A 57,671-nucleotide genomic window follows, 5' to 3' on the forward strand; every position below is an offset into this window, starting at 1 on the left:
CGTTGGAATTCGCCTTCCCGAGCGTGGTCCGACTCCGGCCTGCCGACCGCGTGTTTCGCCACATCCCGCTTCACGGTGCGGGGTGCGGTCGGCAGGCCACCGTGTGGGACACCGTGGGCCGCCGAGTGATCACAGTGGTTCTTCGCGCCGAGCAGTCGGCTCCTGGACCGCCACCTTCCGGCGCGCGGATCCCGGACTCGGGTGCCGGTCGCCGACCCTGGTCTGTTGCCGCCCGGAGCGAGCTGTCAGGATTCGTGCCATGACGGTCGGTGGCAGCCTGCGCGCGACGCGCGCCGCGATGTTCGCGGTGGTGTGCGTGGTGCTCGCGTCCGTCGGTCACATCCTGATGTCCGGTGAGTCCTTGCCCTGGCACGTGCTCGTCCTCACCGCCGCGGCCGTTGCCTGTGTGGGCTGGGCGGCGGCGGGCCAGGAGCGCGGTCGCGCGGCGGTGGTGGCATTCACTGTCGCGGTGCAGGCCGCGCTGCACGGGGCCTTCACTCTCCACCAGGCGCTGACCCCTTCACCGGTGAGGGCACCGGACGCGGAGTCCACGCTGGCGCGCCGTTGGGCCGACTATCTCCTGTGCGGACCACACGGAGACCTCGCCGCCGCGGCCCGTGCCTACGACGTGGCCGAGGACGCCGGTCTGACCCGGAGCATCAAGCTGCCGCCGCTGAGCGGCGGATCGTCCGCGATAGTCGCCCTTCAGCACGCCGGGCACGGCGGCGGTCACGGTGGCGGTGGGCACGACATGACCGCGATGACCGGTACCGCCTCCTGGGGCATGCTTGCCGCGCACCTCGCGGCGGCCCTGCTGTGCGGGCTCTGGCTCGCCCACGGCGAGCGCGCCTTCTTCTGCATCCTGCGCGCGGCCGCGGACCGTGTCCTGATCCCCTTCGCCCTGCTGCTGGCGATGCCCGTGCCGGCGTGGGAACCGCCGCGGACGTTCCGTCCCGAGCCGTCCGTCCGCCCGGCCCGGTTGCGGTTGCTCGTTCACGCACTGATCACCCGGGGTCCTCCGGTGGGGGCCGCTGTCGTCTGACAGCGGGAGCGCCCGGACCGCGTCCGTACGCCGTCCGGAAGTACCCCGTGCCCGAGCACGGGGCCCACAACCTTCACGGGCAGCCGACGGACGCACGCCGTCCTGCCCGAACACCGGGAAGGACCCGACCCCACGATGAGCCCTGTCCTGTCCGAAAGAGTCACGGACGACGACCTCACCACCTGGGCCCTCGCCGGCTCGCGGGGCGACGCGGACGCCGTCGACCGTTTCCTCCGTGCGGTCCAGAAGGACGTACGGAGGTACATCGGCCGACTCGCCGACGACGCCCAGGCGGCCGAGGACCTGACCCAGGAGACGTTGCTGCGCGCCCTCACCAGCCTCCACCGCTACGAGGGCAGGGCCCCGGCGCGCCTGTGGCTCCTCTCCATCGCCCGACGCGCGGTGATCGACAGCATCCGCTACAAGACGTCGCGCCCCCGGGTCTCCGACGTCGTCGACTGGCAGGACGTCGTCGAGCGGTCACAGCCGACGGACCTGCCCGGATTCGAGGAGGGCGTCCTGCTCCGGGCCCTGATCGCCGCACTGCCCGACGACCGCCGGGATGCCTTCGTCCTGACGCAGCTGCTCGACCTCTCGTACGACGAGGCCGCACGGGCCGCCCACTGCCCCGTCGGCACCGTCCGGTCACGTGTCTCCCGAGCCCGGGCGGCGCTGACCCGGTCCCTGAAGGAACCCGAGAGGGTGCCCATCGCCGCGTGAGGTCCGCGTGAGGTCCGGGTGGGTCGCGTGGGCGCGGCCGTTCCGTCCTCCGTACGAGGCGGACGGAACGGCCGCGTGCGGGCGGCTCAGGCCGCCGCCACCGCGTCCAGCCGACCCTCCTTCGCCTCCTCGACGAGCGAGGCGAACTGGTCCGCACTCATTTCCACCTTCTGTCCGAAGTCGTCGGTGATCACCACCCGGCGCTCCGGCGGCGCGCTCTCGTCCACGAAGAGCTGCGGGCAGCCGCAGTCACACTTGCCGCAGAACGTCGCCAAGGGCTCCAGAGAACCGATGTCAGCCATCGCTACACGCCTTTCTCGATCACGTCCGTACCGGGGCGGCAGGATGCCGCCGCGTCCTCACGGACGGAGGAGTCATGCCCGGCCGCGAGGTGCCCACGCCCGTCCGGCAGCCCGTACGGCAGCACGCGGAACGGACCCGTGCTCCCGATGCTTCGGTTTCCGGCCAACCGCCGGAAACCAGACACGACTCCGGCGCGACTCTTGTGGCGAGGCGGCCGCCCTCGGCCGGTCCTCGGGAAGGCCGGTCTGGGCTTTCCTGCCATTTTGTCGCTTTGTTCATTGCTGTGAGTGACCTCACCCCTGAGCGGGACGAGGGGCGCCGCTCCCAGCTCTGGGAGCCAACCCCGTTGAGGAGGAGGCATGCTGACGGTGCGTGGACGGCTGGATCGGAGAGGGGTCGCGAGAGCGGCGTTCGTCGCCCCGCCCGTCCGGGGCTACGTTGTGGCCGTGCGCGGACCCGGGAGCTGGCTGAGGCGGACCCGGGCGGGTCTGCTCGGGGCCTCGGCATGCCTGCTGCTCGGTGCCGCCGGGCACGTGGCGGCGGGCGGACGGCTGCCTGGCACGACCGGTCTCGTGGGGCTGTTCGCCGTGCTTGCGGTCGTGTGCGGCGCGCTCTCGGCGCTCCGCCGTCACCGCTTCGCGGCGACCGTCCTGGTCCTCGGTCTGGCCCAGAGCGTCCTGCACCTTGTCCTCCACATCATGGCCGGAGGGCACGGCGACGCCACGGCGACGCCCGGCGGGATGCACATGGGGCGCATGGAGCACATGGAGCACATGGGCCACGCCGGGCACCACGGCGTGCCCGCCGGACCGGGTGCGTCCGGGCACTCCATGGACCCGGGGATGACGCTGGCCCACACGCTGGCGGCGCTCGGCGCGGCGGTGTGCCTGATCCACGGCGAGCGGGTCCTGGGACGGCTGTCCCGCCTGCTCCTGCCCCCGCTCCCGCGCGCCTTCGTCCCGGCGACGGTTCCGGTCCCGCCGGAGCGGCCGGCCGCGGAACCCGACCGCACCCTGCCCATGCCGCGTGGTGTCCTGCTCGCCCGCACCCGGACCCGGCGCGGTCCTCCCTCGGCGACGTACGCCTGATCACCACCCCGCCCCATCCGGCGGTTCTCACCGCGCCGGCTCCACCCCGGAAGCCCCCGCGTGGTTCCCGTACGTCTTCCTGGAGCACCACCATGTCTTCTGCCACCGACACGACCAGAGCGTCGTCTCCCGCCGACCCGCCCGAGAGCACTCCTGCGGGCCGGTCCTGGCAGGGCGTGCGCGCCCTGCTCGTCCGGCTCCACTTCTACGCCGGTGTGTTCGTCGCCCCGTTCCTGTTCGTCGCCGCCCTGACCGGCCTCCTCTACACCTTCACCCCGCAGGTCGACCAGCTCCTCTACGGCGACCAGCTGCGGGTGGAGAAGACCGGCGAGCGGGTCCTGCCGCTGTCCGAGCAGATAGCCGCCGCGCGGGCCGCCCACCCCGAGGGCACCCTGGACTCGGTGGTCACCCCGCCGGGCCCGGAGGACACCACCCGGGTGGTGCTGTCCCTGCCCGAGCTCGGGGAGAAGCAGCGCACGGTCTTCGTCGACCCGTACACGGCCGAGGTGAAGGGCGAGCTGACCACCTGGTTCGGCTCGACCCCGGCGACCACCTGGCTGGACGACCTGCACCGCAACCTGCACCTCGGGGAGTTCGGCCGGCTCTACTCCGAGGTCGCGGCGAGCTGGCTGTGGGTGATCGTCGCCGGCGGCCTCGTGCTGTGGATCGGCCGCAGCCGCGGACAGCGGGCCAAGTCCGCGCGCGGGGTCCTGCTGCCCGACCGCACCGCGCGCGGCGTGCGCCGCACCCGCGGTTTCCACGCAGCGACCGGCGTCTGGCTCGCCCTGGGCCTGTTCTTCCTGAGCGCGACCGGTCTGACCTGGTCCCACTACGCCGGTGACCGCTTCGGGCAGGTCCTCGACGCCGCCCAGGGCCATGCGCCCGAGCTCGACACTACGCTCCCCGACGCCCCGGCCCCGGCGGGGGGCGCGGGTGGCGAGGAGCACGCCGGCCACGCCGGGCACGACATGTCGGCCATGAGCCCGAAGGCGGACCCGGCGGACTTCGACAAGGCGCTGGAGACGGCACGTGCGGCCGGCCTCGGTGGCACCGTCACCCTGACCCCGCCCGCCGACGCCGCCAGTGGCTGGGTGGTGGCGCAGTCCGACAACGTCTGGCCGGTCCACTACGACCGCGTCGCGGTGGACACCGCCAGGGGTGAGGTCACCTCGCGCGTGCGCTGGGCCGACTACCCCGTCCTCGCCAAGCTGACCAAGCTCGGCGTCCAGGGCCACATGGGCGTCCTCTTCGGGATCGTCAACCAGATCCTGCTCGCCCTGATCGCCGTCGGCCTGATCCTGGTGACCTTCTGGGGCTACCGCATGTGGTGGCAGCGCCGCCCCACCCGCGAGGACCGCTCCGCGCTCCTCGGCAAGGCGCCGGCGCGCGGGACCTGGCGACGGCTCCCGCTGCCCGTCCTGATCATCGGCGTCCCGGCCGTGATCGCGCTCGGCTGGGCCCTGCCCCTCCTCGGCGTCACCCTGGCCGCGTTCCTCGCCGTCGACATCGCCGTCGGACTCGCGCGCCGCGCCCGCGCGGCGTGACGCCGCGGCCCGGGTCCACCCGGGTGGACCCGGGCCGCGGCGGGGGGCCCGCCCCGGAGCCGACACCTTGTGGGGTGTGACCCACGTCACTCCATCACCGAGGAACTACCCCTCCCCGGTATCCGACTCCTGTCATACCCGCCGTCGACGGGACGGCACGGGACGTGACCGGAGGCCGTTTTCCGTGGACCACGCGCCAGCCCGAGAGCGGGCGTTCGCCCGCTTCCTGCCCCCGCCCGCGGTGTGCGGGTTCCTCCTCCTGCTGGGCGTGGTCTTCGCCGGCGCCTACGCGGCGGGTGCTGCGGTCGGGCCCGTCGCGCCCGGCATCGTGGGCCCCGCGTCGTCCGGCCCCGGGCAGGGCGACGCGACTCCCGGACACCACTCGGGCGGCCACTGATGACACCGGAGACCATGACGGGCGCCGTCACGGACCTCGTCGTGGGCGGCATGACCTGCGGAGCCTGCGTACGCCGGGTGGAGCGCAAGCTCGGCCGGCTGGAGGGCGTCACCGCCGAGGTGAACCTGGCGACCGGCCGGGCCCGGGTGACGCACCCCCACGAGGTCACCCCCGAGACCCTCGTGGCGGCGGTGGAGGCGGCCGGGTACACCGCCGAGGTACCGCGCCCCGAGCCCGTCCCGGAGACCGGTGCCGCGACGGACGAGGAGGGCGGGACCGACCCGGAACGGCAGCGGCTCGTCGTCACCACGCTGCTGTCCCTGCCCGTACTGGTCCTCTCCATGGTCCCGGCCGCCCAGTTCACCCACTGGCAGTGGCTGTGCCTCACGCTGGCCGCCCCGGTCGCGGTGTGGAGCGCGTGGCCGTTCCACCAGCAGGCCCTACGGGGACTGCGGCATTCGACGGCGACGATGGACACCCTGGTCTCCCTCGGCGTCATCGCCTCCTTCTCCTGGTCCGTCTACGCCCTCTTCCTGGGAGGCGCCGGAGAACCGGGCATGCGCATGCCGTTCAGCCTCCTTCCCTCGGCGGACGACGGCATGGCCCATGTGTATCTGGAAGCGGCCGTCGGTGTTCCGCTCTTCGTCCTCCTCGGACGCCTCCTGGAGGCCCGCGCCCGGCTCGGCACCGGTGAGGCACTGCGCGCCCTCGCCGATCTCGCCGTCAAGGAGGTCACGGTCCGGCGCGGGGACGCCGAGGTGGCCCTCCCGGTCGAGGAACTCCGTACGGGTGACCTCTTCGTCGTACGGCCCGGCGAGCGGGTCGCCACGGACGGGCACGTCACCGAGGGCGGTTCGGCGGTCGACCTGTCGCTGGTGACCGGAGAGTCGGAACCGGTCGAGGTCGCTCCCGGCCAGGACGTGACCGGCGGCTCGGTGAACGTCGGCGGACTGCTCGTCGTGCGCGCGACCGCGGTCGGCGACGACACCCGGCTCGCCCGCATCACCCGTATGGTCACTGACGCCCAGGCCGGGAAGGCCCGCGCCCAGCGGCTCGCCGACTCGGTGGCCGGGGTCTTCGTCCCGATCGTCCTCACCCTCTCCGCGACGGTCCTCGGCTTCTGGCTCGGCGCCGGGGCCGATCCGCAGGCGGCCGTAACCGCGTCCGTCGCCGTCCTGGTCGTCGCCTGCCCCTGCGCCCTCGGCCTTGCCACCCCCACGGCGCTGATGGCGGCCACCGGCCGGGGAGCCCGGCTGGGCGTCCTGGTCAGCGGCCCCGAGGCGCTGGAAGGGCTCCAGCACATCGACACCGTCGTCCTCGACAAGACCGGCACGCTGACCAGCGGTCACATGAGTGTCGGCCGGGTGACCGCCGTGCCCGGCGGCCTCGGCGAGGCCGCGGCCGTCGAGCTCGCCGGCGCGGTCGAGGCCGGTTCAGAGCATCCGCTCGGCAGGGCGATCACCGCCCACGCCCGCCGTGCCATCGGCGGCGCCGGACTGCCCCAGGTCCACGACTTCCGTGCCGTCACGGGACGGGGCGTCAGCGGCCGGGTGGGCAAGCGGACCGTCGAGGTCGTCACGGCCCACGCGGACGGCCTGCCCGAGGAGTTGAGGCCAGCGCTGGAACGCGCGGAGGACACGGCGCGCACAGCCGTCGTGGTCCGGGTGGACGGGAAGGCGGAAGCGCTGCTGGAGGTCGCCGACCTGGTCCGCCCCGGCAGCTACCGCGCCGTCGACCGGCTCCGCAGGCTCGGCGTGCGCCTGGTGCTCGCGACCGGTGACCGCGCCGCCGTCGCCCGCGCCGTGGCCGAGGACCTGGGCATCGCCGAGGTTCACAGCCGCTGCACTCCCGAGGTGAAGGCCACTCTGGTGACCCGTCTGCGCGCGGAAGGCCGCCGCGTCGCCGTCGTCGGCGACGGTGTCAACGACGCTGCGGCCCTGGCGGGGGCCGACCTCGGCATCGCCATGGGAGGTGGCACGGACGCCGCCATCGGCGCCTCCGACGTCACCCTCGTCCGCGGCGACATCGAGGCTCTCGCCGACGCGGTGCGGCTGGCCCGCCGGACCCTGGTCACGATCCGGGTCAACCTGGCCTGGGCCTTCGGCTACAACCTCGTCACCATGCCCCTCGCCATGGTCGGCCTGCTCAACCCGATGCTCGCCGCCCTGGCCATGTCCGCCAGCTCCGTCCTGGTCGTCGCCAACAGCCTCCGGTTGCGCGCCTGGCGGCCCGGCGGCTCCGCCCGTCGCCCCCGGCCCCACGCGGCGGGCGCCCGCCGCTCCCCGGCAGGTGTGCGATGAACACGACACCGTCCACCCCGTGGCGCTACGACCGCACCGGCCTCGCTGACGCGGTCCGCACCGGTGCCGTCGCCCTCCTCGTAGGCGTCGCGGGAGTCTCGGGTCTCTCCGCGTGGGCCCTCGCCGGCCACGCGGGCAGCCCGGCCCGGATCGAGGTCCGCGAGGGCCGGCTCCTGCTGCCCGCCGTTCCCGGAAGCCCCACCAACGCCTACTTCGCCGTCGTCAACACGGGCGGTGCCCCCGACCGCCTCGTCGCGGCGACAGTCCTAACGGCGACCACGGCGACGAGCGCGGCGGAGATCACCCAGCACCGCATGAACGAGGTCAACGGGGCCTACCGGGAGGATGGCGGGGCCCTCACCGTGCCAGCGCGGACGGCGGTCGCCATGTCCCCGTTCGGCCCTGCCCTCACCGTACGGGCGTCACCGTTGTGGCGCCCGGGAGACCGCGTCACCTTCGTGCTCGACTTCGAGCGCACCGGACGCGTGACGGTCGATGCCGTCGTCACCCCCCTCGGCGTTGCTCCGGCGTCCTGACCCGGCAGCTCGGCCCGGCCGAATGGGTGGGGAGCTCGAACGGGCTATATGACGGGCAGTAGTTCTTGGGATTCGGAGGGTGCTCCCAGAGCCGCCGGGGGAGGCGCGCCCTGTCCCACACGGGCGTGGGGCGGGTCACAGGAACGACAACCGCCTTTCGTTCGACCCCTGCTGTGAGCCACCGGCGCAGGCCGGCCCGTCACCAAGGAGCATCCATGCCCTCCTACGGGCTCGCCGCGATCGCTCTGGTCGCGACCGTCGGTCTGACCACCGCGGCCTGCGCGGGTCCGCCGGCGAAGAAGGATGCCAAGGCGACGGCGTCGGGACCGGCCTCCGCCTCGGGTTACCCGGTGACGCTGGAGAACTGCGGCACGAAGCAGACCTTCACCAAGGTGCCCGAGCGGGTCGTCGTCATGAACGGCGCCTCGGTCGCGGAGGTGTCGACCCTGCTCGCCCTCGGCGTGCAGGACCGGATCGTCGTCAACCAGCAGAGCTACGGCAGGTCCGAGGTACCCGGCCGCGCCGGGGCCATCACGGGCCTGCCCAACGGCGGCATCAAACCGAACGACGCCTTCGACATCTCCCGTGAGGCCATGCTGGGACAGCGGCCCGACCTGGTGCTCTCCAACACTTCGTACGGCTTCAACGCCAAGAACGGCTTCGCCACCCGCGACCAGTTGGGCCAGGTGGACGCCCGCAGCTACATCTCGCCCCAGGGCTGCGACGAAGACCCCTCCCGCATGACCCTCCAGGACAGCTACACCCTGCTGCGCGACATGGGCAAGGTGTTCGGTGTCGTCGACAAGGCCGAGGAGATCGTCGCGGGACTCCCGGAAGCGGATCGCGGAGATCTCCGCCAAGGTCGAGGGCAAGCCGAAGCCCGAGGTCATGGTCCTCTCCTCGAACATGTCCATGGGCGCCAACGAGTTCAGCGCCGTCGCCGCCAAGGGCATCTACAACGACATCCTCGCCAAGGCCGGCGGCACCAACGCTTTCGAGAGAGTGTCCGTCCGGGGGTGTCGGGCCATTCGTTCGCCCGGTGCGATTGGCCGCCTCTGAGGATCAAGCGGAGGCTCTTGGAGGGGATGTAGCCGAAGCGGGGATGCTGACCCAGGAGTGCCTACTGGCTCGGCGGGTTCCCTCTCGGCTCTCGCCTCCGTCCTGGCCCTTGAAGAGTCAGGGGAGTCGCCCAGCTTCCTCCGAAGGGCCTGCCGAAAAGGAAGCCGGGCCGGACGGTGCCGTGGCTGCGACCACCGTCCGGCCCGGAGTGTGCGGGGCTGGGGTTCAGGCCGCCTGCTCGTGTTCGCAGGCGTCCTCGATCCCGTACGTCTCCCAGGCGGGGAAGTCGTCGTCGGCGGGAACGGCCTCGCCCGGCGCCAGCAGGCAGGCGTCCAGGGCCGCGTGCAGGGCGTCGGCGCGCAGACCGGTGCCGATGAAGACCAGCTCCTGGCCCTGCGTGGTGTCCCGGCCGCGGGCGCCGGACGGTTCGAAGCGCGCGACGGCACCGGCCTGGGACCACAGGCCGGTCACCCGGGGCCGGCTGGCGAGCCAGAAGAACCCCTTCGACCGCAGAACCCGCCCGAACGTCCCGCTGTCGAGGCCCTTGGTGACGAAGGTCCACAGCCGCCCGGGGTGGAAGGGCAGGTCGGAGCGGAACACGAGCGAGGAGATCCCGTACTCCTCGGTCTCCGGTACGTGGTCGCCGTTGAGTTCCTTCACCCAGCCCGGGGCCTGCTGCGCCTTCTCCACGTCGAACAGGCCGGTACCCAGGACGTGTTCCAGGGGCACCTGTCCGCGCACGCCGGGGACGATCCGCGCCTCCGGGTTGAGCCGCGAGAGCGCGGCGCGGAGCCGGCGCGCCTCCTCCGGCCCGACCAGGTCGAGCTTGTTGAGGACGATGACGTCCGCGAACTCGACCTGGTCCATGAGGAGATCGCTGACGGTCCGCTCGTCGTCCTCGTACTGGTCGAGGCCGCGCGCCACGAGTTCGTCCCCGCAGGCGAGTTCCGTCAGGAAGTTCGCGGCGTCGACGACGGTCACCATGGTGTCGAGGCGGGCCAGGTCGCCGAGGGTGGCGCCGTCGTCGCGGGGGAAGGAGAAGGTGGCGGCGACCGGCATGGGCTCGGAGATGCCGCTGGACTCGATGAGCAGGTAGTCGAAGCGGCCTTCGCGGGCGAGCCGGTCGACCTCCTCCAGCAGGTCGTCGCGCAGGGTGCAGCAGATGCACCCGTTGGTCATCTCGACCAGCCGCTCCTCGGTACGGGACAGGGCCGCCTCGCCGCCGCGGACCAGCGCGGCATCGATGTTGACCTCGCTCATGTCGTTGACGATGACCGCGACCCGCAGCCCTTCGCGGTTGCCGAGCACGTGGTTGAGCAGAGTGGTCTTCCCGGCGCCGAGGAACCCCGAGAGCACGGTCACGGGCAGCCGGTCGGTGGAGGTCATGAGCGCTCAGCCCTCCGGGCGGACGAGACCGCGCTCGTACGCCTTCACCAGGCGCTGCGGGACCTGGTGGACGGAGCCGTCGACGGTGACCGGAACCAGCTGGGGCGTGGTCGCCTTCCACTGGGCGCGGCGGTGGCGGGTGTTGCTGCGGGACATCTTGCGCTTGGGGACGGCCATCGTGAGACTCCTCGGTCCGGATCTGACACGAAGAGGCTATATGGAAATGGATACCATTATCAATCTGGCGCCGTGGCGCCGAAGAGAGGGTCGGGCCAACCGCTCCAGACCGCCGGCCCCAGCGACAGCTCGGCATCCGTGATCAGCGCCCCGTCCAGCGCGCCCATGATGCGTTCGGCGTCGAGGCCGGGTCCGGTGAATCCGATCTCGCAGCGCCGCTCGCCGTAGTAGTCGTCCCAGAGCCAGGAGGCGAGCGTGCGGCGCTGCGCGGAGGCGGCTTCCCAGGCGTGGGTGTCAGACTCCTCCAGCCATCGGTCGGCCTCGCGGACATCGAGGTGGGGGCCGGCCGACCGCCAGTGGATGACGGCGTCCGGCCTGTTGGCGAACCAGAGGTGGCCCCGGCTCCGCAGTACGCCGAGCATGACCTCTCCGAGGGCATCGGCGAGCCGGCCAGGGTGCAGCGGTCGGCGGGCGCGCCAGACGAGGCTGGACACGGCGGGGGGTGTGTCCGGGGGTGCGGGGAGCAGGGTGACTGCCTCCAGTGACGCCGCCCATGCCTCGCGTGCCCGCGCGGGTGACCGCCTTCCCGTCAGTGCCGCGCCGCTCGTGGGTGGGTGCCGCAGGGGCATCACATGAGCGCGGCTGTTGAGGTGTCGTACGAGGGCGACCGCGCCCTCTGGGGTGGGGGAGTCGCCCGGGGTGGCCATGAGGAGGGTGTCGGCGGCCTCGATCTGCCGGACCGCCGCCTCGGCAGCGGTGAGCGGCTCGCTCCAGCCGCCGTCCGCCCACAGCCGGGCAGACCGGCGTACGTCCGTGACGTCCCTCAGGAGGGTGGCGGAGTCGACGGTGGCGAGTACGGGACCGCAGTCGTAGTGGTCGTCCAGGCTGTCGGCCCCGATCCTGCTGCGCCACAAGCGCAGAAGGAAAGGCGCGAGGTCGACCTCGCGCGGCAGGGTGAGCAGGACGTGTACGTCCCTCCTGGCCCGCCGCAGTGCGATCAGGTCCTGCCGCAGGATCACCGCCGGATCACCCGTCGCCCCCGAGGAGACCTGCGCCGCCTCGTCGACGGAGGAGGATCCGCCGGCCGTCAGGCGCTGGACCACCGGGTACGGGTCGGTCGTGCCGGCCTGGATGGATACGGAGAGGGTGACCGCCTCCGGATGTCGACGGGAGACTTGTCCGGCGAACTCGCCGCGTACTTCGGGGGTGTTGCCGACGAGGACGCTCAGCAAGCCCTTCGGAGGTGTCTCGCCGGTCGGCGCACGTCGCTTCGGGTCAGGTGTCATGTCGAAGGTGTCTCGCGAAAGGAAGGCCGAGTGGCGGGGCGGAGCCTGGCGGGAGCGCCCCGAGCGGGTGCCTCGGCTCCCGGGCGTCCGTGTGCGGCCCTTTCGGTCCCCCTCGCGGGCCCGCGAAGTGCCGCACACGGACGGGACCCGACCCTAAATGCTCATGGCATCCATTTTCAATGGGGCGGAGCGGTTGGTGTGCTCGGGTGCGCCGCCCGGCCGGGGCGGATGTGCTGTGAAGCCGGGCCTACCAGGACGACTTGGTCACGCCCGGAAGGAATCCGGCGTGGGCCTGCTGCCGCGTCCGCACCCGGGAGAGTCCGAACTTGCGCAGATAGCCCCGGGGGCGCCCGTCCACGCTGTCGCGGTTGCGCACGCGGGTGGTGCTGGCGTTGCGTGGCTGTCGGCGCAGCTCCGTCTGGGCGGCCTCGCGTTGGTACGCGGTGGAGGACGGGCGGCGGATGATCGCCTTGAGCTCGGCTCGCCGGGCGGCGTACCGCTCGACGACCTCCTTGCGCTTCTCGTTCTGCGCGATCTTGCTCTTCTTCGCCATCAGACCTTCCCTCCCCCTGCGCGGATCCGGGCCACGGCGGCCTCGATGCCGATGGTGTCCACGGTCCTGATCGCCCTGGCGCTGAGGGTGAGGCGCACGTGTCGTCCCTCGCTGGGCAGCCAGTACCGCTTGTGCTGGAGTTCGGGTCGAAGCGGCGCGAGGTGCGCCGGTGCGAGTGGGAGACGCTGTTGCCGAAGCCGGGCTTGGCGCCGGTCAGTTGGCAGTGGGCCGACACGGTTGCAGCCGCCTTTCTCGCCGAGAAGGCATGTTTGTAATGGAAATCATTGTCATATACTAGCCTCGTGGCACGCCACGAGATTCGGCCGGTCATCAAGCTCCGTTCGACGGCGGGCACCGGGTTCACCTACGTCACCCGCAAGAACCGGCGCAATGACCCGGACCGGATGGTGCTCCGCACGTACGACCCCGTCGTCAGCCGCCGCGTCGACTTCCGCGAAGAGCGCTGGACCCCGCAGTAACCCCGCCCGCACCGTTGAGAGGCCCTGCCATGAAGCCCGGAATTCACCCCGCGTACGAGCCCGTCGTCTTCCGCGACTCCGCCTCCGGCACCGCTTTCCTCACCCGTTCCACGATGACCAGCGACAAGACCATCGAGTGGGAGGACGGCAACACCTACCCGGTCGTCGACGTGGAGATCTCCTCCGCGAGCCACCCCTTCTACACCGGCACGGCGCGCGTGCTCGACACGGCCGGCCGTGTCGAGAAGTTCCAGCGCCGCTACGGAGCCCGCTGATGGGCGACGTTCCCGGGCTGCCCGTCGTCATCGTCGCCGGCCTGCACGCCGACGCCCGGACCGAGGTCGTCGACCGCCTCCTGAAGGCCGTCCCCAGCAGCGTGGCCCTGCACCACGACCTGGCGGGGGCACCCGACGGCAGCGTCCTGCGGCTGATCCGCGACGCCGACAGCACCCTCTCCCGAGCTGAGACGCCCCTGGTCAACGACTGCGCCTGCTGTGCCCTGCGCGAGGGCCTCGTCCCCGAACTCGAGCGACTGGCTGACAGCGGCCTGACCCGTCTCGCCGTGGTCGAACTGTGGGACTCGGTCGAGCCGAAGGCCATGGCGGAGGTGATCGCCGCACGCAGCCACGACCGCCTGGCCCTGACGAACGTGATCACCGCCGTGGACCCCGCGCTCGTCCTGCCCTACCTCGCCAACGGCGACGTCCTCGCGGCAGCCGGACTCGCGGCGGCCGCCACCGACCAGCGGACCGTCGGGGACAGCTGGGCCCGACAGCCGGAGTACGCGCCCGTCCTCGCCGTCGTCGACAACGACGAGGCCGACGAGGAGGACCGCGCGCTCCTCGCGCAGCTGCATCCCACCGCGTGGCGCGTCCCGGCCGGCTCCGGCGAGCTCACCGAGGCAGCCCTCGCCGGCTTCGACGTCGAGGCCGCCGCGGCGGCTCAGCATCCCGCCTGCGCGCTGCTGCCCCAGGAGGCGGACGAGGCCGGAGTCGCCACCTTCGTCTGGCGCCGCCAGCGCCCGTTCCATCCCGAACGCCTCTGTCAGGCACTTGAGGACCTGTGCTGTGCCGCCGCCCGCAGTCGTGGCCGGTTCTGGCTCGCCGACCGGCCCGACACCCTGCTCGCCTGGGACGCGGCCGGCGGAGCGCTCTGCGTGGAGAACGCGGGCCCCTGGCTGGCGTCGCTGCCGGACGCGGCCTGGGAGATGGTGCCGCCCATACGCCGGGCCGCCGCCGCGCTCGACTGGCACCCCGACCACGGCGACTGCTGCCAGCACGTCGTCTTCACCTCGCCCGGCCTCGACCGGGACGGACTGGAGCGGCTCCTCGACTCCTGCCTCCTGACGGACGCCGAGTACGCGTCGGGGGGTGAGGCCTGGAAGCACAAGGACGCCGACCTGCTACGGAAGTTCATCTCCGACCGCGGCAAGATCCGCAGCCGACGCGTCACCCGCGTGACCGCCCAGCAGCAGCGGGCGCTCGCCACCGCCATCAAGAACGCCCGCGAGATGGCCCTCCTGCCCTACGCCAGCCGCTGAGCGGCGCACGAGAGGTCCGGTGGAAGGACCGCTCGCCCCGGGGGGCAATCAACGTGATCGTCATTTCACTTCCCTTCCTCAGGGAGGGCGCATGCACGGCGCGTCGATCCGTGTACGCGGACTACTTCTGCTCGCGGCACCCCTGACGCTGCTGTGCACGGGTGCCGGGCCCGTGGGAGCGGCCCCGGCCCCGATACCCGTGGTCGCCTCCACGAGCGTGTACGGAGAGCGACGACCGTCTCCAGCGGCGGGCAGCCCGGCTCGGTGCAGGCGAGTTCCCGGATCATGACCGCGGTGTCCTCGTCGAGGCCGAGCAGCGTGCGCACGGTCTCCTTCAGCTCGCGCAGGCGCGGGCTCGGCCCAGGTCGTCCCGGGCGGTCTCCCAGTGGCATGGCGGCGGTTCTCCTTCGTCCGGGGCGGGTTGGCAGCCGGCGCAGATGCCGGTGAGTTCGACGGTGTGCTCCACCGCGACGAAGCCGGCGTCGGCGGCGATCCGTCCGGCCCACCGCTCGACGACCTCCGAGTCGACCGGCCGGCTGCGGCCGCAGCAGCGGCAGATCAGGTAGTGGCGGTGGCCGTTGTCGGGCCGCCGACGGTAGAGCCGCTCGCCCGCCTCGTCGCGTACGACGTCGACACCGCCGGACGCCTCCAACTCCCGCAGGGCGCGGTACACGGTCGTCAGCCCGATCCGGGTCCCGTCCGAGGTCAGCAGGCCGTACAACTCCTGGGCCGATACGAAGTCCTGGCAGCCGGTCAGGACTCGCAGGACCGCTGCTCGCTGCCGGGTCGTCCGGCCGCTCACACAGATCACCCCCAGGCGCTGGCCGACTGGTGCACTTCCCAGCGTATATGAAAATGAAATCCATCACCATATAGGTGATCGGTCATGCGTTGCCGAGTTCTGGGCCGGGTCTTCGCCGCTGAGGCGGCCCCGTTCTCGGGTATTCGCGAGGTGTTGACCGTCGGAGACGGCTGCTGGTGGGTGCGAACATCGCCGGCAATGTCGTCGAGGCGGCCGTCGCCAGCGGCTGGCGGAGCGTGAAGAGCGGCTTCGACCCTTCGAAACAGCCCGTGGCTGCCTCGCGTGCATGCTGACCTGCCTCAGTGGCCATTCGGCCGACCGGTGCCCGTACCTCGCTGCCTGGATCGAGGTCTGTCTGGAGCGGGGCGGAGTCGGCGGCCCTGTTGGCGTCGCGGACTGGGCGGGCCTGAAATGCGTGGAGCCGACCTCGTCCTACTTATTGAAAACCGTTTTCGTTTCCTGCTAGCTTGCGCTCGACGGCTTGACGCACTGGCTGTCCGGTTCGAGGAAAGGGAACGACGGTGGGGGAACGGCACATTGCGCGCAGGACAGTGCTGCGGGGGATCGGCGGTTCCGCCGCGGCGGTCGCGGCCGGGGGTCTGGTGACCGCCTGCGGTGGTGACGGCGGTGGCGCGACGCCGGCGGCAGACGACGGAAAGCCCCGGCACGGCGGGAGGCTGCGGGCGGCCTTCACCGGATCCAGTGCGGAATCGGCGAGCGTCCTCCAGGCGACCTCGACGCCCGTCGACTACGTGCGGGCGCGAATTGTCTGGGACACGATCGGCGAGATCGAGAACAGCAAGCCGGTGTGGCGGGTCGCCGAGTCCGTCGAGCCCAACGACGACGCGACGGTGTGGACGGTGCGCGTCCGGGACGGCGTCACCTTCAGCGACGGCAAGGCCCTCACCGCCGACGACGTGCTGTTCACCCTGCGGACCTTCGCCACGCAGCCCACTACCCAGAGCGCCTTCCTGGCCGGACTCGACACCAAGGCGTCCAAGGCCCGCGACAAGCGCACGGTCGAACTGCACCTGAAGGGCGCGGACGGCTTCTTCGACCTCGCGCTCGCCCAGTCGATGTTCGTGTTCCCGGACGGTACGAAGGACTTCGCGAAGGCGCCGGGTTCCGGGCCCTTCGTGCTCAAGGCATGGTCCCGGGGGAAGAGCAGTCTGCTCACGGCCCGCAAGGACCACTGGGGGAGCGGCGGACCGTATCTCGACGAGATCGAGCTGCTGTCCGTCACCGAGGCCGAGGCGCGCCTGAACGGGCTCAAGGCCGGGCAGTTCGACTACGCGGGCGCCCTGTCCCTGCCCACCACCCGGGCCGAGGCGAACAACTCCCGCCTGCGCATCACCACCGCTCCGCGCGAGCTCTGGGGCGAACTGGCCTTCTCCATGAACCTCTCCACGGACCCCTTCATCCGAGCCGAGGCCGTCCAGGCGGTCAGGTATGCGATCGACCGCGAGGCCATGGTCCGCACCGTCACCCTGGGCAAGGGGGAGGCCGCCGACGACGCGATGGGCCGTCATCAGGCTTGGTACGACAGCTCCTTGCCGCGTGTCCCGCACGACCCCGACCGCGCGCGGCGGCTGATGTCCTCCGGGAGTCTCAAGGGCACGAGGCTGTCCATCCGGACCAGCAACTACGAGTACGGGCCCCTGGAAGCCGCCACCGCCTTCGTCGAGCAGGGGCGGGCGGCGGGGCTGGAGGTCGCCGTGGACAAGGTGCCGGCCGCCGACTTCTACACCGACATGAAATCCCTGCTGGGCGCGCCGCTGAAGACCAGCTTCTACCACCCGCTTCCGCTGCCGCTCGCCCTGAGTCTGTACTACGGGCCGCAGGCGTCCTACCCCTTCACCGGCCCGTCCGACGACACCCTGAAGGGGCTGATGAACGCCATGCACGCCGCAGTCGGCCTGGACAGGCGCACCGGCGCCGTGCACGACGTTCAGCAGTACCTGTACAAGCACGGCGGAGACGCGGTGTTCGTGCGGGTCCCCACGGTGGCGGGCGCGGCGACGGCCGTGCGCGGGGTGCAGGCGTACGGCTTCTTCGACTACCCGTCGCTGCGTGACGCCTTCCTCGCCTCGTGACCGGCACACCGGGCGGCGCGTGGTGGCTGCGGCGGGCCGGCATCGCTGCCGTCACCCTGCTCGCGGCCTCCGTGCTGGTCTTCGGCGCGACCCTGCTCACGCCGGGCGACGCGGCCGCTGCCCGGCTCGCCGGGCAGGGCGCCAGTCCGCGGCAGATCGCCGAACTGCGGCACAGCCTGGGCCTGGACCGGCCCGCCTGGGAGCGCTACGGCAGCTGGCTGTGGGGCGCGCTCCACGGTGACCTCGGCCGCTCGTACACCACCGGCGAGACCGTCTCCGGGTTGATCGCCGAACGGGCGGGAAACTCCCTGGTGCTGGGCGCGGTGGCGGCGGCCCTGCTGGTGCCGTCGGCCGTGGGGCTGGGGCTGTGGGCGGGGCTGCGTGCCGGGCGATCCGCGGACCGGGTGGTGTCCACGGCCACGCTGGCGCTGGTCAGCCTCCCCGAGTTCGTCATCGGGACCGTGCTCATCCAGATCTTCGCCGTCGGGACCGGGTGGCTGCCCGCAGTGTCCTTGCCTCCCGCCGGCGAGGGGCCGTTGTCCCAGCCGCAGATCCTGGTGCTGCCCGTGCTCACGCTGCTGTCGGTCTGCCTGGCCCAGAACGTACGCCTGATCCGGGCCGGGGTGACGGAGGCGGTGGGCTCGGACGCGGTGCGGGCGGCCCGGCTCGGCGGGGTGCCCGAACACCGGGTGGTGCTGCGGTGGGTGCTGCCGGCGGCGGTCGTCCCGGCTGTCCCGGTGCTCGCCCGCTATCTGGCGTACCTACTCGGCGGGACGCTCGTCGCCGAGACCCTCTTCGGATATCCGGGGCTCGCCGCAGCTCTGGTGAACGCCACGGCCGCCCGAGACGCCCCCGTCATCCTCGGCGTCAGCATGCTCGTAGCCGCCGTGACCGTGACTCTGAACCTGCTGGCGGACGCTGTTGCTTCCGCCCTCAACCCGGCGACGAGGAGGCCGAGTTGACTCGTCTGGTGCGCCGCATGGCGGCAGCCCGGTTTTCCCGCCGGGCGGGCGCGGTGGCGGCGGGCGTGGTCCTGGCCACCGTCGTGCTGCTGGCGCTCATCGGGCCCTGGCTCGCCCCCCACACGCCGGGTGCCGTCCTGGACATGCCGTACGCGCCGCGCAGCGGGCATGCGCCCCTGGGTACTGATCACCTCGGCTCCGACGTGCTCAGCCGCTTCCTGACGGGCGGGCGCGCGCTGGTGCTGCTCGCCGTGGGCGCCCTGGCCGTCGCGTATGTCCTGGGAGCCGGTCTGGGCATGGTCGCGGCGCTGCGGGGCGGGCTCGTGGATGCCGGCGTGCTGCGCCTGGTGGACGTGCTGCTGAGCCTGCCCTCCTTCCTGCTGCTCAGCGTGGTCGTGGTGGCCGTGGGGCGGGGCACCGGTGGGGTGGCCGTCGCCACCTCCGCCGTCCTCTTCCCTGAGATCGTGCGTGTGGTGCGGGCGGCGACGCTCCAGGCCCTCCAGCACGACTACGTCGAGGCCGCCGTCGCGCGCGGTGAGGCCACCGGCCATGTCCTCGCCCGCGAGGTGCTGCCCAACCTGGCGCCGGTGCTCGCCGCCGACGCCGGAGTGCGGTTCGTGGGCGCGGCGTTCACGGTCGCCACCGCCGGGTTCCTCGGCTACGGGGCTCAACCGCCCGCCGCCGACTGGGGGTTGATGATCCTTGAGAACCGCGACGGCCTCGCGCTGCAGCCCTTGGCCGTGATCGTGCCCGCCACCGGGATCCTGGTCCTGCTGCTGAGCGCCAACCTCCTGGTCGACGCGGTGCTTCCGGCGGCTCGTGTCCAACGGCCGTGTTCCGTCGCGGGTACGGCCGCGGACGTCGACGCCGGCGACACGGCGCTGCGCATCAGAGACCTCACCGTCGAGGCCGACGGGGTGCGTGTCCTCGAGGGCGTCGAACTCGACGTCCCCCGCGGCCGCGTCCTCGCCCTGGTCGGCCCCTCTGGATCCGGCAAGACGACCCTGGCGCTCGCCGCCTTCGGCGAGCTGCGCCCCGGGCTCGCGGCGACATCCGGCACGGTGCGTCTGGCCGGGACGTCGGTGTTCGGGCTGCGCCCCCGGCAGCTGCGGCAGCTGCGTGCCCGGCATGCCGCGTACGTCCCCCAGGACCCGCGCACCTCGCTGGCGCCGACCCTGCGGGTGGGCGACCACATCGGGGAGTTCCTGCGGGCCCGCGGCGTGCCGCGCGCCGAGCGGCGAGGCCGTGTGCGGACGGCTCTGCGCAGCGCCCGGCTCCCGGACGACGACGCCTTCCTGCGCCGCCGCCCGCACCAGCTCTCCGGCGGGCAGCGGCAACGCGTGGCCCTGGCCGCCGCCCTCGCTCACAGCCCCGACCTGCTGGTTCTCGACGAACCCACCAGTGCCCTCGATCCGGTGACCGCCGCCGGGCTCCTGGCCGACCTCGGGCGGATCCGCGAGCAGGGCGGACCGGCCGTCGTACTGATCGCCCACGACCTGACGCATGTGGCGGCGGTGGCCGACGACGTGGTGGTCCTGGACCGTGGTCGAGTGGTGGAACAGGGGCCGGTGGAGGTGGTGTTGGCGCGGCCGGCGAGTGAACCGGCCCGGCGCCTGGTCGTCGCCGCACGTGCTGCCGTGGCGCCCCGGCCTGTGGGCGGTCGAGCGGAGGGCCCGACCGTCCTGTCCGTACGCGACCTGAGTGCCGACCGCGGCCGAAGGAACGTGCTCAGCGGTGTCAGTCTGACTGTCGCCGAAAGCGGCTGCCTGTCGGTGGTGGGCCCCTCGGGCGGTGGCAAGACGACGCTGCTGCGCTGTCTCGCCGGGCTGCACCCCGACTGGGCCGGCGAACTCCGGCTGGGCGGGCGGAGCGTGGAGCACGGCGTGCGCGGGCGGACCCGCGACGACCTGCGCCTGCTCCAACTCGTGCCGCAGGACCCGTACGACTCCCTCAACCCGCGACACACCGTGGAGCGGATCCTCTCCCGGCCGCTGCACCTGTACCGGCCGGAACTCGACGCAGATGCGCGCCGGGCCGAGGTGCACCGACTCCTTGAGCGGGTCGGCCTGGACGCGGCCCACTCCGCCGTGCGGCCCGAACGGCTCTCCGGGGGACAACGTCAACGCGTCGCAATGGCAAGGGCTTTGGCGGCCGAACCGCGTGTGCTGCTGTGCGACGAGGTGACCAGTGCGCTGGACGCACCCACGGCGGCCACGGTACTGGCGCTCCTCGACGAGCTTCGACGGGACCTCGGGCTCGCGCTGGTGGTCGTCACGCACGACATGACGGTGCCCGTACGGCTGGGCGGGGATCTCGCGGTCCTGGCCGATGGTGCGGTCCGCGAGGCGGGGCCCGTCGAACGCGTCGTCGCCGCGCCCTCGGACCCTGTGACCGTCCAACTGCTCAGTCCCGTAACCCAGTTGCCGAGTTCGACGACCTACGAAAGGACGGGTCCGTGAACCGTCCCGAAAGCGCATGGCTGCGCCGCCCCCGTCCGCAGCGACACCCGGCGGTGCGGTTGCTGTGCCTGCCGCACGCCGGCGGGTCGACCGCGTTGTACCGCTCCTGGAAGGACCTGCTGCCACCGGAGGTCGAGCCGGTGCTGGTCTGTCCGCCGGGACGGGAGGACCGCATGGACGAACCGCTGCCGAAGGAGCTGCCGGAGCTGGTGGCGGGGCTCGCCCGGGCCGTGGAGCCGTTGCTCGACCGGCCGTGGGCGGTGTTCGGGCACAGTATGGGCGCCACGGTCGCGCACGAGCTCGTCCTGCGGCTGCTGAGAGGACGCCACCGGGCGCCGGAGCACCTTTTCGTCTCCGCGCGCGAGGCACCGCAGCACCACCACGGCGGCACCGTGCACCTCCTGGACGACGACGCCCTGGCCGCCGAGCTGATACGGCTCGGCGGGACCTCCCCCGAGCTGCTCGCGATGGCCGAGGTGCGCGGACTGGTACTGCCCGCGGTCCGAGGCGACTACCGGCTCATCGAGACGTACGCGGCGGATCCGCAGGGTCCGGTGCCGTGCCCGATGACCGCGCTGGTCGGCGAGGCGGACACCGAGCTGACCGCCGAGGAGGCAGCGGGCTGGGAGAAGTGGACCACCGGCCCCTTCCAGCTGCTGACCTTCCCCGGCGGCCATTTCTACCTCTCCGACCGGCCGCGGGTGGTGGTCGATGCCGTACGCCGCCGCCTGCTCATCCCTGCGTGACGGGGGCCTCGTAGGTGTCCTTGTCACGGACCAGTACCAGGCTCGCCGCGGCCGCCACCAGGGCTGCGATCCCCGCGATCAGGAAGATCTGGGAGAGGGCCTCGGTGTAGGCGCTGCGGGCCAGGGAGAGCACCGGGCCGCGGGCCGTCCCGGGCACGGCCGCGGCGACCGCGTCGAACTGGCCGGCCGTGACCAGGCGGCGCAGCTGCCCGCCGGCCGAGTCGGGAACGGCGTGCTCGCCCAGGGCACCCGCGGACATGACGTCGTTCACCTTGCTGGTCAGGACGACGCCGAAGACGGCCACGCCGGTGGCGGTGCCGAGCGGGAAGAAGCTGTTGGCCGCGCCCGAGGCGGTGCCGGCGCGCGAGGGCGGGACCACGTTCACGGCCAGCGACAGCAGATGCGGCAGCGTCAGACCGGCGCCGACCCCGATCAGGACCAGCATGGGAAGCAGCGCCGTCCAGTCGTCGTCCGGCGAGATGCCCACGGCCAGCAGTACTCCGGTCCCGACCGCCGCCATACCGAGGCCCAGCACGCGCGACACCGGTACCACCTTGGTCAGCAGCCCGCTCAGCGGTGCGCCGATGATGATCGCGACCGACTGGGCGAGCAGCACCAGGCCGATCTCGATCGGGGTGAGGCGCAGCATCCCGCCGAGCCACAGGGTGATGAAGGGCAGCATGCCGAAGCTGAAGATCCGGGTGGCGAAGCTGAGCAGCAGCGCACCGGCGAAGGTGGGGATCGTGAACAGCCGCAGGTCCAGCATCGCGCGCTCGCCGAGCCGCCACTGCACGGCGACGAACGCCACGGCCAGCAGCGCTCCCGTGATCAGCGAGGCCAGTACGTCCGCCTGCGACCAGCCGTCCTCCGAGCCGGCCAGCAGGCCGTAGTTGAGCAGGAAGAGGGCCAGCACCGCCAGAATCGCTCCGGCGTAGTCGATCTGCCGCGAGCCGCCGGTGCCGCCGTCCTCGGGGACCTTGCGCGCCGTGCCGTAGATGATCAGGAGCCCGAGCGGCACGTTGACGGCGAAGAGCCAGGGCCAGCTCAGCCACTCCACGATGGATCCGCCGACCAGCGGGCCCAGCGCCGCCGACACGGCGCCTCCGGCGGTGAACAGGCCGATGGCCGTCGTACGCGCCCGTGTCGGAGCTCCCTCGAAGACGCCGGATATCAGGGCGAGCGACGTACCGAGAACCATTGCCCCACCCGCGCCCTGAACGGCCCGGGCCGCGATCAGCACGCCGGCGTTCGGGGCCAGCGCGCAGGCCGCCGAGGCGAGGGTGAAGACCGCGACGCCGGCGAGGAAGATGCGCCGGCGGCCGATGAGGTCCGACACGGATCCCGCCGTGAGCAGCAATGCCGCGAAGCTCAGGGTGTAGGCGTTGACGATCCACTGAAGGCTGTCCAGCGACGCACCCAGGTCGGCGCCGATCTCGGGCATCGCCACATTGACGACGGTGATGTCGAGCGTCATCAGCGCGGCGGCCAGCGCCGTCACGGCGGTCGTCCAGTGCCGAGCGCTGCGGACGTCCGGTGGCGTCTCCTCCTGGTGCCCGATCTTCAACTCCGATGCGTCGCCGCCCTGTTGGGTGGCTTCGGCTTCAGTCATGGCCTTCCTCTCCAGTTGTCCGTGCGAACTGACGCTAGCGAGAAGTCCAGCTCTTGTAAATGAAAATCGTTTCCATTAGCTTGGGTCTTGGCCGGAACGGACCGTGACGCGAGGGGGATGCATTCAGGTGGCACAGGAACGCACGGACGAGGGCATGGATCTGCCGGGAGCAGTCGGCGAACTTCTGGGACTGCGCTCCGAGGAGATCGACGACAACGTCCACCTCATCAACCTCGGGCTGGACTCACTGGCGATGATGCGACTGGCCGGGCGATGTCGGCGCGCCGGCCTCGACATCGGATTCGCGGATCTCATCGCCGAGCCGACACTCGCGGCCTGGCGGCGAATCGTCGCCGAGCGGCGTACCGAGGGCCCGGCTTCCGCGACGGCTCACGTGGACGAGACGGAGCCCTTCGAGCTCGCTCTCATGCAGCACGCCTACTGGGTGGGGCGGGCGGATGGGCAGCAACTCGGCGGTGTGGCAGCGCACTTCTACCACGAGTTCGACGGCCGGGACGTGGACCCGTCGCGTCTGGAGGCCGCGGTACGAGCCGTCCTCGCGCGGCACGGCATGCTGCGCGTGTGCGTCCTCGACGACGGGCGCCAGCGCATCCTGCCCGAGAGTCCCTGGCCCGGACTGCTCGTGCACGACCTCCGGGACCTCTCCGCCCCGGACGCCGAGCAGCGCCTCGCCGGCCTGCGTCGCGACCTCTCGCACCGCCACCTGGACATCACGGCCGCGGAGGTCCTCGACGTGCAGCTGTCGCTGCTGCCCGACACCCTGCGGTCGGGCGGCACGCGGCTGCACGTCAACCTCGACATGGTCGCCGCCGACGCGCTCAGCCTGCGGGTGCTGCTCGCCGACCTCGCCCGCGCCTACGCCGACCCCGCGACACCCCCGGCCGAGCTCGGCTACAGCTTCCCCCGCTACCTCGCCGAACGCCGCGCCGCCCGCGAGTCGACGGCCCGCAAGGCCGCGCTGGAGGCCCACCGCGCGTACTGGCAGGAACGGCTGCCGGATCTGCCCGCCGCACCCCGACTCCCGGTCGCCGCAGGGGACGCCGAGGCCGTCACCGTCGTACGACGTCATCTGCACCTCGATGCCGAGCGCACCCGGCGCTTCGAGCAGGCCGCACGCCGGCACGGTCTGACCCCCGCCATGGCGCTCGCGGCGGTGTTCGCCGAGACGCTGCAGGCGTTCAGCGCGGATCCCGACTTCCTGCTCAACCTTCCGCTGTTCGACCGCGAGCCGCTGCACGACGACGTGGCCGCACTCGTCGGCGACTTCACCGCGTCCGTACTGCTGGCCTGGCACGGAAGGACCCCCGGTACCTTCGCCGAACGCGCCGCCCGCCTGCAGGAGCGCTTTCACCAGGATGTGGCGCACGCCGGGTACTCGGGTGTCGAGGTGCTGCGCGACGCCTCCCGGCTGCACGGCGAACGCATGCTCGCGCCCGTCGTCTACACCAGCGCTCTGGGCCTGGGCGAACTGTTCGCGCAGGAGGTGCGGGACAGCTTCGGCGAGGCGTCCTGGATCATCTCGCAGGGACCGCAGGTCTGGCTCGACGCGCAGGTCACGGAGATGGGCGGCGGGCTGCTCGTGAACTGGGACGCCCGCGAGGACGCATTCGCGCCGGGCGTTCTGGATGCCATGTTCGCCGCCTACGGCGGTCTGCTCGACCGGCTGCTGCACGACCCGGCGGCGTGGGCCGAGCCTGTGCCGTCGATGCTGCCCGACGCGCAGGCGCAAGTGCGGGCAGTGGTCAACGACACGGAGTGGTGGCCGGACGACGTGCGCCTGCACGACGGATTCTTCGCGCGGGCGGCGATCGATCCCGACTCGCCCGCGCTGCTGTGGGGCAGTGGTGAGTCACTCACCTACGGCGAACTCTCCTCGCGCGCCCTTGAGGTGGCAGGTCACCTGCGGACCCGCGGCGTCGGCCCAGGTGATCTGGTGGCCGTCACCCTGCCCAAGGGCCCCGACCAGATCACCGCGGTGCTCGGTCTCCTGGCCGCGGGCGCCGCCTACCTCCCCCTCGGCATCGACCAGCCCGCTGCCCGTCGCGAGCGCATCCACACCGCGGCCCGCATACGCCTCGTACTCGACGACATCACCGTGCCGGACAGCACCCAGCCCCTTCCCGCACCCCTCCCCGGCAGCCCGGCCGACCTCGCATACGTGATCTACACCTCGGGCTCCACCGGAGAGCCCAAGGGCGTCGAGGTGACGCACGCGGCCGCCGTCAACACGGTCGCGGACCTCAGTGATCGTTTCGGTATCGGGTCCGCCGACCGGACCCTGGCCCTGTCCGCGCTGGACTTCGACCTGTCGGTGTACGACGTCTTCGGCACCCTCGCGGCCGGCGGCGCACTTGTCTGCGTCGAGGAACCCGCTCGCAGGGATGCCACCGTCTGGGCGCATCTGGTCCGCACCCATGGCGTGACTGTCGTCAACTGCGTACCGGCTCTTCTCGACATGCTGGTCACAGCGGCGGGCAGCAGCGGACTGCCCACGGTGAGGCTCGCGTTGCTCGGCGGCGACTGGGTGCCGCTCGACCTGCCCGGCCGCGTGCGGACGGTCGCACCGGACTGCCGCTTCGTGGCGCTCGGCGGCACTACCGAGACCGCCATCCACTCCACCGTCTGCGAGGTGGGCGAGGTGCCCGCCGAGTGGGTGTCGGTGCCGTACGGGACACCGCTGCGGGGCGTCCGGTGCCGTGTCGTCGATCCGCTCGGCCGCGACTGCCCGGACTTCGTGCCCGGCGAGCTGTGGATCGGCGGAGCCGGAGTGGCGTGCGGTTACCGGGGTGATCCGGTCCGCACGGCCGAGAGGTTCACCGAGGTGGACGGGGTGCGCTGGTACCGCACCGGCGACCGTGCCCGCTACTGGCAAGACGGCGGCCTGGAGTTTCTCGGCCGTGCCGACCATCAGGTCAAGGTACGCGGGCACCGCATCGAACTCGGCGAGATCGAGGCCGCGTTGGCCGCGCTGCCCGGGGTGGAGAAGGCCGTGGCGGTCGTCGGCGAGGACCGGCGTCTTGGCGCCGCCGTCACTGGTGTCGCCGATCCCGCGCAGTTGCGTGCCTGGGCCGCAGAGCGACTGCCGGCGGCGATGGTGCCGGAACGCGTCGTCGTCCTGGCCGAGTTGCCGCTCACCCCCAACGGGAAGATCGACCGGAAGGCGATCGCGCGGCGGGTGGCGGAATGCGGCGCCGCAACCACCCGGGCCGTCACACCGCCCCGCGACGAGCGCGAACGACGGATCGCCGAAGCATGGTCGGCTATCCTCGGCGTCGGTGACATCGGACGCGAGGACGACTTCTTCGCCCTGGGCGGCGATTCGCTGCTGGCCACCCGCCTCGTCGCACGGCTGCGTACCGGGGGATGGGGAGAAGTACGCCTCGCCGACCTCTTCACGCACCCCGTGCTCGCCGGGTTCGCCGCACGGCTGCGCCCTGACGGGACGGGCCGCACCGAGCGGGCGGTGACCGCCGCCCCCGAGCACCGCCACGAACCGTTCCCGCTCACCGACGTGCAGCGTGCCTACTGGATCGGGCGCGGCGAGGACTTCACGCTGGGCGGCATCGGCTGCCACTTCTACCGCGAGTACGACGTCGAGGATCTGGACGCAGGACGGCTGGAAGCGGCCCTCAACCGGCTCGTCGAGCGCCACGAGATGCTGCGTGCCGTCGTTGACGACAGCGGCGAGCAGCGAATCCTGGCCGAGGTGCCGCGGTTCACCGCCGAGATCACCGATGCGGGCCCCGATGCCGAGGCCGCCTTCGCCGAACTGCGTGAGACCGCCTCGCACCAGGTGTTCGATCCCGCCGTCTGGCCGCTGTTCGCCGTACGCGGGGTGCGCGTGGGAGGTCGTACACGACTGGGCATCGGCATCGACAACATCGTCCTCGACGCGCTGAGCATCCTCGTCTTCTACGCCGAACTCGCCGCGCTGTACGACGATCCCGACGCCGAACTCCCGTCCGTGGACGTGTCGTTCCGCGACTACATCTGCTCCACCGCCCCCCACCCGGAAGCCATCGCCTCGGCCCGCGACTACTGGACCGAACTGCTGCCACAGCTGCCTCAGGCCCCGGCGCTGCCGCTGGCCAAGGACCCGTCCACCGTCGAGCGCCCTCACTTCACCCGCCGCGAGGCCCGCATCGCACCGGATCGCTGGCAGGCCCTCACCGAAAGGGCCCGTGACCACGGACTCACCCCCTCCGGTGTGCTGCTCACCGCCTTCGCCGAGGTGCTCGGCCGGTGGAGTACCCGTCCGGAACTCACCCTGAACCTCACCCTGTTCGACCGCCGTGACGTACATCCCGACATCGGCCATGTCCTTGGTGACTTCACCTCACTGATGCTCGTCTCGTCCCGCCCGCAGGCCGGGGACAACTGGCTGTCGCGGGCCCGCCGCGTTCAGGAGGAACTCTGGCGCTCCCTCGACCACCGGGAGGTCTCCGCCGTCTGGGTGCTACGTGAACTGGCCCGTCGCAGCGGCGAGCCCGAGTTGACCATGCCCGTCGTCTTCACCAGTGCGTTGGGGGTGGGCGGCGAGACTCCGCGCGCGCCCTTCGACCGGCAGGTGTGGGGCGTCTCGCAGACCCCGCAGGTGTGGCTCGACCACCAGGTCACCGAGGACGGCGACGGTGTCCGCCTCAACTGGGACGTCGTCGAGGAACTCTTTCCCGAGGGCTGCGTCGACGCGATGTTCGACGCCTATCTCCAACTGGTGGACTGGCTGGCCACGGGCCCCGGCTGGACCGTACCCGCCCCCGATCTGCTGCCCGCCCCGCAGCGCGCCACCCGTGCGACCGTCAACGCGACCGGCGCCGGCGTGCCCGGCCTGCTCCACCGCGACTTCTTCCGCCGCGCCGCCGACCAGCCGCACCGCACCGCTCTCGTCCGCGACGACGGCGAACGGACCGAACGGATGACCTACGGCCAACTCGCCGACCGAGCCCTGCGACTCGCGACCGTGCTCGCAGAGCGCGGGGTACGGCGGGGCGAGACGGTCGCCGTCTGCCTGCCCAAGGGCCCGGACCAGATCGTGGCCGTGCTCGGCGTGCTGGCCGCCGGGGCCGCGTACGTGCCGGTCGGCGTCGACCAGCCGCGGGCGAGGCGCGAGCGCATCCACCGCCTCGCGGGCGTACGCCTGGTCGTCGGCGAGGCGGAGACGGCCCCGACCGAGGGAGTCCAGGCGGTGCCGGTCGACGCGGCGCCCTCGACGGACGTGGCCGCCGCCCCCGTCGACGTACCCGGCGACGCACTCGCGTACGTCATCTTCACTTCCGGGTCCACCGGCGACCCCAAGGGCGTCGAGATCACCCACCAGGCCGCCGCCAACACCGTCACCGACATCAACGAGCGCTACGGCGTGACGGAGTCGGACCGGGTGCTCGCGGTGTCCGCGCTGGACTTCGACCTGTCCGTGTACGACATCTTCGGGCCGCTGTCGGCCGGGGGCGCGCTCGTCCTCATCGAGGAGGAGGACCGGCGCGACGCGCGACGCTGGCTCGACCTTGTGCGCCGCCATCAGGTGACGCTGTGGAACACCGTCCCCGCCCTGCTCGACATGCTGCTCACCGTCGCCGAGGGCGCCCAGCCGCCCGACCCGCTGCGGCTCGTGCTCGTCTCCGGCGACTGGGTGGGCCTCGACCTGCCCGGCCGGCTCGCCGAACAGTGCCCGTGGTGCCGGTTCGTCGCGCTCGGCGGTGCGACGGAGGCCGCGATCTGGTCCAACGCCTGCGAGGTCGAGGCGGTCGACCCGGAATGGCACTCGATCCCGTACGGGCGTCCGCTCCGCGGCCAGCGCTTCCGCGTCGTCGACGCCCACGGCCGCGACTGCCCCGACTGGGTCCCCGGCGAGCTGTGGATCGGTGGTGCGGGGGTGGCCCGGGGCTATCGCGGGGCGCCCGAGCTGACGGCGAGGCAGTTCGTCGCCGAGGGAGCGGACCGCTGGTACCGGACCGGCGACCTCGGACGCTACTGGCCAGACGGCACCCTGGAGTTCCTCGGCCGTGCCGACCACCAGGTCAAGATCCGCGGTCACCGCATCGAACTCGGCGAAGTCGAGGCGGCATTGCAGGACGCGCCCGGCGTGGGGCGTGCCGTCGTCACGGTGACCGGGGAGGGCGCGGCACGCCGGTTGGCCGCCGCGGTCGTTCCGGCCCCCGGCTCCGCACAGGGGAGTGTGCCCGACGCGCAACCGGGGGGCTCGACACGGGAGTTCCGTGAGCGTGCCCGTCGGGTGGAGAGCGCGGCGGCGGAGTCCTTCCTGACTCGCCTTCTGGACCTGCACGCATGTGCCGGGCAGCCCTCAGGTCTCGCTCCCGCACAGTGGGCAGCCCTTCTGGAGGTCGCCGAGGAGCACCTGCCGGTTCTGCGGCTGTGGCTGCGCTGGCTCGCCGAACGCAAGGTTCTCGTGGAGGACGGGGGAACGTACGCCGTGGGACCCCGGCTGGGAGACGCCGAGGCGGAGGGCGCACAGGACGCCTACGGAGTTCTGATCACCCGCGCGCGTCAGCGCCTGACCGAACGCCTCGGCGACTTCCGGGACATCCTCGCCGGGCGCCTCCCCGCCACCGTGCTGCTCGAGGACGACGTGCTCGCTCCGGCGCGACTCGCCGCCGCCGACCCCGGCAGCGAGCGCGCGATGGACGAACTCGCCCGCCGGATCGACAAGTTGGCCACCGAGGCAGACGGGCCCATAGAGCTCGTGGAACTCGGCGGTGGGGACGGCAGCGGCGCCGAACGCCTCCTGGGCAGGATCGCCCCCGGGAAGCTGCGCTACACGCTGCTCGACAGTGATCCGGCCCTCGTCGAGGCGGCCGAGCGCCGACTCGCGGCCTCGCCACACAAGGTCACCTGCCGGCGGCAGCACGGCATCGTCGTCCCCGATGACCTGCGGCACCGCTTCGACGCCGTCGTGGCCGACCAGGCACTGCACCGCAGCCAGGACCCGTCCCACGGGCCCGCCCTGGCCGGGCTCCTTGCCCGACGCGGTGGCGTCCTGCTGGCCGTCGAACGGTCCGAACTCACACCGGTCGCCCTGCTCACAGCCGCCCTGTTGGACGGCGGATACGCGCACTTCGACCGCGAGCGGTGCACCGCGGGCACGCCGATTCTGCCTCCGGCGCGCTGGGCCGAGCTGCTGGCCGGTGCCGGATTCTGCGGGGTTGCGCATCAGCCGCTCGCAGACTCCTTCGTCGAGATACTGACGGCCCGCAGGCCCCAGGACGCCGTCGACCTCGATCCGGCCGCACTGCGCGACCACGCGGCGGCCAGGCTGCCCGCGCATATGGTGCCGGAGCAGATCACCGTGCTGCCGTGGCTGCCACTCGGCGCCAACGGCAAGGTCGACCGCGCCTCTGTCGCCGCGCTCGCCGCGGCGGGGCGGGACGAGGACCCGGACGAGCCACCGCAGGGCGAGCTGGAGCAGGCCGTGGCGACCATGTGGGCGGACCTGCTGGGCGTGTCGGCCGTGGGCCGCCGGCAGAGCTTCTTCGTACTCGGCGGCGACAGCCTCCTCGCGACCCGCTTCCTGACGCTGGCGGAGCAGCGGTTCGGGGTGCAGCTGCCGCTACGGAGGCTGTTCGCGGGGCCGACACCGGAGCGGGTCGCGCACGCCCTCGCCCAGGAGTCGGCACAGAGCGCGGAGACCGAGGAGGGCGCGCTGTGATCGGCGTACTCGGGGGATACGGCGCCGTCGGCGGCCATGCGGCGCGGCTGCTGGCCCGGTGGGGGGCCGGGCCCCTGCTGATCGGCGGCCGCGACGACGTACGGGCCAAGCGGTTCGTCGCCGCCCACCTGGCCGGTACGGAGGCGGAGGCGACCGCCGTGGACGTCGACGACGCGGCCTCGCTCGCCGCGTTCGTCCGAGGCTGCGACCTCGTCGTGCACTGTGCGGGCCCCTCGCACCGCACCTCGGAGCGGGTCACGTTCGCCGCGCTGATGGCGGGAGCCGACATGGTCGACGCCGGAGGCGGCGGGCGACTGGACCGCGTGCGGACGGCCGTCGGGGAACGCACCGCGCTGTACGACGCCGGGGCGCTGCCCGGTCTTTCGGGGCTGCTGCCCCGCTGGCTGGCAGCCGAACACTTCGACTCGGTGCACGGACTCACCGCGTATGCGGGAGTGCTGGACCGCTTCACCGAGACCGGCGCGCACGACTACCTCGACGGGGTGCTCGACGGCACGACCGAACCCCTTGCCGCCTGGCGGAACGGTGCCCGGCGCGGGGGCGCTCTGCAGAGGCTGACCGGGCAGCAACTGCCCCACTTCGCAAGGGAAGTGGTGACCCTCCCGTACCTGGATGCGGAAGGGGAGCGGCTGGCCCGCGACCTGTCGCTCACCCACGGGAACTGGTTCACGGCGGTCGACGGCGAACACCTGGCCGCCGCGCTCGACGCGGCCCGCTCCCTCGACCGGGCCGACGCCGTGGCCGCCCTGTGCCGGGCCGCCGCGCTGGACACCGCCGGCCGCAGCACGTACGTCACACTCCTCGCGCAGCTCGACGGCACCCGCGCGGGCCGGACCGTGACACGCACGGCGATCCTGCGGGCGCCGGGCATCTCACGACTCACCGGCGCCGTCACAGCCGTGGCCGCACTGGCGGCCCTGCGCGGCGAGGTGCCGCGCGGCACCCACCGCGCCGACACCGCACTCGACCCGAGGTCCGCCGTCGCGCGCCTGCGCGCCGAGCCCGGGCTGTGCGACGTGACCGTGCACGACACGGCGATCTCGGAACTCGCCACGATCGAGGAAGGCGCACTGTGAACACGCGGCTGAAGACAGTGGTGTGCGGGACCACGTTCGGGCAGTTCTACCTGGCCGCCCTGGCCGGCATGCCCGCCGACTTCGAGATCGTCGGTGTGCTGGCCGCGGGCAGCGAGCGGTCCGTGGCGTGTGCCGCGCGGCACCGGGTACCGCTGTACACCGACGTCGACCAGCTGCCCGACGACGTGGACCTCGCCTGCGTCGTCGTCCGCTCCGGAGTCCTGGGCGGTGTCGGCACCGACCTGGCGCTACGGCTGCTGCGGCGCGGCGTCCACGTCGTGCAGGAGCAGCCCGTGCACCACGACGACCTGGTCGCCTGCCTGCGCGAGTCGCGCAGGAACGGCGTGCGGTACCGGCTCGGCGATCTGTACGTGCGGCTGCCGGAGGTCCGGCGCTTCACCGAGGCCGCCCGTACGGCCCTCGCCCGGCAACCCGTGGCATACGTCGATGCCGCATGCGCCTCGCAGGTCGCCTTCCCCCTGCTGCACATCCTGGGAGAGGCACTCGGCGGTCTACGGCCCTGGCAGGTGAAGGCTGCTTCCATCGACAACGGCGGTCCCTTCGCGGTCCTCACCGGCACGATCGCCGGCGCACCGCTCACACTCCGCGTGCACAACCAGGTCGACCCCGACGACCCCGACAACCACCTGCATCTCCTGCACCGCGTCACCCTCGGTACCCCCGGAGGCAGCCTCACCCTGACCGATCCGCACGGCCCGGTGCTGTGGAGCCCGCGCCTGCACATCCCGGAACCGGTCAGGAACCGCTTCGACTTCGATGCTCCCGGCACCGAGCACCTGGACGAGCCGAGCACGTCCCCGCTGGGCGCAGCCGGTCCGCCCGACTACCGGCACCTGCTGCGCGAGCAGTGGCCGGCCGCCATCGGCGCGGACCTCAAGGCGGCACGCGCCGCGATCCTCGGCGACCCGGATGCCGAGCGGCCCGACCAGTACCACCTGACGCTGTGCCGCATGTGGCAGGACCTGACGAAGGAGCTGGGCTATCCGACGCTACGACCCGGGCAGTCCCATCAGCCACTCCGCACGGAGGAGTTGACCAGCGCGGGATCCGACCTGCGTGAACTCGTGCGGTACGCCACGACCGCGGCCGACCGCCGCGCCGGTACGGTCGATCCCCGCCTGGCCGACGACTTCGTACGGCAGCTCGACGAGGCGGTGCTCGCCTCGATGCTCGCCGCGCTGCAGCACTCCGACGCACTGAGTGACCCCGGGCGTACACAGACCGCCGAAGAGGTACTGGCCTCCGCCCGCGTGGCGCCGCCATACCACACGCTGATCCGGCGCTGGCTGCGGATCCTCGCCGACCGCAAGGTGATCGAGCGGGACGGAGACGGATTCCGCGGCGCCTCGCCCGTGGATCCCGCCACGGTGGGCCGGGCCTGGGACACGGCCGCCGCCGCCTGGCAACGCGGCCTCGGCACACCCGAGTTCGTCACCTACCTGCGACGCAACGCCGAGCGGTTGCCCCAGTTGATGACCGGCGAGCAGCAGGCGGCGCTGCTGCTCTTCCCCGAGGGCCGCACCGAGGTGGCGGACGCCGTGTACCGGGACACCATCACCGCCCGGTACCTCAACACCGCCGTGGCCAGTGCCGTACACTCCCTGGCCGCGGTGCGCGACGCCGCCCGCCCGCTGCGGATCGTCGAGGTCGGGGCGGGGACCGGAGCAACCACGGAGGCCGTCGCCCAGGCCCTCACGGAGAACGGACCCGGCAGGCCGCCGGTCGACTACCTGTTCACCGACGTCTCGCAGTTCTTCGTCACCACGGCCAAGGAGCGCCACGCCGGGCACCGCTGGATCCGCCACGGCCTGTGCGACATCGACAAGGACCCGGTAGCCCAGGGGCTCGAGCCCGGCAGCGCGGACGTCGTCATCGCCGCCGGCGTCCTGAACAACGCGCGCGACACCGACGCGACAGTGCGGTCACTCGTCGGACTGCTCGCCCCGGGCGGCCATCTGTTCATCACCGAACCGACCCGCGAACACCTGGAGATCCTCGCCTCCCAGGCGTTCATGATGACCGCCTCCGAAGACGCCCGACGGACTTCCGACACCACGTTCCTCTCCCGTCGGCAGTGGCTCGACGTCCTGGCGGGGGCCGGAGTCGGAGATGTCGTCACCGCGCCGGACGAGGACCATCCGCTGGCACCGCTGGGACAGCGGCTGTTCGCGGCCCGTATCAACTGATCACGTCGGGGGAGAACACCGTGCTGAGATGCAGCCACGTCCTGTGCAAGGTCGACGACGTCCGGTCGGTCGTACGGGACTACACAGAGCTCGGCTTCACCATCGAGTGGGGGAGCGCGCCCGAACGCGCCCACAACGCGCTGGTGTGGTTCGAGGAGGGGCCCTTCATCGAGTTCTTCCAACTGCCGCCTTTCTTCCGTCTGTTGAAGTGGCCCATGAGTGCCGTCAACGGTGTGGCGGCCGGAGAGCGGCTGGTGCGCTGGGCCTGCCCGGGCGAGGGCTGGCGGGACCTGGCGCTGGAGACCGACGACACGGAGCTGGCCGGCGTTCATTCGGCGCTGCGCGCCGGCCAAGTCCGCGTCTCGCGCGTCATGAAAGGCCGCCGCACCCGGCCGGACGGCGACCGCGTGCGCTACCAGTTCCTCGCCGCCCGCCCGGCCGGGCTGCCGTTCGTCGTCTCCGCCTACGACCCGCCGCAGCGCCCCGCCGCCGTGCACCACCCGAACGGCGCACGGCGTATCACGCGCGTGCGCATGGGTGTGGCGGACCATGACCGCGCCGCCTTCGACGCGCTCACCGCCCATGTGCGCGGGGACGGTCTGCTCGCCGTGGAGGGGGCCGAGCGTACGGGCGTCATCGCGGCCGAACTCGACGGGCTCACACGTCCGTTGGACCCGTCCCGGCTGCACGGCGCGGTCCTCACCTCGCCCGCTCGGAAGGAGTGACCGGTGACAACTGCTGCCGTGACCCTCCCGGGATTCCGCGGCCGGATCCTCACGCCGGGCACCCCCGGCTACGACCGCGCCCGCCGTGTCCGCAACGCCCGCGTCGACCGCCGGCCCGCCCTGATCGCCCGCTGCGCCGACGTCGACGACGTGATCGCCGTCCTCGCCCACGCACGCACCTCCGGTCTGCCGGTCGCCGTCCGCGGCGGCGGAGCCAACGTGGCCGGCTGGGGCACCTGTGACGACGGCATCGTCCTCGACCTCGGAGCGATGAAACGCCTCGACGTCGATCCCCTGTCCCGCACCGCTGTCGCGGAGCCCGGCCTGACCTGGGGCGAATTCGACGCCGCCACCCAGGAGTTCGGGCTCGCCGTGCCCGGCCCGCGCAACACCGACGTCGGCATCGCCGGCCACACTCTCGGCGGCGGCGTCGGCGACCTGTCCCGCCAGTACGGGCTCACCAGCGACAACGTCACGTTCTTCGAGCTGGTGACCGCCGACGGAAGACACCTCAGGGCGGACGCCGAACATCACCCGGATCTGTTCTGGGCGCTGCGCGGAGGCGGCGGCAACTACGGCGTCGTCACCCGTTTCGGCTTCCGGCTGCACCCTGTCAGGGGCGTCGTCGCCGGAGCTCTCGTCCATCCCGCCTCCCAGACGCGCACAGCCCTGCGCACGGCCCGGGACTGGCTGGCCAGGGCACCCGACGCTGCCTCACTCGTCGCCGTCGCCTGGACCGCGCCGCCGCTGCCGTTCGTGCCCGAGCACCTGCACTTCGAGCGGTGCGCCGTTCTCATCCCGAGCTGGTTCGGGCCTCCCGAGCAGGCCGACGAGGTGCTGGCACCCCTGCGGTACGGCGCCGCCCGCCCGATCGCCGACGGCGTCACCGAGCTGCCGTACGCCGCCTACCAGCGACTCCTGCCGTCCCCGCCCGACTTCGCCCGTCAGCACGTCTACAACCGCGGCGAGCTCCTCACCGAACTGACCGACGCCACGCTCGACGGGATCCTCGGCCACTGGGAGTCCGCGGGACCGAACTTCTCCGTCGTGCTGGGGGCGCTCGGGGGCGCCATTTCCCGGGCTCCGGCCGGACCGACCGCGTTCACGCACCGCGGCGCCCAGTGGTTCGTGGAGATCTGCGCCCAGTGGTACGGCACCGCCGACTCCGGCGAGCACCTGGAGCCGGCCCGTACCGGCTGGCAGGCACTCCAGGACGTCGCCGATGGCCCTTACGTCAATCTGCTGCCCGACCCGGAGCCGCAGTGGGTGCGCGCCGCGTACGGAGACGCCACCTACGCGCGGCTGGCCGGCCTGAAGGACGTCTGGGACCCGGACAACCTCTTCCGCTTCAACGCCAACATCCCGCCGCTCGCGGCCGGGGCCAAGGAGACCGACCGATGACCATCGCATCCACCCCGGCCGCGCTGATCGCACACCTGCGGCAGGCGGGCGTACAGCTGTGGGACGAAGACGGCACCCTGCGCTACCGCGCCCCGAAGGGGACCCTGAGCGCCGGGCAGCTTCAGGCGCTCAAGGACCACAAGGCCGCCGTACTGGAGTGTCTGCGAGCCGAGGCGCGGCCCGCCACGCTCACACCCGACCCGGGGGCACGCCACGAGCCGTTCCCGCTGACCGACGTGCAGGCCGCCTACCTGCTGGGCCGCAACGAGGTCTTCGAATACGGCGGCGTCGCCTGCCACGTCTACCTCGAAGTCACCTACCCCGACCTGGACCCGACCCGCGCCGAGGACGCCTGGAACCGGCTCGTCCAACGCCACGACATGCTGCGCGCCGTCATCGATCCCGCGGGTCACCAGCAGATCCTGCCGACCGTGCCGCGGCTCACGGTGGCCGTGACCGACGCGCGGGGAGCGGACGCGGAGGCCGCGTTGCTGCGGGCACGCGAGGAGATGGGCCATCGCGTGTACGACAGCACCCGCTGGCCTCTGTTCGACCTACGCGTCACCCGCACCGACGCCCGGGCCGTCCTGCACCTGTCGATGGACTTCCTGATCGCCGACTGGGCCAGCATCTGGCTCCTGCTCGCCGAGTTCGAGACCCTGCACGCCGACCCGGCCGCCCAGCTCCCGCCTCTCGACGTGCAGTTCCGGGACTACCTGCTCGCCGAACGCGGCCTGCGGGAGTCCCCGGCCCACCAGCGCGACAAGGACTACTGGTCGGCGCGGCTCGACACGCTCCCGCCCGCCCCCGACCTGCCGCTCACCGAAGCCGGAGCACGGCAGCAGCCCCGCTTCCGCCGTCGCTACCTGAAGTTGGACAGGGCCGCCTGGGAGCGTCTGAAGGACCGGGCCGGGCGCCGGGGCCTCACCCCGTCCTCCGTCGTCCTCGCCGCCTACGCCGCGGTGATCGGCCGCTGGAGCCACGGTCCGCGCTTCTGCCTCAACCTGACGGTGCTCAACAGGCTGCCGCTGCACGAGCAGATCGACCGCGTCGTCGGCGACTTCACCACCGTCAACCTCCTCGCCGTCGAGGCGGCGAACGGCGCGCCCTTCGCCGAGCAGACGCGCACCCTCGCCGGTCAGCTCTTCGACGACCTCGACCACCGCCTGTACTCCGGCGTCGAGGTGCTGCGCGAGCTCGCCCGCAGGCGCGGCCGGGATGCCGCCCTCATGCCGGTCGTGTTCACCAGCGCCATCGGGCTCGGCGACGCCGGCACCGGCAAGCGGGCCGAGGGCCGTCTGGACGGCTTCGGCATCACCCAGACCCCGCAGGTGTTCATCGACTGCCAGGCCATGGACGACGCGGAGGGCCTTCAGGTCAACTGGGACGTCCGCGACGGGGTCTTCCCCGACGGTCTCGTGGACGACATGTTCGACGCCTTCGACACGCTGATACGCGGCCTCGCCGACTCCGACGGACTCTGGGACACCGCTGACGTCGTGGCGCTGCCAGCGTGGCAGGCAGAGGAACGCCGCCGGGCCAACGACACCTCCACCGACCTGCCCGACGGCCTCCTCCACCACCGCGTGCTCGACCAGGCCGTCCGCACCCCTGACCGGCCGGCCGTGATCGGCCCCTCCTCGGTGCTGAGTTACCGCGAACTCGCCACCCGCGCCACGACCGTGGCCGAGCGACTCAGGGACGCGGGCTGCGCCCCCGGTGAGCGGGTGGCGATCGTCATGGACAAGGGACCCGAGCAGGTCGTCGCGGTCCTGGGCACCCTGCTCGCCGGTGGTGTCTACCTTCCGGTCGACACCGCGCAGCCGGCGCTGCGCCGTGCCGCCCTGCTCGCCGACGCGGACGTCCGGCACATCCTCACCCAGTCGTGGCTGGACGCCGACTGGCCCGAGGGCTGTCGGGTCGCCGCCGTGGACACGCTAGTGCCGCGTCAGGCAGCCGAAACCCCGCCCGACGGCGACCCCGACGTACCCGCGTACGTCATCTACACCTCGGGCTCCACCGGCCGTCCCAAGGGCGTCGTGATCAGCCACCGAGCCGCGCTCAACACGATCACGGACATCAACCGCCGCTTCGGCATCACCGCGGACGACCGCGTCCTGGGCCTGGCGGGTCTCGGCTTCGACCTGTCCGTGTACGACATCTTCGGCCCGCTGTCGGCCGGCGGCGCCCTCGTCCTGCCCGACCCGCAGCGGCGCACCGACCCCTCCCACTGGGCCGGCCTGATCGCCGCACACGGCATCACCGTCTGGAACTCCGTACCGGCCCTGATGCAGATGCTCGCGACCTACCTGGAGACCGAGCCGGACCTCGACCTGTCCGCACTGCGACTGGCCCTGCTGTCCGGCGACTGGATCCCCGTCACCCTGCCCGGCACACTGGCCGGGCACCTGCCGGACCTGGACGTCGTCGCGCTCGGCGGCGCCACCGAGGCGGCCATCTGGTCCAACTACCACCGCTGCAAGGGCAGTTACGCGGGCAGTCGCAGCATCCCGTACGGCCTGCCCCTCGCCAACCAGGGATTCCGGGTGCTGGACGCGGAGCTGCGGGACTGCCCGGTGTGGGTGGCCGGCGAGCTGTACATCAGCGGTCACGGACTCGCCCAGGGCTACCTGGGAGACCCGGAGACCACCGCCCACCGGTTCGTCACCCATCCCCGCGATGGTCAGCGCCTGTACCGCACCGGCGACCTGGGCCGCTATCTGCCCGGTGGCGAGATCGAGTTCCTCGGCCGCGAAGACACCCAGGTCAAGCTGCGCGGGTACCGCATCGAGCTCGGCGAGATCGAGGCCGCGCTGCTGGAGCACCCGGCCGTGTCCGCAGCGGCCGTCGTCGTCGACGGTACGGGCGAGGAACGGGCGCTCCTCGGGGCCGTCGAGGCCGCGCCTGCCGAGCGTTCCGCCGAAGGGGCCGCCACCCTGGCACCCGCGGTGCGGGGGGCCGCCGACGCCGCCGTCCCCGGAGTGGGCCGTGACCGCGTGTCCACCCACGTCGACGCCTTCGACGCGGCCGTGCTGGCGTCCATGGCCCGCACGTTGGGGGAGTTGGGCCTGTTCCCGGCCGCCGGCGACAGGGAGGTGCGGGATGCGGGGATCGAGCAGCGCCACCACTGGCTCGTACGGCGCTGGCTCGCCGTCCTCGACGAGCGGGGCACCGGCCAGGTCGACGACCGCACCGTGAACGCGCTGTGGAAGGAAGCCGAGGCGGCCTGGAGCGACGACGTCGCTTCCCGTGACTTCCTGGCGTACGTGAAGAACCACGCCGACCGACTGCCGGAACTGCTGACCGGCCGCCAGGACCCGGTCGAACTCCTCTTCCCCGAGGGCGACTTCGACACCGCGCACGCGCTCTACCGCCGCAACGCCACCGCCCGCTATCTGAACCGGGCCGTCGCCGGCGTCCTCGAGCACATCGCCGCCGAGCACCCCGCCGACAGCCCGCTGCGCGTCCTCGAAGCAGGTGCCGGCACCGGAGGCACGACCGAGGACGCCCTGGCGGCGCTGGCGGACCGGTACGGCATCTACCACTTCACCGATGTGGCGGGCTTCTTCCTGCCCGAGGCCAGGCGTCGCTTCGGCGACCGTGACCGCCCGGAGATACGCTTCGGCCTCTTCGACGTCGACAGCGACCACCGAGCCCAGGGGCTCGCCCCGAACGCGTACGACGTCGTACTCGCAGCCGGAGTGCTGGAGAACGCCCGCGACATCAGGGCATCCCTCGCCAGGCTGGTGGAACTCGTCGCTCCACGCGGCTGGTTGATCCTCACGGAACCCACCCGCGAACACCCGTGGATCCTGGCCTCCCAGGCGTTCATGATGACTGAGCCGGAGGACGAACGGGCCCTTGGCGGCCCGTCGTACCTCGACCGCGAACGCTGGCTGGACCTGCTGGCCCAGGCCGGCGCGGAGCAGGTCCTGTGCCTGCCCGACGACGCTCACGCACTCGCTCCGCAGGGCGTCCATCTGTACGCCGCGCGGATGAAGACCGACCGGGCGTACGTCACCGAGGCGGACCTGGCCGCGCACCTGCGCGACCGTCTGCCCGCCCACATGATCCCGTCGCACCTCCAGATCGTCGACGCCCTTCCGCTGACCGGCAACGGCAAGGTCGACCGGCGCGCGCTCCAGGGCTGGCGGCCCACCTTCACCGACACCGCACCCGAGCAGTCCGCACAGGCGCCGGCCGACGCCTTCGAATCCCGCCTCGCCACCTTGTGGGCGGACGCGCTGCCCAGCGGACGCGTCGGCCGCACCGACAGCTTCTACGACCACGGAGCCGACTCCCTGATCATGGCCAGGATGGCCGGCCGCCTGCGCGAGGAGGTCCCCGAGGCGGCCGGCATCCCCTTCGACACGCTGCTGCGCCAACTGCTCAATCACCCCACGCTCGCCGACCTCGCGGCCTTCCTGCGCACCAGCGGAGAGACCGGAGCCCAGCCCGCCCTCCGCCGCGCCGCCACCGGCAGCAACGCCGCCCTGATGTCCTTCAGCACCACCGGGGAAGGCCCCCTGCGCGTGATGTTCCACGCCGGACTCGGCACCATGGACTGCTACCGGCCGCTCGCCGCCCGCCTCGTCGAGCAGGATCTCGGCCCGGTCCTCGGCATCGTCATCGACGACACCGAGCGCTACCTCTCCCAGGATCCGGCCACCGTCATCGAGCGCGCCGCCGACGACTACGCCGAGCGGCTCATCGCCGAGGGGCACGACCGTGTCCAGCTCATCGGCTACTGCCTGGGCGGCCTGTACGCCACCGAGGTCGCCCGGCGCCTCGACGAACGCGGCGTGAACGTCGAGGACCTGACCCTGATCAGCAGCCATCCGGTCGTGGTCGACGTCGAGGACGACCTGATGATCGAGGTTCTGTTCGTTCCCAACCTGCACATCTCGCTCGACAGCACCGGATTCGGCGACATCGACGCGGACACGGTCGTCCGCGGCTTCATGCACGTCATCGAGCAGAACGGGGGAAAGGTCCCGCTCGGTGCGCTCGCCGAGGTCGGCGGGGATCCTGATCTCGACCGGGCCGGGGAATTCTTCCGCAGGCTCGGCTCGCACACGCGCGAGGAGCGGTTCGCCGCGTACGCCCGCACGGCCACCGAGTCGAGCGGCGAGGAGATGCCGCCGGAGATGGTCGCCGCGATGTTCCGGGTCTTCCGGCAGAGCTTCCTGTCGGCCCGTTTCACCCCGCCCCCGTACGCGGGCGACATCCGCTTCCTGCTGCCGCGCGGCGCCTCCGGCTTCGCGCCGGGCATGGACGACACGACGCTCGCCTTCTGGCGTGACGTGTGCATCGGCGACCTTCCCGTCACCGGCATCGACGGCAACCACTTCAGCTGCATCGAGGAGCCGAACGTCGCCCATGTCGCCGACCTCGTGGCCGCCCCGCTGCGCGCGCCGCACAGCCGCTGACCACACCCAGGAGACCGCGCCATGGCCGAGCAGTACCACCACACACACATCGACGGACCGTTCGACCCCCTCGCCGCCGTCGCCCACCTCGTCGGCTCCGGACTGATCACCGAGTACGTCGTCTACGAGCACGACCGCCACTGGTACGTGGCGGGCAACCCGATCGGCGAGATACGCGTCGACGCCCACACCGTACGTACGCGCTTCACCGCACCCCGACTCCAGCACCAGCTCGCCTGGTCGGGCACACCCTGGGAGCCGATACGTTCCGCCCTCGACAGGACCCCCGTCGACGGCTGGAACGCCTACGGCTGGCTGTCGTTCGAACTCGCGAGCGGGAACCGGGCCGGGCAGGAGGAGGACCTGCTGGCCCATCTCATCGTGCCCGGCACGGAGTTGACCGTCACCGAGCACGGCGTCGAGGTCCGCACCGTCGACCCCGACCTGCCCGACCGCCTCCGCAAGACCCTGGCCGAGGCCCCGGCGTACGCGACACCACGGTCCCCGAAGCCCGTCGACGTCCACGCGCCCCACGGCCCGTACCACGGCCACGTCACCCACGCCGTGACCGAGATCGGCCGCGGCAGGCTCGACAAGGTCATCCTCTCGCGCACCGTCCCCGTGCCCTTCACCGTCGACATGCCCGCCACTTACGTGACCGGCCGCATCGCCAACACCCCCGCCCGCTCCTTCCTGCTCGACCTGGGCGGGACACAGGCCGCCGGCTTCAGCCCCGAGACCGTCATCGAGGCGTCCGGCGACGGCACCGCCGTCACCCAGCCGCTCGCCGGCACCCGCGCCCTGACCGGCGATCCGGACAGGGACGCCGCCCTGCGCGCGGAACTCCGCCGTGACCCCAAGGAGGTCTACGAGCACGCCACCTCCGTGCAGCTCGCGGTGGAGGAGCTGACCTCCGTGGGCGTCCCGCACAGCACCCACGTGGGCGAGTTCCTCACCGTCAAAGCGCGCGGCAGCGTCCAGCACCTCGCCTCCCGCGTCACCACCGACCTCGCCGAGGGCCGCACCGCCTGGGACGCACTCGGCGCGGTCTTCCCTCCGGTGACCGCGTCCGGCATCCCCAAACAGGCCGCGTACCAGCTGATCCACGAGCTGGAGGAGGAGCCGCGCGGACTCTACGCAGGCGCGGTGCTCCGCGCCGGCAGCGACGGATCCCTGGACGCGGCCCTGGTACTGCGCGCGGTCTACCAGCGCGGCGACCGGGCCTGGCTGCGCGCGGGCGCGGGCATCGTCGGGGCCTCCCGACCGGCCCGCGAGTACGAGGAGACCTGCGAGAAACTCCGCAGCGTCGCCCCCTACGTCGTCCCGCAGGAGGGCTGAGCATGCTGGACGGATTCACTCCGTGGCCGAAGGAGTTCGCCGACCGCTACCGCGAACGCGGTCACTGGAGCGGCCGTACGCTCGGCTCGCTGCTGCGGCAGCGCGCCGCGGCCACCCCCGAAGCGATCGCCGTCGTCGATGGCGACCGACGCTGGACGTACCGCGACCTCGATGAGCGCGCCGACCAGCTGGCGGCCGGACTGCACGGCCTCGGACTCGCACCCGGTGATCGCGTGCTCGTCCACCTGCCGAACATCGCGGAGTTCCTTGAGCTGTCCTTCGCCCTGTTCAGGCTCGGCGCCGTTCCCGTCATGGCGCTGCCCGCCCACCGCGAGGCGGAGATCGGACACCTGCTGGCCTTGTCCGGGGCGGTGGCGTACGTCATCCCCGACACCCACCTGGGCTTCGACCACCGCCCGCTGGCCCGCGCCGTAGGGCAGAAGGCGCCGGCCCTGCGTCATGTCCTGGTCGCCGGCGATCCTCAGGAGTTCACCGCCTTGGCATCGCTGTCAGCCGAGCCGCGCCCGCTGCCGGAGCCCGACCCGTCCGACGTGGCGCTGCTGCTCCTGTCCGGCGGCACGACCGGCGCGCCGAAACTCATCCCACGCACCCACGACGACTACCTCTACAACGCCGCCGCCAGCGCGGCCGTGACCGGCCTGTCCTCCGGCACCCGTTACCTGGCGGCGCTTCCGGTCGCCCACAACTTCCCCCTCGCCTGCCCCGGACTGCTCGGCACGCTCCACGCGGGCGGCACCGTCGTGATGTGCCCCCATCCGAGCCCGGACACGGCCTTCCCGCTGATCGCCCGCGAACGCGTTACGGTCACCGCCCTCGTGCCCTCCCTCGCCCTGTTGTGGCTGGAGGCGGCGGAGTGGGCCGATGACGATCTCGGCAGCCTGGAGCTACTGCAAGTCGGCGGCTCCCGGCTCAAGGCCGAGGCCGCCCGGCGGATCGGCCCCGAGCTGGGCTGCCGCCTCCAACAGGTGTTCGGCATGGCCGAGGGACTGCTCTGCTATACACGCCTCGACGATCCCGACGGCCTCGTCCTCGACACCCAGGGCCGCCCGCTGTCCGAGGACGACGAGCTCCGCATCGTCGACACCGGATACCACGAGGTACCGGACGGCGAGGTGGGCGAGCTGCTGGTCCGCGGCCCGTACACACTGCGCGGCTACTACCGCGCCGACGACCACAACGCCAGGGCCTTCACCGAGGACGGCTTCTACCGCAGCGGCGATCTCGTACGGCGCCTGCCGAGCGGGCACCTCGTCGTGGAGGGCCGCATCAAGGACGTCATCAACCGCGGCGGGGAGAAGGTCCCGGTCGAGGAGGTGGAGAACCATCTGCTCGCTCATCCGGCCGTCCTCGACGTGGCCCTGGTCGGGCTGCCGGACACGCGGCTGGGGGAGCGCTCCTGCGCCTGCGTCGTCCCCCGCGGCACGCCGCCCAGCCGCGCCGGCCTGATCGCCCATCTCGGGGAACGCGGCCTCGCCGCCTTCAAACTCCCCGATGAAGTCCGGGTGTTGGCGTCTTTCCCGCGCACGGCCCTCGGCAAGGTAGACAAGGCCGCTCTCATCCGGCAGGTGAGCACATGAGTTCCCTGCGCACTGTGGTGGACCTTGCGGCGAGCTCCCAGCGAGTCCGTCGGCAACTCAGGCAGGCCGCAACACTCGGACTGTTGAGCGGGGTGAGCGCCGTCGCGGGCTTCGTCTGTGTGGCGTACGCCGTCGGGCGACTCCTCGCCGACGACCCGTCGGGGGCCGTCGTCACCCGCTGGACGCTGGGTGCGCTCGCCGGCCTGCTCGGCGGCTTCGGCGCGCGCTGGTTCGCCGAGCACATCGCCCACGAGGCGAGTTACGAGCTGGAGGTCGTGCTGCGCCGCCGGCTCGCCGACAGCCTGGCGCGCATGCCGCTGGGCGAGGTGCAGCGGCTCGGCGCCGGACGGATCAAGAAGGTCGTCCAGGACGACGTGAAGTCCCTGCACAACGTGGTCGCCGACGCGCTGCCGTTCCTCGGCTCCGGCGTCGCCCAGCCCGTGGCCGCGCTCATCGCGCTGGGCGTGGTGCAGTGGCGGATGCTGCTCGCCGTGCTCCTGATCATCCCCGTCGCGTTCGCGGTCTTCTCACTGATGGCCCGCGACTACGGAACCCAGCGCGAGCGCTACAACACGGCGAACGAGAACGTGAACGCGGCCGTCGTCGAGTTCGTCCAGGGCATGCCGGTCGTGCGCACCTTCGACGACGGCCGGGCATCCTTCGGCCGCTTCTCCACCGCGGTCGAGGAGTTCACGGACGCCGTCGCCGCCTGGATGGCCACCACCCGCTCCTCGGGCCTGCTGCACCGGCTGTTCATCGTGCCGCTGCCCACCCTGCTGATCGTCGCCGCCACCGGCGTACCCATGCTCGACGCCGGGTGGATCTCCCTCACGGACCTGCTGCTCGCCCTCCTCGTCGGCACCATGCCCATCGAGGCGGTCTCTCCCCTGATGCACCTGACAAACCACATCAACGACGCCAAAGCGGGCGCCATCCGCGTGACGGAACTGCTGGACGCACCACCGCTCCCGGAACCCGACGACCCGCGCGAACCGCACGGCTGTGCCGTCCACTTCGAGTCGGTCACCTTCCGCTACCCCGGCCGCGAAGGCCGACGACCCGCTCTGGACGGCATCGACCTGCAGATCCCCGAGGGCACCGTGTGCGCCCTGGTCGGTGCCTCCGGCTCCGGCAAGTCCACGCTGGCCCGGCTGATCCCGCGCTTCCACGACGTCGACTCGGGCACGGTGCGCGTCGGCGGTGAGGACGTCCGGGACATCGCCACCGACGTCCTGTTGCGGCACGTCGCCCTCGTCTTCCAGGACCCGTTCCTCGTCACCGGCACCGTCGCCGAGAACATCCGGCTCGCCCGCCCCGACGCCACCGACGCGGAGGTCCGCGCCGCCGCCGAGGCCGCCGCCGCCCACGACTTCATCGTGCGCGAACTCCCCGACGGCTACGACACCCAGGTCGGCGAGCGTGGCGGTCTCCTCTCCGGCGGCCAGCGGCAGCGCATCACCATCGCCCGCGCGATCCTCTCCCGCGCCCCGATCGTCGTCCTCGACGAGGCCACGGCCTTCACCGACCCCGAGACCGAGGCCGCCATCCAACAGGCCGTCGCCCGCCTCACCCGGGGCCGCACCGTCCTCGTCATCGCCCACCGCCTGTCCACCATCACCGACGCCGACCAGATCGTCGTCCTCGACCAGGGCCGCATCGCCGAACGCGGCCGCCACGCCGAACTCGTCGCCGCGGCCGGCCACTACGCCCGCCTCTGGGCCGGCCACCAGCAGGCCGCCGCCTGGGGCATGACCGGCGGCCGCACCAGGGAGGTCAACCCGTGACGCGCATCCTGCGCCTGATGCTCACCGCGGCGGGCCCGTACGCCCGGCAGTTCCGCGCCACACTCCGCACGTCGCTGCTGGCGACCATGCTCCAGGCTGCCGCGTACGCCTGCTTCGTGCCCCTGCTCGCGGAACTGTGCCGCGACCCGGTGCGCACCGGCCGCGCCTGGACGTGGATCGGAGCACTGGCCATCCTCGTCGCCGCCGAAGGCGCGCTGCGCGTGCGCGAGATGGCGTTCACCTACGACTACTGGCACCTGGTGACGGGCTCCACCCGCATCCGTCTGGGCGCCGCCCTGCGGGCCATGCCGCAGCAGGAGCTGAACCGGCGCGCCGCGGGCGACCTCACCCAGGTCGTCGGCGGCAACGCGACGACGGCCGCCACCGCCGTCTCCTCGCTCGCCGCCCTGTTCGTCCAGCTGGTCACCGTCCCACTGGTACTCGGCGCGGTCGTGATCGCCCTGGACTGGCGGCTCGGTCTCGTGCTCGTCGTGGGCACGCTGGCCGCCATTCCCCTCGTACGCCAGGTGCAACGCCGCTCCGGCTCCGGGTTCCGTGAGGTGGACGAGGCCGACGGGGAAGCGGCCGCGCGCATCGTGGAGTACGTCCAGGGCCTGCCGGTGCTCAAGGCCACCGGCCAGGCGGGCGCCGACTCGCCACGCCTGCTGCCGGTACTGGACCGCCAGCACGAGACCCAGGCCGCCACCAACAATTCCGCCGCCCTGCCCGTTGCCGGGGCCCAGCTCCTGGTCCAGCTGGCCCTCGTGGGCCTGGTCGCCCTCGGCGGCGCCCTGGTCCTCGACGCGCGGCTCACCCCCGCGACCCTGCTCGCCGTCACCGTCGCCGCTGCCCGTTTCGCCGAGCCGCTGAGCCTGGCCGCCGTCATGACCAAGCTCTTCGAACTGTCGGAGGCGGCACTCGCCCGTATCGACGACGTGCTCGCGGTGCGCCCGCTGCCGGTGGCCGAGGGCGGCCGCCCGCCGACGTCCTTCGACATCAACTTCGAGCACGTCACGTTCGGCTACGACGGGCAGCACGAACCCACCCTGAAGGACGTCGACTTCACCATCCCCGAGCGCAGTCTGACCGCCCTGGTCGGCCCCTCGGGCTCCGGCAAGACGACCGTGACCCGACTCATCAGCCGCTACGCTCATCCGCAGCTCGGCACGGTCAGCATCGGCGGTGTCGATCTGGCCGGTCTCTCACCGGACGAGGTCCTGCGCCATATCGCCGTCGTCTTCCAGGACGTCTACCTCTTCGACGACACGATCCGCGCCAACATCGCCCTCGGCCGACCGGACGCCACCGACGCCGACATCGAGGACGCGGCCCGCGCGGCGGGCATCCACGACTTCGTCGACACGCTGCCTGAGCGCTACCACACCCGCGTCGGAGAGATCGGCTCCGCCCTCTCGGGCGGCGAACGCCAGCGCATCTCCATCGCCCGCGCCTTTCTGAAAGACGCCCCGATCGTGCTTCTCGACGAGCCCACGGCGGCGCTGGACAGCACGTCCGAGACGGTGGTCCAGCAGGCGGTCGACCGCTTGGTGGCCGGCAAGACGGTGGTCGTCATCGCGCACCGGCTGTCCACCGTGGTGGGCGCCGACCAGATCCTGGTCGTGGAGGACGGCCGTATCATCCAGCGCGGCACCCACACCGACCTGCTCACGGAGTCCGACGGCCGGTACGTTCGCATGTGGGCGGCCCAGTCGGCCGCGCGCGAGTGGCAGATCCCGGGCGGCGCGCACGTGCTCTGACACCTGGGTCGCTCGCGCAGGCCGGAACGGCACAGAGACGGTCACTCAATGGCAACGGCGGCGGGTCCCTCCGAGTGAGGGCCACCGGCCGTTTCTATGTCGTGGTCGATCATCCGAGTGCCGCCGCTGCTTGTCAGGGCACGGTCGTCTCGGAAGTGGCGGTGGCCGGTGTGTCGCGCAGGCCGAGGCGCAGATGCTCGACGTGGTCGAGCGCCTGATCGAGCAGCTCGGCGACATGGCTGTCGTACAGCGCGTAGATCACCGAACAGCCGCGGCGCTCCCCGGTGACCGGGCCGAGGTTGCGCAGCAGGCGCAGCTGGTGGGAGCAGGCGGACTGTTCCATGCCGACAGCGTCGGCGAGTTCGGTCGCCGCGCACGGGCCCTCCTGGAGGCGGGCCAGGATCCGCAGCCGGGAGGGGGTCGCAAGGGCCTGGAGCGTGGCGGCCACGTCGGCGGCGCCCACGGCGTCGCGGGCCACGAGGGCTCGACCGTCATCGTCGGCCTCAACGGACTGCGCCTGCTGCGCGACGCGGCCTGGAAGCGGGCCGCGTCGCAGGATGCCGGGTGAGCCGTTGCAGGATCAAAGCCTCGACGGCGGGGGACGTTTGATGAAAAGGCCCGCGCTGGCAGCTGTCCGCGGGGCGGAATGCTGCTACCGGCTCGAGTAGGGCAGCAGGGCCATCTCCCGTGCATTCTTGATCGTTGCGGCGATCTGCCGCTGCTGCTGGGCGGTGACGCGGGTGACGCGGCGGCTGCGGATCCTGCCGCGATCGGAGATGAACTGCCGCAGCAGGTCCGTGTCCTTGTAGTCGATGGAGGTGATTCCGGCTGTGTCGAGCGGGTTGGGGCGGGCTTTGAGGGGCTTACGGGGGTCGGTGCGGCGGGCCATGAGAACTTCCTCGCGTGGTGGGTTGCGGGACGGGCTGATCGGCAGCCAGGTCTAGGAAACGGGGTCGAGGAGGGAGTCGAAGGCGGCCGGCAGGTGCTTCCATGCCTCGGGGCCAGCCGCGTACTCGGCATCGGTGAGCAGGCACGACTCGAGGAGCTGTTCCAGGCCGTCCCGGTCGAGGCTGGGGGAAGTGAAGACCAGGTGCTGGCAGCGGTCGCCGTGCTCGGGGTGCCAGTCCAGTGCGGCAGCGGCTCGGCGCATCGGGGGCACCATCTCACAGGCGGCGTCCGGCAGTGACGCCAGCCAGGGGCCGGCGCTCTCCACGCACAGCGCGCCACCTGCGCAGTCCCAGGCGAGCAGGGTGTCCGGGCGGTCGGCGGGCCAGAAGCGGCCGCGGCTGCGGGCAGCTGCACAGCAGAGGTCTTCCAGCGCCTGGTAGAGGTGTTCGGGGTGGAAGGGACGGTGGCGCCGCCAGACGAGGGTGGCGACTCCGGCTTCGTCGGCCGCCTCCTGGGGGAGCAGGGCGCAGGCCGGGTGCTGGGCGGCCGCTGCCGATTCCACGTCGAAGCCGGCGAAGGCCAACTGGCCTAGTTCACCGGATCCGGCGGGCACCTGGCGTGCGGTCGGATGCAGCTGAGTGAGCAGGGCGCGGTCCTCGTCATCGACGTGTTCGCTCTCGACGGGCGCGAGCACCGGCGCGTACTCCAACTGCCGGGCCCAGGTGTCTGCGACGGTGCGCTGGTCGGTGGCGGCCGCCGCAAGGCCCACCTCCGCCAGGTCGTCACCGTTCGCCAGGCAGGGCAGCACGAGGGCGGGGCCGACGGCGGTCATCACGCCGTGGGCGGCGGCCCCGAAGGACGGTTTCCACGTGCTTCGGCACACCTACGCCTCGATCATGTTGGAAGCCGGAGAGTCCGTCGTGACCCTGGCCCGGTGGCTCGGACACTCCTCGCCGGCGATCACCCTCGGTTACTATGCTCACTTCATGCCGGAAGCCGGCAGCAAGGGGCGCGGCACCATCGACGGTCTGCTGGGGGAGCGGGGAGACCGGCTCGCCGGCCGAAACTCCCCGGATTCTCCCCAGCGCCGTTGACCGGCGATTCCCGCCTCTACGCCCCAGAGAAGTCGTCCGTGGATTGTAAGGCTGAAGAGATGGGTGGCCTGGGAAAGTGCTGGAAGAGGTCGTAGCGACCCGCTATGTCACGCCTTTGCGTGAGGGCGGCTCGCTTCCCGGGATCGTCGAGGCAGACGATCTCGGTACGTACGTCATGAAGTTCACCGGCGCCGGACAGGGGCGCAAGACCCTCGTCGCCGAGGTGATCTGCGGGCAGCTCGCCCGTCGCCTCGGGCTGCGGGTGCCGGAGCTGGTCACCATCCAGCTCGACCCGGTCATCGGGCTCTCCGAGCCCGACCAGGAGGTGCAGGAGCTGCTGAAGGCGAGCGGCGGCCTCAACCTCGGCATGGACTTCCTGCCCGGCTCCCTCGGCTTCGACCCGCTCGCCTACGAGGTGGATCCGAAGGAGGCCGGGAAGGTCGTCTGGTTCGACGCCGTGATCAACAACGTCGACCGCTCCTGGCGCAACCCCAACATGCTCGTCTGGCACGGCGACCTGTGGCTCATCGACCACGGCGCCACCATGATCTGGCACCACAACTGGCCGGGCGCGCAAGGCTCCGCCGCGAAGCCGTACGACGCCTCCGACCACGCCCTGGCGCGGTACGAGCCCGACGTCGCCGCCGCGGCCGTCGAGCTCGCCCCGCTCGTCACCGAGGAGCTGCTCACCGAGGTCGCCGCCGAGGTGCCCGACGAGTGGCTGGTCGACGAGCCCGGATTCGAGACCACCGACGCGCTGCGCCGCGCCTATGTGGCGGCCCTGCTGCCGCGCGCCGCGAGCATCCACGAGCGGATCACCCTCGGCCCGCGCACCGAGCGCCGGCCCGCACAGCCCCCCGGCTGGCTGGCCGAACGCCTCGCGCCCCGGCCGCACGCCATCGAGAAGGACAGCACCACGTGACCGACCGCGATGTCTTCGAGTACGCGCTGCTGCGCGTCGTGCCCCGCGTCGAGCGCGGCGAGTGCTTCAACGCCGGCGTGGTCGTCTACTGCCGGGCGCGCTCCTTCGTCGCCGCGCGCACCCATCTGGACGAGCGCAAGCTGGCCGCGCTCGACCCGGCCGCCGACGTCACCGGCGTACGGGCCGCGCTGCACGCGGTCGAGGGGGTCTGCCTGGGCGGTGAGGACGCGGGTCAGGCGGCCGGTGACGACGCCGGGCGGCGCTTTCGCTGGCTGATCGCGCCCCGCTCGACGGTGGTCCAGCCGGGGCCCGTGCACACCGGCCTGACGGCCGATCCCGAGGCCGAGGTGGAACGGCTGCTCGACCTGCTGGTGCGCTAGGGGATGTCTCGCCGATCATGCCGGCTCGCCGAGACGCCCCCCCCAGGGCCCGTCCTGGTGACACCCGAGTGATCGGGTGCACCCGGTGGGCCGTTGACACCGGGTGCCAGGGCTTCTAGCGTCTCGTCTGCGGACGATACTAAGCGGTCGCTCATGTGCGGGACAGCGAGCCGGCCGCGGGTACGGATCGTATCCAGGGATGATCCAAGGGCGAGGAGAACCAAGCATGTCCACCACCGAGCAGCGCGTAGCCGTCGTCACGGGTGCCGCACGGGGCATCGGAGCCGCCACCGCGATCCGGCTCGCGGCCGAGGGCCGCGCCGTCGCCGTACTCGACCTCGACGAGGCGGCCTGCAAGGACACCGTCGAGAAGATCACCGCCGCGGGCGGCACCGCGCTCGCCGTCGGCTGCGACGTCTCCGACAGCGCCCAGGTGGAGGCCGCGGTCGCGCGGGTCGCCGCCGAGCTCGGCGCGCCGACCATCCTCGTCAACAACGCCGGCGTGCTCCGCGACAACCTGCTCTTCAAGATGTCCGAGTCGGACTGGGACATCGTGATGAACGTGCACCTCAAGGGCGCGTTCCTGATGGCCAAGGCCTGCCAGAAGCACATGGTGGACGCGGGCTTCGGGCGGATCGTCTCGCTCTCCTCCTCCTCGGCCCTCGGCAACCGCGGCCAGGCCAACTACTCCGCCGTGAAGGCCGGCTTGCAGGGCCTCACCAAGACCCTCGCCAAGGAGCTCGGCAAGTTCGGCATCACCGCCAACGCCGTCGCCCCCGGCTTCATCGTCACCGAGATGACCGCGCAGACCGCCGAGCGGGTCGGCATGGGCTTCGAGGAGTTCCAGGCCGCGGCCGCCTCCATGATCCCGGTCCAGCGGGTGGGCCGCCCCGAGGACGTCGCGAACGCCATCGCCTTCTTCGCCGGCGACGACGCCGGCTTCGTCTCGGGCCAGGTCATGTACGTGGCCGGCGGCCCGCTCAACTGACACGACGGCGCGGGAGGAGTACGGACATGAGCACGAACGAGCAGCCCGAGCTGTCGGGCAAGGTCGCCCTGGTCACCGGCGCCAGCCGAGGCATCGGCTACGGCGTCGCCGAGGCCCTGGTCGCCCGCGGCGACCGGGTCTGCATCACCGGGCGGGGCGAGGAGGCCCTCAAGGAGGCCGTGGAGCGGCTCGGCGCCGACCGGGTCATCGCGGTGCCCGGCAAGGCCCACGACGAGGCCCACCAGGCCGCCGCGGTCGAGGCCACCATGGAGGCCTTCGGCCGGGTCGACTTCCTGGTGAACAACGCGGGGACCAATCCGGTCTTCGGCCCGATCGCCGAGCTCGACCTGGGCGTTGCCCGCAAGGTCTTCGAGACCAATGTGGTCTCGGCCCTCGGTTTCGCCCAGCAGACTTACCGAGCGTGGCAGAAGGAACACGGAGGGGCGATCGTGAACATCGCCTCGGTCGCCGGAATCTCCGCGTCGCCGTTCATCGGCGCGTACGGAATGAGCAAGGCGGCCATGATCAACCTCACCCTCCAGCTGGCGCACGAATTCGCACCGCTGGTCCGGGTCAACGCCATCGCCCCGGCCGTCGTGAAGACGAAATTCGCCGCGGCGCTGTACGAGGGCCGGGAGGCCGAGGCGGCCGCCCCGTACCCGCTGGGACGGCTCGGCGAGCCGCGGGACATCGGCGGCGCGGCCGCCTTCCTCACCTCGGAGCAGTCGGACTGGATCACCGGCCAGACCCTGGTGGTCGACGGCGGGATTTTCCTGAACGCCGGTGTCGGGTGACCGGTATCCGGACACTTTCCGGAATTCCTGACCGGTTTGGCCCCGATTAGGCAATGAATGACTCAAGTGCCCCGCCAGGGCGACACATTGACCTGGCGGGGCGCTGCGGTATCGTCGGCCGACCCCAGGCTGAACGAGGAGCGTGCACGTGTTCAACCGGACCAGTCTGCAGGCCGCTGCAGCCCTTGCGTCCATATCCCTCCTGTCCGGATGCAGTGTGTTTTCGGACGGTGAATCCGCAGGGGATCAGAGAATCGTCGTCGGTACGACGAGTTCTCCGTCCACGCTTGATCCGGCTGCCGCCTGGGACAATTCCTGGGAGCTCTTCCGGAATGTCTTCCAGACCCTCGTCAGTTTCCCGACCGGCAGCACGACCCCGCAGCCGGACGCGGCGGACTGCAAGTTCAAGGACGGCTCGTCGAGCCGGGTCTTCGAGTGCACTCTGAAGGACGGACTCGCGTTCTCCAACGGTCACCGGCTCGACGCGAAGGCCGTCCAGTACTCGATCGAGCGGATCCGCACCATCGACGCCGAGGGTGGCCCCAACGGCATGCTCGGCTCGCTCGACAAGGTCGAGGCCGTCGACGACCGCACCGTGGTCTTCCGCCTCAACCGGCCGGACGCGACCTTCCCCTTCATCCTCGCCACACCGGCCATGTCCCTCGTGGACCCGGCCGAGTACCCGGCGGACAAGCTCCGCGAGGACGGCAAGCTCGTCGGCTCCGGCCCGTACGTCCTCGACTCCTACGCGGAGGGCGAGAAGGCCGAGCTGACCCGCAACCCCAACTACAAGGGGTTCGCGGACCGCAAGAACGGCGGCGTGACCATCCGGTACTTCAAGGAGTCCGAGCCGATGGTCGCGGCCCTGAAGAACAAGGAGATCGACGCCACCTACCGCGGTCTGACCGCCGAGGAGGTCGTCGACCTGCAGGCCGACAAGCCCGAGAACAAGGGGCTCCAGCTCGTCGAGTCCACCGGCGCCGACATCCGCTACCTGGTCTTCAACACCCGCGACGAGTCCGTCGCCAAGCTGCCCGTCCGCAAGGCCATCGCGCAGATCGTCGACCGGGACGCGCTGGTCAACAAGGTCTACCAGGGCACCGCCGAGCCGCTGTACTCGATGGTCCCCAAGGGCATCGCGGGCCACACCACCAAGTTCTACGACCGCTACGGCTCGCCCAACGCCGCCAAGGCCAAGTCGATCCTGCGGTCCGCCGGCATCACCGAGCCGGTCGCCCTGACCTTCTGGTACACCACCGACCGGTACGGCTCCTCGACGGCGGCCGAGTTCGCCGAGCTCAAGCGGCAGCTGGAGGAGGACGGCCTGTTCAAGGTCACCGTCCAGGGCAAGCCGTGGAAGGAGTTCCAGGCGGGCTACCAGAAGGGCCAGTACCCGGTCTTCGGCCGCGGCTGGTTCCCCGACTTCCCGGACCCGGACAACTTCGTCGCCCCCTTCGTGGGCAAGGAGAACGTCCTCGGCACCCCGTACGTCAGCCCCCGCATCACCAACGAGCTGCTGCCCAAGGCGCGCCGCGAGAGCGACCGCGGGGCCGTCACGGACGAGTTCGTGGAGGCGCAGGAGATCATGGTGCAGGACGTCCGGCTGCTGCCGCTGTGGCAGGGCAAGCTCTACATCGCCGCCAGCGAGGACATCGGCGGCGGCGAGCGGGCCCTCGACCCGCAGACCGTCATGCAGATGTGGGAGCTCAGCCGCCGCACCAGCTGGTGATCCCGGGCGGGACGCGGGCGGCGGACGGCGTTGTCAGTGCTCCCCGGTAGGTTCTTCGGAGAAGAACGAAGCACCCACCGGAGGTTGTTGACGTGACCGACACCGACATGCTGCCCGAGTCCTGGCGCGGCGTCCTCGGCGAAGAGCTGCAGAAGCCCTACTTCAAGCAGCTCACCGAGTTCGTCGAGGAGGAGCGGGCGGGCGGGCCGGTCTACCCGCCGCGCGAGGAGGTCTTCGCCGCCCTCGCCGCGACCCCGTTCGACAAGGTGAAGGTCCTGGTCCTCGGCCAGGACCCCTACCACGGCGAGGGCCAGGGCCACGGACTGTGCTTCTCCGTCCGGCCCGGCGTGAAGACCCCGCCCTCGCTGCGCAACATCTACAAGGAGATGCAGGCCGAGCTCGGGCACCCGATCCCCGACAACGGCTATCTCATGCCGTGGGCGGAGCAGGGCGTGCTGCTGCTCAACGCGGTGCTCACGGTCCGGGCCGGCGAGGCGAACTCGCACAAGGGCCGGGGCTGGGAGAAGTTCACCGACGCGGTGATCACGGCGGTGGCCGCCCGGCCCGACCCGGCGGTCTTCGTCCTGTGGGGGAACTACGCGCAGAAGAAGCTGCCGCTCATCGACGAGGAGCGGCACGTCGTGGTGAAGGGCGCGCACCCCTCGCCGCTGTCGGCGAAGAAGTTCTTCGGCTCCCACCCCTTCACCCAGATCGACCGGGCCGTCGCCGCCCAGGGGCACGAGCCGATCGACTGGCGCATCCCGGACCTCGGCTGAGCCTCGGCCGGATCCGGCGCGGCTGCGGCTAGCGTCGGATCCGGCCGGTTTCCGTACCGAGGGCCGGAGCGACAGCGCGTGGAGGTCGAGTGACCGGGCAGCAGGTGTCGGACGACGGCGTCATGACCAGGATCGGGCAGGCGATGATGCTGCTGCACGGCGGCGACCGGGAAGAGGCGCGCAACCGCTTCGGCGCGATCTGGGACCAGCTGGGCCCGGACGGGGACCCGCTGCACCGCTGCACGCTCGCCCACTACATGGCGGACGCGCAGGACGACCCCGACACCGAGCTCGCCTGGGACCTGCGGGCCCTGACGGCCGCCGAGGGGCTCGACGAGGACCGGCTGGCCCTCCACGACTCGGCGGTGGCGCTGCGCGCCCTGTACCCCTCGCTCCACCTCAACCTGGCCGCCGACTACGTGAAGCTGGCCCGCCCGGACGCGGCCCGGATCCATCTGGACCGGGCCCGCGCCGCCTCCGTGGTCCTGGACGACGACGGGTACGGCAACGGGGTGCGGGCCGCGATCGAGCGCCTGGAGGTGCGGCTGCGGGCTCAGCCGTAGCTGCGGCAGATCCGTGCCTGGTCGCTGTCCCGGCTCCAGCCGCCGTACCGAGCGCCCAGCTCGCAGACCTCGGCCCGGGTGCGGGGTGCCTTCGGCAGCGCGGGCAGCTCGGCGGCCGGGTGGCGGTGCTGTCGCTTCGGTACGGCGGAGGGGCGCGGTTTCCCGGTACGGCGCGGCCGCGCGGCGCCGGGCCCGCCGGTCTCGTGCCGTTCCCCGGCCGAGCGCTCCACCGCCGAGCGCTCCACGGCCGACCCGGCCTCGGTCGCCGGGGGATCGGGCATCGCCGACTCCAGGGCCTCGCGGGCGGGGCCCTGGACGATCTGCGGCGCGACGTCCTGACCGGACCGCCCGACCGCCTGGCTCGGGAGCGGCGCGGGCGCGGTGGGAGGCGGCTGCACCGCGACGCAGCCCGAGAGGGCGGCCATCGCCACGCCGGCCAGGATCCTCAACTTGGTTCTGGTTGCATGCACCCGCGCAACTCTGCTGGTCGCGGGCGGTGCCGCGCGTCCCTACTCGCGGGGAATGCCCCGCACGAGTGATCACCCCGGCGCGGGCTGACCGGCTCGGCCACGGCGGTGGCCGGTCGCCGGTGGCCGGCCGCCGGTCGCAGCGGAGTGCGGCCACGTGACGCGGCGGTGGCCGGTCGCCGGTCGCTCAGTCGCCGGTGGCGCCGTCGATCCGCTCCCGGATGAGGTCCGCGTGGCCGTTGTGGCGGGCGTACTCCTCGATCATGTGGAGGTAGATCCAGCGCAGGTTGAAGGTCTCCCCGCTGCGGTGTTTTCCGACGCCGACGTCGTCGAGTCCGCGGCCGGCGGCGTTGGCCCGGGCCCGGGCGATCTCGCCCTGCCAGGTGGCGTACGCCTCCTCCCACGTGTCCGTCTCCCCGACGTGGATGTCGCCGTCGTGGTCCTCCTTGGTGCTGTAGATCCAGTCCGCCTCCTCGCCCGCGAGGACGCGCCGGAACCAGCCGCGCTCGACCTCCGCCATATGGCGGACCAGACCCATGAGGTTGAGGTCCGAGGGCGGTGCGGAGGCGGTGCGCAGCTGGACGTCGTCGAGGCCCTCGCACTTCTGCGCGAGCGTCGCGCGGTGGAAGTCGAGCCACTCTTCCAGGGCCACGCGCTCGCCGGAGCGGGTGTCGGGGTCGATGCGCGGGGTGGTGTCGGTCTGTTCGGCAGTCATGCCCCGCATGGTGACCCATGATCGTCTTACGGGCCAGGGGTTTGTCGCCGGTTCGGTCCGCCGGTCCGTCCGTCCGACGGACCGACCGCCGTCCGACCGACCGCCGCCCGCCGACCACCGCCCGCCGCCGGGCTCCGACCGGCGCCGCGTAAGCTGACCGGCGCGAACGGCCCTTGGGGCACAGAGGCGGACCACGACAAGGAGACCCCGTGAAGGTTGGCTGCATCGGACTCGGCGACATCGCGCAGAAGGCC

General features: G+C 72.1%; 43 protein-coding genes and 4 pseudogenes (1 of these 47 only partly in view). 34 read left to right on the forward strand and 13 right to left on the reverse strand.

Annotation, left to right across the window (positions count from 1 at the left end):
• The first annotated feature begins 259 nt into the window (after window positions 1–259).
• Both ACIGEZ_RS20100 and ACIGEZ_RS20105 read left to right on the forward strand, forming a co-directional pair.
• Window positions 260–1,042: a hypothetical protein gene (locus ACIGEZ_RS20100; RefSeq protein WP_399832850.1), complete on the forward strand. Its 783-nt coding sequence runs from the start codon at window positions 260–262 to the stop codon at window positions 1,040–1,042.
• A gap of 135 nt (window positions 1,043–1,177) precedes the next feature.
• Window positions 1,178–1,762: a sigma-70 family RNA polymerase sigma factor gene (locus tag ACIGEZ_RS20105; RefSeq protein WP_399832852.1), complete on the forward strand. Its 585-nt coding sequence runs from the start codon at window positions 1,178–1,180 to the stop codon at window positions 1,760–1,762.
• An 86-nt stretch (window positions 1,763–1,848) separates the two neighbouring features.
• On the opposite strand, the gene ACIGEZ_RS20110 is transcribed toward ACIGEZ_RS20105, so the two are convergent.
• Window positions 1,849–2,064 (reverse strand): hypothetical protein, encoded by a 216-nt coding sequence (locus tag ACIGEZ_RS20110; RefSeq protein ID WP_105867903.1) that lies wholly within the window; start codon window positions 2,062–2,064, stop codon window positions 1,849–1,851.
• A 447-nt stretch (window positions 2,065–2,511) separates the two neighbouring features.
• Between ACIGEZ_RS20110 and ACIGEZ_RS20115 the strand changes: the two genes are divergently transcribed.
• The 6 genes and pseudogenes from ACIGEZ_RS20115 to ACIGEZ_RS20140 all read left to right on the forward strand — a co-directional run.
• Complete coding sequence (locus tag ACIGEZ_RS20115) at window positions 2,512–3,153, forward strand: hypothetical protein (RefSeq protein WP_399832854.1); 642 nt, start codon at window positions 2,512–2,514, stop codon at window positions 3,151–3,153.
• A gap of 92 nt (window positions 3,154–3,245) precedes the next feature.
• Window positions 3,246–4,697, forward strand: coding sequence for a PepSY-associated TM helix domain-containing protein (locus tag ACIGEZ_RS20120; protein ID WP_399832856.1), 1,452 nt, complete (start codon window positions 3,246–3,248; stop codon window positions 4,695–4,697).
• A 184-nt stretch (window positions 4,698–4,881) separates the two neighbouring features.
• Window positions 4,882–5,094, forward strand: a complete 213-nt coding sequence (locus ACIGEZ_RS20125; RefSeq protein WP_399832858.1) for a hypothetical protein — start codon at window positions 4,882–4,884, stop codon at window positions 5,092–5,094.
• Window positions 5,094–7,394 carry a heavy metal translocating P-type ATPase gene (locus ACIGEZ_RS20130; RefSeq protein ID WP_399832860.1) on the forward strand — a complete coding sequence of 767 codons (2,301 nt, stop codon included), beginning with the start codon at window positions 5,094–5,096 and terminating at the stop codon, window positions 7,392–7,394. The genes ACIGEZ_RS20125 and ACIGEZ_RS20130 overlap by 1 nt, the downstream gene beginning before the upstream one ends.
• Window positions 7,391–7,930 carry a copper chaperone PCu(A)C gene (locus ACIGEZ_RS20135; RefSeq protein WP_399832862.1) on the forward strand — a complete coding sequence of 180 codons (540 nt, stop codon included), beginning with the start codon at window positions 7,391–7,393 and terminating at the stop codon, window positions 7,928–7,930. Before ACIGEZ_RS20130 ends, ACIGEZ_RS20135 begins: the two co-directional genes overlap by 4 nt.
• Window positions 7,931–8,145: 215 nt before the next feature.
• A pseudogene (locus tag ACIGEZ_RS20140) lies at window positions 8,146–8,938 on the forward strand (ABC transporter substrate-binding protein); the annotation flags it as partial.
• A 276-nt stretch (window positions 8,939–9,214) separates the two neighbouring features.
• On the opposite strand, the gene ACIGEZ_RS20145 reads toward ACIGEZ_RS20140, so the two are convergent.
• The 5 genes and pseudogenes from ACIGEZ_RS20145 to rpmB form a co-directional block, all read right to left on the reverse strand.
• Complete coding sequence (locus ACIGEZ_RS20145) at window positions 9,215–10,375, reverse strand: GTP-binding protein (protein ID WP_399832864.1); 1,161 nt, start codon at window positions 10,373–10,375, stop codon at window positions 9,215–9,217.
• A 6-nt stretch (window positions 10,376–10,381) separates the two neighbouring features.
• Entirely contained in the window at window positions 10,382–10,552 is a 171-nt protein-coding gene (gene rpmF / locus ACIGEZ_RS20150; RefSeq protein ID WP_399830890.1) for a 50S ribosomal protein L32, read from the reverse strand.
• A 59-nt stretch (window positions 10,553–10,611) separates the two neighbouring features.
• On the reverse strand, window positions 10,612–11,838 hold the full coding sequence (locus ACIGEZ_RS20155; protein WP_399832866.1) for a GTP-binding protein: 1,227 nt from the start codon (window positions 11,836–11,838) through the stop codon (window positions 10,612–10,614).
• 247 nt (window positions 11,839–12,085) lie between these two features.
• Complete coding sequence (rpsN, locus tag ACIGEZ_RS20160; RefSeq protein WP_399832868.1) at window positions 12,086–12,391, reverse strand: 30S ribosomal protein S14; 306 nt, start codon at window positions 12,389–12,391, stop codon at window positions 12,086–12,088.
• A pseudogene (gene rpmB, locus ACIGEZ_RS20165) lies at window positions 12,391–12,626 on the reverse strand (50S ribosomal protein L28). The gene rpsN and the pseudogene rpmB overlap by 1 nt, the downstream one beginning before the upstream one ends.
• A 67-nt stretch (window positions 12,627–12,693) precedes the next feature.
• On the opposite strand from rpmB, the gene rpmG reads away from it, so the two are divergent.
• Genes rpmG through rpsR (ACIGEZ_RS20180) form a run of 3 tightly spaced genes read left to right on the forward strand, consistent with a single transcriptional unit; the run spans window position 12,694 to window position 14,410 of the window.
• Window positions 12,694–12,870, forward strand: a complete 177-nt coding sequence (gene rpmG, locus ACIGEZ_RS20170) for a 50S ribosomal protein L33 (RefSeq protein WP_399832870.1) — start codon at window positions 12,694–12,696, stop codon at window positions 12,868–12,870.
• Between the two features lie 29 nt (window positions 12,871–12,899).
• The gene (locus ACIGEZ_RS20175; RefSeq protein WP_030493470.1) at window positions 12,900–13,145 is read left to right on the forward strand and encodes a type B 50S ribosomal protein L31; all 246 of its coding nucleotides are present in this window, start codon (window positions 12,900–12,902) and stop codon (window positions 13,143–13,145) included.
• On the forward strand, window positions 13,145–14,410 hold the full coding sequence (rpsR, locus tag ACIGEZ_RS20180) for a 30S ribosomal protein S18 (protein ID WP_399832872.1): 1,266 nt from the start codon (window positions 13,145–13,147) through the stop codon (window positions 14,408–14,410). Before ACIGEZ_RS20175 ends, rpsR (ACIGEZ_RS20180) begins: the two co-directional genes overlap by 1 nt.
• Before the next feature lie 334 nt (window positions 14,411–14,744).
• On the opposite strand, the gene ACIGEZ_RS20185 is transcribed toward rpsR (ACIGEZ_RS20180), so the two are convergent.
• Window positions 14,745–15,212, reverse strand: a complete 468-nt coding sequence (locus tag ACIGEZ_RS20185; protein WP_399832874.1) for a Fur family transcriptional regulator — start codon at window positions 15,210–15,212, stop codon at window positions 14,745–14,747.
• A gap of 521 nt (window positions 15,213–15,733) precedes the next feature.
• Here ACIGEZ_RS20185 and ACIGEZ_RS20190 point away from each other — a divergent pair.
• The 4 genes from ACIGEZ_RS20190 to ACIGEZ_RS20205 are packed head-to-tail and all read left to right on the forward strand — an operon-like array spanning window position 15,734 to window position 21,472.
• Window positions 15,734–17,305 carry an ABC transporter substrate-binding protein gene (locus ACIGEZ_RS20190; protein WP_399832876.1) on the forward strand — a complete coding sequence of 524 codons (1,572 nt, stop codon included), beginning with the start codon at window positions 15,734–15,736 and terminating at the stop codon, window positions 17,303–17,305.
• Window positions 17,302–18,267 carry an ABC transporter permease gene (locus ACIGEZ_RS20195; protein ID WP_399832879.1) on the forward strand — a complete coding sequence of 322 codons (966 nt, stop codon included), beginning with the start codon at window positions 17,302–17,304 and terminating at the stop codon, window positions 18,265–18,267. Before ACIGEZ_RS20190 ends, ACIGEZ_RS20195 begins: the two co-directional genes overlap by 4 nt.
• Entirely contained in the window at window positions 18,264–20,726 is a 2,463-nt protein-coding gene (locus ACIGEZ_RS20200; protein ID WP_399832881.1) for an ATP-binding cassette domain-containing protein, read from the forward strand. The genes ACIGEZ_RS20195 and ACIGEZ_RS20200 overlap by 4 nt, the downstream gene beginning before the upstream one ends.
• Window positions 20,723–21,472: a thioesterase II family protein gene (locus ACIGEZ_RS20205; RefSeq protein ID WP_399832883.1), complete on the forward strand. Its 750-nt coding sequence runs from the start codon at window positions 20,723–20,725 to the stop codon at window positions 21,470–21,472. The genes ACIGEZ_RS20200 and ACIGEZ_RS20205 overlap by 4 nt, the downstream gene beginning before the upstream one ends.
• On the opposite strand, the gene ACIGEZ_RS20210 is transcribed toward ACIGEZ_RS20205, so the two are convergent.
• Window positions 21,459–23,081, reverse strand: coding sequence for an MFS transporter (locus ACIGEZ_RS20210; RefSeq protein ID WP_399832885.1), 1,623 nt, complete (start codon window positions 23,079–23,081; stop codon window positions 21,459–21,461). The genes ACIGEZ_RS20205 and ACIGEZ_RS20210 overlap by 14 nt on opposite strands.
• A 127-nt stretch (window positions 23,082–23,208) precedes the next feature.
• Between ACIGEZ_RS20210 and ACIGEZ_RS20215 the strand changes: the two genes are divergently transcribed.
• The 10 genes from ACIGEZ_RS20215 (at window position 23,209) to ACIGEZ_RS20260 (ending at window position 48,101) form a co-directional block, all read left to right on the forward strand.
• The gene (locus ACIGEZ_RS20215) at window positions 23,209–30,765 is read left to right on the forward strand and encodes an amino acid adenylation domain-containing protein (protein WP_399832887.1); all 7,557 of its coding nucleotides are present in this window, start codon (window positions 23,209–23,211) and stop codon (window positions 30,763–30,765) included.
• On the forward strand, window positions 30,762–31,862 hold the full coding sequence (locus ACIGEZ_RS20220; RefSeq protein ID WP_399832888.1) for a saccharopine dehydrogenase NADP-binding domain-containing protein: 1,101 nt from the start codon (window positions 30,762–30,764) through the stop codon (window positions 31,860–31,862). Before ACIGEZ_RS20215 ends, ACIGEZ_RS20220 begins: the two co-directional genes overlap by 4 nt.
• Window positions 31,859–34,069: a Gfo/Idh/MocA family oxidoreductase gene (locus ACIGEZ_RS20225; protein WP_399832890.1), complete on the forward strand. Its 2,211-nt coding sequence runs from the start codon at window positions 31,859–31,861 to the stop codon at window positions 34,067–34,069. The genes ACIGEZ_RS20220 and ACIGEZ_RS20225 overlap by 4 nt, the downstream gene beginning before the upstream one ends.
• A gap of 20 nt (window positions 34,070–34,089) precedes the next feature.
• A complete protein-coding gene (locus ACIGEZ_RS20230) occupies window positions 34,090–34,794 on the forward strand; it encodes a VOC family protein (protein ID WP_399832892.1) in 705 nt (234 codons plus the stop codon).
• A gap of 3 nt (window positions 34,795–34,797) precedes the next feature.
• Entirely contained in the window at window positions 34,798–36,195 is a 1,398-nt protein-coding gene (locus tag ACIGEZ_RS20235) for an FAD-binding oxidoreductase (protein ID WP_399832894.1), read from the forward strand.
• Window positions 36,192–41,624 carry an amino acid adenylation domain-containing protein gene (locus tag ACIGEZ_RS20240; protein WP_399832896.1) on the forward strand — a complete coding sequence of 1,811 codons (5,433 nt, stop codon included), beginning with the start codon at window positions 36,192–36,194 and terminating at the stop codon, window positions 41,622–41,624. The genes ACIGEZ_RS20235 and ACIGEZ_RS20240 overlap by 4 nt, the downstream gene beginning before the upstream one ends.
• 21 nt (window positions 41,625–41,645) lie before the next feature.
• On the forward strand, window positions 41,646–42,962 hold the full coding sequence (locus ACIGEZ_RS20245) for a salicylate synthase (protein ID WP_399832898.1): 1,317 nt from the start codon (window positions 41,646–41,648) through the stop codon (window positions 42,960–42,962).
• A gap of 2 nt (window positions 42,963–42,964) precedes the next feature.
• On the forward strand, window positions 42,965–44,560 hold the full coding sequence (locus tag ACIGEZ_RS20250) for a (2,3-dihydroxybenzoyl)adenylate synthase (protein WP_399832900.1): 1,596 nt from the start codon (window positions 42,965–42,967) through the stop codon (window positions 44,558–44,560).
• 83 nt (window positions 44,561–44,643) lie between these two features.
• Window positions 44,644–46,344: an ABC transporter ATP-binding protein gene (locus ACIGEZ_RS20255; protein ID WP_399832902.1), complete on the forward strand. Its 1,701-nt coding sequence runs from the start codon at window positions 44,644–44,646 to the stop codon at window positions 46,342–46,344.
• On the forward strand, window positions 46,341–48,101 hold the full coding sequence (locus ACIGEZ_RS20260) for an ABC transporter ATP-binding protein (protein ID WP_399832904.1): 1,761 nt from the start codon (window positions 46,341–46,343) through the stop codon (window positions 48,099–48,101). The genes ACIGEZ_RS20255 and ACIGEZ_RS20260 overlap by 4 nt, the downstream gene beginning before the upstream one ends.
• 133 nt (window positions 48,102–48,234) lie before the next feature.
• On the opposite strand, the gene ACIGEZ_RS20265 is transcribed toward ACIGEZ_RS20260, so the two are convergent.
• From ACIGEZ_RS20265 to ACIGEZ_RS20275, 3 genes and pseudogenes are all read right to left on the reverse strand, one after another.
• A complete protein-coding gene (locus tag ACIGEZ_RS20265) occupies window positions 48,235–48,579 on the reverse strand; it encodes an ArsR/SmtB family transcription factor (RefSeq protein ID WP_399832906.1) in 345 nt (114 codons plus the stop codon).
• 174 nt (window positions 48,580–48,753) lie between these two features.
• Entirely contained in the window at window positions 48,754–48,990 is a 237-nt protein-coding gene (gene rpsR / locus ACIGEZ_RS20270) for a 30S ribosomal protein S18 (RefSeq protein WP_399832908.1), read from the reverse strand.
• 51 nt (window positions 48,991–49,041) lie between these two features.
• Window positions 49,042–49,827 (reverse strand): annotated as a pseudogene (locus ACIGEZ_RS20275) (GTP-binding protein); the annotation flags it as partial.
• A gap of 1 nt (window position 49,828) precedes the next feature.
• On the opposite strand from ACIGEZ_RS20275, the pseudogene ACIGEZ_RS20280 reads away from it, so the two are divergent.
• From ACIGEZ_RS20280 to ACIGEZ_RS20315, 8 genes and pseudogenes are all read left to right on the forward strand, one after another.
• Window positions 49,829–50,083: pseudogene (locus tag ACIGEZ_RS20280) on the forward strand (tyrosine-type recombinase/integrase); the annotation flags it as partial.
• Between the two features lie 76 nt (window positions 50,084–50,159).
• Window positions 50,160–51,005, forward strand: a complete 846-nt coding sequence (locus ACIGEZ_RS20285; protein ID WP_399832910.1) for a HipA family kinase — start codon at window positions 50,160–50,162, stop codon at window positions 51,003–51,005.
• Window positions 51,002–51,385 carry a DUF3037 domain-containing protein gene (locus ACIGEZ_RS20290; RefSeq protein WP_399832911.1) on the forward strand — a complete coding sequence of 128 codons (384 nt, stop codon included), beginning with the start codon at window positions 51,002–51,004 and terminating at the stop codon, window positions 51,383–51,385. Before ACIGEZ_RS20285 ends, ACIGEZ_RS20290 begins: the two co-directional genes overlap by 4 nt.
• Before the next feature lie 226 nt (window positions 51,386–51,611).
• Window positions 51,612–52,373: a 3-oxoacyl-ACP reductase FabG gene (gene fabG / locus ACIGEZ_RS20295; protein WP_399832913.1), complete on the forward strand. Its 762-nt coding sequence runs from the start codon at window positions 51,612–51,614 to the stop codon at window positions 52,371–52,373.
• Window positions 52,374–52,399: 26 nt separating this feature from the next.
• Entirely contained in the window at window positions 52,400–53,167 is a 768-nt protein-coding gene (locus tag ACIGEZ_RS20300) for an SDR family oxidoreductase (RefSeq protein ID WP_399832915.1), read from the forward strand.
• 148 nt (window positions 53,168–53,315) lie between these two features.
• A complete protein-coding gene (locus ACIGEZ_RS20305; protein ID WP_399832917.1) occupies window positions 53,316–54,896 on the forward strand; it encodes an ABC transporter substrate-binding protein in 1,581 nt (526 codons plus the stop codon).
• 92 nt (window positions 54,897–54,988) lie between these two features.
• A complete protein-coding gene (gene ung, locus ACIGEZ_RS20310) occupies window positions 54,989–55,672 on the forward strand; it encodes a uracil-DNA glycosylase (protein ID WP_399832919.1) in 684 nt (227 codons plus the stop codon).
• Between the two features lie 122 nt (window positions 55,673–55,794).
• Window positions 55,795–56,235, forward strand: coding sequence for a hypothetical protein (locus tag ACIGEZ_RS20315; RefSeq protein WP_399833245.1), 441 nt, complete (start codon window positions 55,795–55,797; stop codon window positions 56,233–56,235).
• Here the strand turns inward: ACIGEZ_RS20315 and ACIGEZ_RS20320 are convergent.
• Together ACIGEZ_RS20320 and ACIGEZ_RS20325 are read right to left on the reverse strand one after the other, a co-directional pair.
• A complete protein-coding gene (locus ACIGEZ_RS20320) occupies window positions 56,226–56,705 on the reverse strand; it encodes a hypothetical protein (RefSeq protein ID WP_399832921.1) in 480 nt (159 codons plus the stop codon). The genes ACIGEZ_RS20315 and ACIGEZ_RS20320 overlap by 10 nt on opposite strands.
• A gap of 184 nt (window positions 56,706–56,889) precedes the next feature.
• A complete protein-coding gene (locus ACIGEZ_RS20325; protein ID WP_399832923.1) occupies window positions 56,890–57,426 on the reverse strand; it encodes a DinB family protein in 537 nt (178 codons plus the stop codon).
• A 200-nt stretch (window positions 57,427–57,626) separates the two neighbouring features.
• On the opposite strand from ACIGEZ_RS20325, the gene ACIGEZ_RS20330 reads away from it, so the two are divergent.
• Window positions 57,627–57,671: the 5' portion of a Gfo/Idh/MocA family protein gene (locus tag ACIGEZ_RS20330; protein ID WP_399832925.1), read on the forward strand. Its footprint extends 861 nt past the window's final position; 45 of the gene's 906 nt are visible here — the first part of the coding sequence; its start codon is at window positions 57,627–57,629; its stop codon lies off the right edge, out of view.

The sequence above is a fragment of the Streptomyces sp. NPDC085481 genome (assembly GCF_044541845.1).
In the GTDB taxonomy this organism is placed as follows: domain Bacteria; phylum Actinomycetota; class Actinomycetes; order Streptomycetales; family Streptomycetaceae; genus Streptomyces.

What these genes read in the sequence shown, in the direction of transcription:
- ACIGEZ_RS20155 (WP_399832866.1), bottom strand. Translation starts at nt 11,838, where the DNA reads ATGACACCTGACCCGAAGCGACGTGCGCCGACCGGCGAGACACCTCCG.
- ACIGEZ_RS20245 (WP_399832898.1), top strand. Translation starts at nt 41,646, where the DNA reads ATGGCCGAGCAGTACCACCACACACACATCGACGGACCGTTCGACCCC.
- ACIGEZ_RS20240 (WP_399832896.1), top strand. Translation starts at nt 36,192, where the DNA reads ATGACCATCGCATCCACCCCGGCCGCGCTGATCGCACACCTGCGGCAG.
- ACIGEZ_RS20145 (WP_399832864.1), bottom strand. Translation starts at nt 10,375, where the DNA reads ATGACCTCCACCGACCGGCTGCCCGTGACCGTGCTCTCGGGGTTCCTC.
- ACIGEZ_RS20315 (WP_399833245.1), top strand. Translation starts at nt 55,795, where the DNA reads ATGACCAGGATCGGGCAGGCGATGATGCTGCTGCACGGCGGCGACCGG.
- fabG (WP_399832913.1), top strand. Translation starts at nt 51,612, where the DNA reads ATGTCCACCACCGAGCAGCGCGTAGCCGTCGTCACGGGTGCCGCACGG.
- ACIGEZ_RS20100 (WP_399832850.1), top strand. Translation starts at nt 260, where the DNA reads ATGACGGTCGGTGGCAGCCTGCGCGCGACGCGCGCCGCGATGTTCGCG.
- ACIGEZ_RS20250 (WP_399832900.1), top strand. Translation starts at nt 42,965, where the DNA reads ATGCTGGACGGATTCACTCCGTGGCCGAAGGAGTTCGCCGACCGCTAC.
- ACIGEZ_RS20175 (WP_030493470.1), top strand. Translation starts at nt 12,900, where the DNA reads ATGAAGCCCGGAATTCACCCCGCGTACGAGCCCGTCGTCTTCCGCGAC.
- rpsN (WP_399832868.1), bottom strand. Translation starts at nt 12,391, where the DNA reads ATGGCGAAGAAGAGCAAGATCGCGCAGAACGAGAAGCGCAAGGAGGTC.
- rpsR (WP_399832872.1), top strand. Translation starts at nt 13,145, where the DNA reads ATGGGCGACGTTCCCGGGCTGCCCGTCGTCATCGTCGCCGGCCTGCAC.
- ACIGEZ_RS20210 (WP_399832885.1), bottom strand. Translation starts at nt 23,081, where the DNA reads ATGACTGAAGCCGAAGCCACCCAACAGGGCGGCGACGCATCGGAGTTG.
- ACIGEZ_RS20135 (WP_399832862.1), top strand. Translation starts at nt 7,391, where the DNA reads ATGAACACGACACCGTCCACCCCGTGGCGCTACGACCGCACCGGCCTC.
- rpmF (WP_399830890.1), bottom strand. Translation starts at nt 10,552, where the DNA reads ATGGCCGTCCCCAAGCGCAAGATGTCCCGCAGCAACACCCGCCACCGC.
- ACIGEZ_RS20120 (WP_399832856.1), top strand. Translation starts at nt 3,246, where the DNA reads ATGTCTTCTGCCACCGACACGACCAGAGCGTCGTCTCCCGCCGACCCG.
- rpsR (WP_399832908.1), bottom strand. Translation starts at nt 48,990, where the DNA reads ATGGCCCGCCGCACCGACCCCCGTAAGCCCCTCAAAGCCCGCCCCAAC.
- ACIGEZ_RS20300 (WP_399832915.1), top strand. Translation starts at nt 52,400, where the DNA reads ATGAGCACGAACGAGCAGCCCGAGCTGTCGGGCAAGGTCGCCCTGGTC.
- ACIGEZ_RS20325 (WP_399832923.1), bottom strand. Translation starts at nt 57,426, where the DNA reads ATGCGGGGCATGACTGCCGAACAGACCGACACCACCCCGCGCATCGAC.
- ACIGEZ_RS20110 (WP_105867903.1), bottom strand. Translation starts at nt 2,064, where the DNA reads ATGGCTGACATCGGTTCTCTGGAGCCCTTGGCGACGTTCTGCGGCAAG.
- ACIGEZ_RS20105 (WP_399832852.1), top strand. Translation starts at nt 1,178, where the DNA reads ATGAGCCCTGTCCTGTCCGAAAGAGTCACGGACGACGACCTCACCACC.
- ACIGEZ_RS20130 (WP_399832860.1), top strand. Translation starts at nt 5,094, where the DNA reads ATGACACCGGAGACCATGACGGGCGCCGTCACGGACCTCGTCGTGGGC.